Raw genomic sequence first — 54748 nt, forward strand, 5'->3', positions numbered from 1 at the left:
CTTCGCCACCGGCCGCAATCCCGAGAACGCGGCGGTCGCGGTCAATACCGGCCTGCTCGCCATGCTGTCGCGCGAGGAGGTGGAGGGCGTGGTCGCCCACGAGCTCGCCCATATCAAGAACCGCGACACGCTGACCATGACGATCACCGCGACGCTGGCCGGCGCGGTCTCGATGCTCGCCAATTTCGCGGCCTTCTCCGGCAATCGCGACAACCGTTCCGGCTTCGGCATCATCGGCACCATCGCCATGCTGGTACTGGCCCCGCTCGCCGCCTCGATCGTCCAGATGGCCGTGTCACGCTCGCGCGAATATGAGGCCGATCGCCTCGGCGCCGAGATTTCCGGCAATCCGCTGGGGCTCGCCTCCGCGCTCGCCCGCATTGCGGGAGCCCATGACCAGACCGTCAACCAGACCGCCGAGCACAATCCGCAGACGGCGCACATGTTCATCATCAACCCGCTGAGCGGCGAGCGGATGGACAGCCTGTTCTCCACCCATCCGGACACCGGCAACCGCATCGCGGCACTCCAGCAGCTGGCGGCGGCATGGGGTGCCAGCGGCGAGATCGCAGCCCCGGTCCAGTCCGCGCCCTGGGGCGGACAGCGCCGCCGCGGCCCCTGGGGCTGACAGGAAGGCCGGCCTCACGGCGCCGCGCATTCCCGCGCCCGTGATCGCCAACACATCAGCCATGCAGAACCTCGCAGCTGATCGCGGCCTTGCCGCGCGGGTCCGCCCCGCCTAAACGGACCCATGGTCAAGCGTTTTCACGATCACAAGCCCAAACCGAAACCGCCGCCGCCGGCAGGCCTGCCCGCGCGCCGCCGCGCCTGCGAGCTGATCGAGGCCGTGACGCTGCGCCGCCGCCCCCTGGACGAGGCGCTGGACGAACCGACCGACCTTGACCAGGCCGACCGGGCGCTGGCCCGCAAGATCGCGGCGACCGCGCTCCGTCGCCTCGGCACCATCGAGAAGGTTCTGGCGGAACGGCTGGCCAAGGGCCTGCCGGATGGCCTCCCCCGGTTGAAGACCGCCATGGTCGTCGGCGTCTGCCAGATCCTGTTCCTCGACGTGCCCGATTATGCCGCCGTCGATCTCGCTGTCCGCATGGTTGAAGCCGACAAGAAGGCCAAGGGCTTTGCCGGCCTGACCAATGCGGTGCTCCGCGGCATCGGCCGCGACAAGGCCGAGATTCTCGAAGGCCTCGACCCTCTCGATGATCTGCCACCCTGGATGCGCGAACGCTGGATCGCCGCCTATGGCATCGACACGACCCGCGCCATCGCCGCGATCCAGGCGGTCGAGCCGCCGCTCGATCTCACCGTCAAGGCGGATGCAGCGGGTTGGGCGGACAAGCTTGGCGGATCCGTCACGCCGACAGGCTCGGTCCGGCTGAGCGCACCGGGCGCGATCACCGAACTCGCCGGTTTCGCAGAGGGTGAGTGGTGGGTGCAGGATGCCGCGGCCGCCATTCCGGCCCGCCTGCTGGGCAATGTGGCAGGCCTCACGGTCGCCGATCTCTGCGCCGCACCCGGCGGCAAGACCGCCCAATTGGCGGCGGGCGGCGCCAAGGTCACCGCTGTCGACCGCTCGGCCCGCAGGCTGGAACGGCTGACGGCCAATATGGAACGCCTGCACCTCGATGTGACAGTGCTGGCCGCCGATGCCCTGGAACTCCCGGGCATCTTCGACGCCATCCTGCTCGACGCGCCCTGTTCGGCCACCGGCACGGTGCGCGGCCATCCCGACGTCATGCATCTGAAGTCGATGACCGATGTCGAAGGCCTCGGCCGCCAGCAGGCCCGCCTGCTCGACCGCCTGTCCAGCCTGCTGAAGCCCGGCGGCCGCGCGGTCTACTGCACCTGCTCGCTGGAGCCTGAAGAGGGCGAAAGGCAGATCGAGGCGCTGCTCGCGCGCGATCCCCTGATGGTCCTCGACCCGATCCGAGCCGACGAGATCGCCGGCATCGCCGATGTCATCACGCCGGCCGGCATGGTGCGCACCCTGCCCTCACACTGGCCAGCATCCGATCCCGCTATCGCCGGCCTTGACGGATTCTTCGCAGCGCGGCTGATCAGACGGCCATGACCCACTCGCGGGGCACGATATGATCCGTTATGGTGCCGCGACGTCGCCGCCGAGGGTTTCCGCATTGACCGCCCAACCATCCCGCCGCACTGCGCTTGTCCTCAGCCTCTGCTTCGCCGCCGCCCTAGGCGGCTGCGGCCGCCGCGGCGGCCTGGAGCTTCCCGGTGAGACCCCCTCGCCGGTGGGTGGACCGACGCCGCCCAACCTGCCGCCGCGGTCTCAAGCCGCCGCAGATCCGGCCAATCCCGCGCAGCGCACGCCGGAATCCGCCAGCGCCAATCCGGCGCAACGCAATTACGATCGCGACCGCCCGGTCGGCCGCAATCCGCTGCTGCCGAGCGGCCGCTTCATCCTCGACCCGCTGCTGTAAGTCCCATGCATCATTTCGCCTACCGCTCCGGCATCATGCATGCCGAGGACGTTGCCCTTGACCGCATCGCGGACGAGGTCGGGACGCCCTTCTACTGCTATTCCACGGCCACGCTGGAGCGGCATTACCGGGTGTTCTCGGAGGCCTTCGCGGGCCTGGACAGCCTCGTCTGCTATGCGATGAAGGCCAATTCCAACCAGGCGGTGATCAAGACCCTCGCCCGGCTTGGCGCGGGCATGGATGTCGTCTCCGGCGGCGAACTGAAGCGCGCGATCGCCGCCGGCGTCCCCGGCGAGCGGATCATGTTTTCCGGCGTCGGCAAGACGCGCGAGGAGCATCGCGCCGCGCTCGAGGCCGGCGTCTTCTGCATCAATGTCGAGAGTGAACCGGAGGTGCTTCAGCTCTCCGAAGTCGCAACATCGCTCGGGCGGACCGCCCACATCTCGTTCCGCGTCAATCCGGATGTGGATGCCAGAACCCACGCCAAGATCTCGACTGGCAAGAAGGGTGACAAGTTCGGCATCCCGATCTCCACCGCCCGCGAGGTCTATGCCCGGACCGCCAAGCTGCCCGGCATCCGCATTGCCGGCATCGACATGCATATCGGCTCGCAGATCACCGACCTGCAGCCCTTTGACGACGCCTATGCCCTGCTCGCCGAATTCGTGCAGACGCTGCGCGCCGACGGCCATGTCATCGACCATGTCGATGTCGGCGGCGGCCTCGGCATTCCCTACAAGGACGACAACGAGCCGCCGCCCGAGCCAGCGCGCTATGCCGAGGTGGTCCGCCGCCACACGGCGAGCCTCGGCACCAAGGTGATCATGGAGCCCGGCCGCATGATGGTGGGCAATGCCGGCATCCTCGTCACCCGCGTCATCTACGTGAAGGAGAACGAAGGCCACACCTTCGTCATCGTCGACGGCGCGATGAACGACCTGATCCGCCCGACGCTCTACGACGCCCATCACGAGATCAAGCCGATCGTCGAGCCGAAGGCTGGCGCGCCGAAGCCGAAGGTCGATGTCGTCGGCCCGATCTGCGAAAGCGGCGACTATCTGGCGCTCGGCCGCAAGCTGCCGGTGGTCAAGCCCGGCGACCTGCTCGCAGTGATGACCGCCGGGGCCTATGGCGCGGTGCAGGCCGGCACCTACAACACCAGGCCCTTGTCGCCCGAGATTCTGGTCAACGGCGCGGACTATGCCGTGGTGAGACCCAGGGTCGATGCCGAGCAGATCATCGCCATGGACAGGCTTCCCGCATGGCTGTGACCCCCAGCGAGACGCCGGGAGGCTGCGGGTGAATGGGGCTTTGCCCCGGGTTTCGATTGTCGCGCCCTGCTTCAACGAGGCAGAGGGCCTTCAGGAATTCTATCGGCGTTGCAGCCTGGCCTGCTCGGACGCGGTCGGCGGAGACCACGAGATCGTCCTGGTCGATGACGGCTCGACCGATGCCACCTGGCCGTTGATCGAAGCCCTTGCCCGCGCCGACGAGCGGGTGGTCGGCCTGCGGCTCCTGCGCAACCATGGCCATCAGCTGGCGTCGTCAGCGGGTCTTGCGGCAGCGCTTGGCGAGCGCGTTCTGCTGATTGACGCCGACCTGCAGGACCCGCCCGAACTGCTCTCAGCCATGATGCGTGAGATGGATCAGGGCGCCGACGTGGTCTATGGCCTGCGCACCGGACGGGATCGCGAAAGCTGGTTCAAGCGGACCTGCGCGAGCCTGTTCTACCGGTCCCTGTCCTGGCTCACCGACACCGCCATTCCCCGCGACACCGGCGACTTCAGGCTGATGTCGCGCACCGTTGTCGATGCCTTCCTGCTCATGCCGGAGCAGCACAGGTTCATCCGCGGCATGGTCAGCTGGATCGGCGGGCGCCAGGTGGCCATGCCCTATCAGCGCGAAGGCCGCTACGCTGGCACCACCAAATATCCGTTCCGGAAGATGGTGCGCCTCGCCATCGACGCGGTGACAAGCTTTTCCACCCGACCGCTCAGGATCGCCACCTGGAGCGGCCTCGTCTTCGCATTCCTGGCGCTCGGCGTCCTCGGCTACAGTCTGGTCCAATGGGCCCGCGGCTCTGTCATCGACGGTTGGACCAGTCTCATGGCCGCGACCTCGCTGTTCGCCGGCGTCCAGCTTCTGGTTCTGGGCATCCTCGGCGAATATCTCGGTCGCCTGGTCCAGGAGAGCAAGAACCGCCCGCTGTTCCTCGTCGGCGCCGTGCGGCGCGGCGACAAGCTCCATGCCGTCTCGGCCGAGTTCTCGCGGCTCCCGCCTTCGCAGCAGCACACGATCCGCGGCACCTGGCGCAGTGCCGGTGCGCCGCCGGACAGGCCCTAGCCTTGCGCCGCATCGTCGCCTTCGCGGCCGTCGGCGTGGTCAACACGCTGGTCGACTTTCTGGCCTTTCTGCTGCTCACCCGCTGGTTTGGCGTGGCGGCGCTTCTGGCCAATGTCGCGAGCTTCAGCCTGGGCGCGGCCAACAGCTATGTTCTCAACCGGCTGGTGACCTTTCCGGATGCGGCGGCACCCCTTGGTTCGGCCGCAACCATCGTGCGTTTCGCTGTGGTCACGCTGGTTGGTCTGGGCATGTCCTCGATGGCGCTGGCTGCAGGACTTGCCCTGTCCCTTGGTGACCTGGCCGCCAAGGTCGTGTCGATTGCCGCGACTTTCGCCAGCGGCTTTGTGCTGAACCGATATGTCGTCTTCCGGCCGGTCAGGCCCTCGGAGAACCCCTGACATGAGCGGCGCCCGACGCATCAACCGCACAATCGAGATGCGCATCGCTCTTGCCGCCGCTGTCTTCGCGGTCCTCGCGCCGTCGCTCTTCGTCGCGAACCCGCCCCTTGGCGACTTTGCCAATCATGCGGCCCGCCTTTGGCTGCTGGCCGGGGGTGCGAACCTGCCGCCGCTCGACACGATCTACGAGGTGCGCTGGAGCCAGGCGACCACCAATGTGGCCGTGGACGCCGTGGCGACGGCCATCGGACAGCTGATCCCGATCTCGATCGTCAGCTCCGCGCTCGTCGCCCTGTCCTTTCTGCTGCCCCCTCTCGGAGCCGCGCTGCTCAACATGGCGATCTTCCGGCGGACCCATTGGTGGCAGATCCTGATCTTCCTGTTCGCCTGGGGCTACAGTTCGATCCACGGCCTGATGAATTTTCACATCGGGCTCGGACTTGCCTTGCTGGCGGCGGCTCTCGACGTCAGCCTCGACAAGCTCGGCCCCTGGGCGAGGCTGGCGCTGCGGATCGCGTGCGCAGGACTGCTCTTCTCGGTTCACGCCTTTGCGCTGGCATTCTATCTGGCCCTGATCGGGGCCCTGGTGCTTGGCCGCGATCTGGCCGAGCTGGCAAGCGTGCGGGGCTTGTGGTCGCGGGGCCTCAAGACGGCGATCGCCGTTCTGCCGCTGCTGCTGCTGCCCGTCGCGATGATGCTTGCGTCATCGGCCCTGCCGGGCGCCCATCTGGCAGCGGACGCGACAGGTCCCCAGGCCCCGCCCGACCAGTTCGGCATCCACTGGGACACTCCCAGCGTGATCGAGCGTCTGGGGATCACGCTGATCCCGATCCGGACCTACAACCATTTTGTCGACCTCTTTTTCCTCATCTGCCTCGCCGTGCCGTTTTTCCTTGCCATGGCGAAACGGCGGCTTGCCCTGCATGGCGGCCTCTTCCTCGTCGCCCTCATCCTCGTGGTGGCGTCGCAGTTCATGCCGCTCGGCATGAACGGAACTTGGTGGCTGGAGAAGCGGCTGCCCAACATGGCCGCGCTGATGATGGCGGCATCGCTGCAGCCGCTGGTTGCCTCATTCGGGCGGCGCGGTCGCATAGCGGTCGTAGCGGCCTTGCTCGTCCTGTCCGTCCGGGCGACCTGGATCGCTCATGCCTGGAACGCAGGGACGGCCGGCACGCTGGCCGTCGAACGCGTGCTGACGCATGTGCCGCCCGGTGCGGCGGTTCTCCCGATGCAGAACATTCCGCACCGCGATCAGGCCATTTGGCATGGGCCCTTTGGGCTGTTCACCTATGGCGAGCCGACCTATCGGCATCTCCCGACGCTTGCCATCGTGCAGCGGCGCGCTTTCGTGCCCATGCTGTTCACCGCCGCCGGCAAGCAACCGGTGACTGTTCGTCCGCCCTGGAGCGAGATCGCCGTGCCGGAGGGTGACATTCCCTCACCCTCCGTGCTCGGAGAACCTGAGGTCATCGCGTACAGATTTCCCTACCTCGCCTTCTGGCGGACACGGTTCGACTATCTCCTGCTGCTCAACGCCGACATGGCGGACGGCATGGGTCCGCTGCCGGACGATCCCGCGCTGACCCTCGTCGCCGACGAAGGCTTTGCCCGGCTCTACCGGATCGTCAGGTCCGAACCGCCGGCGGTTCGCCGCTGAACGGCGGATTGACCGCAGTGCAGCATTGGGGCTAGGCGAAGCGACCCCGCCCCCGAGGAGATGACCCATGCTGCCCACACGTCTCGTCGATGGATATGCTGCCTTCCTTGATGGCCGCTTCCCGCAGGAATCCAACCGCTATCAGGAACTGGCCCGCGAGGGGCAGAGCCCGAAGACCATGGTGATTTCCTGCTGCGACAGCCGCGTCTCGCCGGAAGTGATCTTCGATGTCGGCCCCGGCGAACTGTTCGTCGTCCGCAACGTCGCCAATCTCGTGCCGCCCTATGCCCCCGACGGCAACCAGCACGGCACATCGGCGGCGCTCGAATTCGCCGTCCAGGCCTTGCGTGTGGCTGACATCGTGGTGCTCGGCCATGCCCGTTGCGGCGGCATCCGCGCTGCCGTGGCCGAGGATGCGGAACCGCTGTCGCCAGGTGATTTCATCGGCAAGTGGATGTCGATGATCGCGCCCGCCATCGACAGTGTCGGCCCGCGCGGCGCTCGCTCCATGGCCGATTATCTGGCCAACCTGGAGCGCGCCTCGGTCGCCACCACGCTGAAGAACCTGCGCACCTTCCCGTGCGTCCGCATTCTGGAAGACCGTGGCAAGCTGAGGCTGCATGGCGCCTTCTTCGGCGTCGAGACCGGCCAGCTCAGCGTGCTCGACGAGGCGACAGGCGTGTTCTCGCCTGTGCTTGACCGGCCGGGCAAGGTCTTCTCCTGCGATCAGGTGGCGTGAGGCCCCCTCACGTCAGCGCAGAAGCGGCAACACGATCATCGTCACGGCAAAGGTACCGACGCCCGCTGCCCCGACACGCGGAATGAGCCGGGCATGGCCGGAACGGCCGGCGGCTGCGCCGAGCGTGTGACCGATACTGATCCAGCCCAGCGCGACCATCGCGCAGAGGCCTGAGAACGCAGCGAGATAGGCCATGACATGGTCCGCGTCGAACGGCACGACCGCCACGGCGAAGACGATGGCCTTCGGATTGAGCAGCGTCGTCAGAAAGATCTGCCCCGGTTTCACCAGGGCAGCGGATCGCGCGACCTGCGCCGCACCAGCCCGCCAGAGGCGCCAGGCAACGAGGGCGAGATAGAGGCCGACAGCGATCCTGAGGCCGATCCCGATCGCCGGGGCGGCGGCAATGACCGGCCCAAGAAGCAAGCCGATCGAGAGGATCGCCAGGAGGTATCCGAGATTCTCGGCGAGGATGAGACGGAATGCGTTGCGCCATCCTGATGCCGCTCCTGCCGTCGCGAGGAGCGTGTTGGTCGGACCGGGTGTTCCCAGAAGGGTCAGCACGGTCAGGGCAAACAGCAGGGGATCATGCATGTGGCGGGGGCCGGGACGGAGCTTCCTTGGCTGATCGGCGATCAGCCCTTGTCAGCGGCAATAAAAGCCCGCAGCCGCCGAGACGTCCTTGGTCTCGATCAAAGCATGACCTCGCCATAGCAGGGCGCCTTGCCCCAGACTGCCAGCCGATAGCCCTTGCGCAGACCGAGCGTGAAATAGGGATCGGCCTCGACGAGAGCGACTGCTTCCTCGCGGCTCTCGACCTCCAGCACCCACAGGCCGCCGGTGAACCAGGCGCCCGGCTCTGGCCGCAGGCCGCCACCGATCAGGATCCGGTCGGCATGGGCGGCAAGATAGTCGAAATGCGCCTGGGCATGGTTCTGCCGCACCCAGGCGGCGGTTTCGTCATCGTCGAACAGCACAATCCAGCGGGCCATCACGGGCTCCTATCGGCCGAGACTCCTGGGTGACATGATGGGCGGGCATCTCATCCCACCCCGACCGCGCTCGCGCGCGATCGACCCTCCCCCTCCAGGGGAGGGTGAAGATGGACCCCCTCGCATGGGGCGACGTCCCCGCCGATCAAGCGTGAACACAAATGTGAGACTCGGCGCACACCTTCACCCTCCCCTGGAGGGGGAGGGTCGGCGCCCATGCGGGCGCCGGGGTGGGGTGTTGGCTGGACAGGTGGTCTTGGCGACGGCCGATCAGGCCGCAGCCTTAGCCCGCGGCTTGATCAGCTTGCGGTTGACCAGCACTTCCGCGATCTGCACCGCGTTCAGCGCCGCGCCCTTGCGCAGGTTGTCCGAGACGCACCAGAAGGCGAGACCGTTCTTGACGGTCGCGTCCTCGCGGATGCGCGAAATATAGGTCGCGTCCTCACCGGCGGCGTCGAGCGGCGTCGAATAGCCGTGGTCCTCGTGCTTGTCGACGACCAGCAGGCCCGGCGACTGGCGCAGCAGCTCGGTCGCTTCCTTGACGCTGATCGGCTTCTCGCACTCGATGTTGACGGACTCGGAATGGCCGATGAACACCGGAACGCGCACGCAGGTGGCGGTCAGCTTGATCTTCGGGTCGAGAATTTTCTTGGTCTCGACATTCATCTTCCACTCTTCCTTCGTGTAGCCGTCCTCCATGAACACATCGATGTGCGGGATGACGTTGAAGGCGATGCGGGCCGGGAACTTCTTCTGCTCCGGGTCCTTCATCGAGTAGAGCGCCTTGGTCTGGCGGTCGAGTTCGTCCATGCCGTCCTTGCCGGCGCCCGACACCGACTGATAGGTCGAGACGACGACGCGGGTGATGCCGAAGCGGTCATGCAGCGGCTTCAGCGCAACGACCAGCTGAGCGGTGGAGCAGTTCGGATTGGCAATGATGTTGCGCTTGGTGAAGCCGGTGATGGCATCGGCATTCACTTCCGGCACGATCAGCGGAACGTCTGAATCGTAGCGCCAGGCGCTGGAATTATCGATCACCACGCAGCCCTGGGCGGCGATCTTCGGCGACCATTCCTTCGACACGGTACCGCCGGCCGACATCAGGCAGATGTCGGTGTCGGAGAAGTCGTAATTCTCCAGCGCCTTCACCTTCAGCGTCTTGTCGCCGAAGGACACTTCCTGGCCGATCGAGCGGCGCGAGGCGAGCGGCACGACCTCGGAGACGGGAAACCCGCGCTCTTCGAGGATGGCGAGCATTTCGCGGCCCACATTGCCCGTGGCACCGGCGACGGCAACCTTAAAACCCATGGCGATTGTCCCTAGCTGTCTCAACTCTCCCCCGGGATGCGGAACCCTTCGGAGCGTGGCCCTCCAGGGTTCCGTGGCGCCCATCTCCCCGTCGGGGGAGCACCCGGAAGCGAGGACGAAGCGTCAGCCTGCCGTACCGCCTTTGGCGGTCGGCTTGGTTTTCGTCGTCGTCGTTTTCGAGCGCGCGAAAGCCATGGGGCCTGGAAAGTCCTCGGCGGAAGTGCCGTTGAGGGTCAGGGTGAAACACCAGCAGGCGGCAAAAGTCAATGCGAATCGCTGGTAACCGTGCATTGAGACGGTGGGCACGGCGGGCCTTGGCGCGACAATTCGCGGCGGCCGGTGCCGGATGGCGGCCTTGGCTTTTCCGGGGCTCCGCCGCAGTTTGGCCGGGAACGTCATGTCATCACCATGGCGCCCCACATTCGAGTGACGACATGGTCCAGACGCTGAACCGCCGCAACCTCCTCACCATCGCCGCAGCCGCGGGGCTTGCGCCTGTCCTGTCCGGCGAAACCGCGGCCGCCACGCCGCTGAAATTCGGTCCGGCACGCGCCTTTTCCTACGATGACCTGAAGACCATGGCGCGCGAGCGTGCGGCCAAGCCCTATGTCGCGCCGCCGCGGCCCAATCCAGAGATCGTCCAGCGGATCGATTACGACAATCACGGCAAGCTGCGCTTCGACAAGGATGTCGCGTTGTTCGGGTCAGGCCCCGGCGCCTATCCCGTCACATTCCAGCATGTCGGCCGCTATTTCCCCAAGACCGTGCGCATGTATGCGCTGGCCAACAACCAGGCCCGCGAGGTGCTCTACGATCCCCGCTACTTCACGATTTCTGCGGATCATCCGGCAGCCCCCCTGCCCGCCGAACCCTCAGCCTTTGCCGGGCTCTGGCTCCAGGAGGCGAAGTCGGGCGACTGGAAGAAGCAGGAGCCCTGGGCGACCTGGCTCGGTGCCTCCTATTTCCGCGGTGTCGGCGAGCTCGGGCAGGTTGGGCTCTCTGCGCGCGGCCTGGCGCTCTCGCCCGGCCAGGGCCCCGGCCCCGAGGAGTTCCCAGACTTCGTCGCCTTCTGGATCGCCCCCGCCGAGACAGACGCCGATCCTGTCACGCTCTATGCGCTGATGGATTCGCCCTCGCTCTCGGGCGCCTACCGGTTCCAGTGCCGCCGCACCACCGGCGTCATCATGGATATCGAGGCGACCTTGAGCTTCCGCGCACGCGTCGCCCATGTCGGCATCGCGCCGCTCACTTCCATGTACTGGTATTCCGAGACGGCCTCCTCCCGCACGATCGACTGGCGTCCCGAGGTCCACGACAGCGACGGCCTCGCGATCTGGACCGGCGCCGGCGAGCGCATCTGGCGCCCGCTCAACAATCCGCCGCGCACCATGACCTCGAGCTTCGTCGATGCCGCCCCGCGCGGCTTCGGTCTGCTCCAGCGCGACCGCGAGTTCCTGCACTATCTCGACGGCGTCAAATACGAGAAGCGGCCATCGGCCTGGGTCGAGCCGCTGGGCGACTGGGGACGCGGCGCGGTTCAGCTTGTCGAGCTCAACACCGACGACGAGATCCACGACAATATCGTCGCCATGTGGGTGCCCGAGACGGCGGCCGAACCCGGCCAATCCCGCGAATATCGCTACCGGCTGCACTGGCTCGCCGACGAGCCCTATGCGACGCCGCTCGCCCGCGTCGTGGCGACCCGTCTCGGCCGTGGCGGCCAGCCCGGACAGCCGCGGCCTCAGGGCGTGCGCAAGTTCCTGGTCGAGTTCAAGGGTGGGCCACTCACCAATCTGCCCAAGGGCACGATCCCCGAGCCGGTGCTCTCAGCCTCGCGCGGCACGTTCGGTGAGTACAAATATACCGAGGCCGTGCCCAACGACGTGCCCGGCCATTGGCGCACCCAGTTCGACCTCAAGGTCGAGGGCAATGACCCGGTCGAGATGCGCTGCTTCCTGAAGGTGGGAGACCAGGTGGCGTCCGAGACCTGGCTTTACCAGTACCATCCGGGCGCGTGAGCGGAGCAGGCACGAGCGCCGCTCCGAGCACAGTCTTGCCGTCATGGCCGGGCTTGTCCCGGCCATCCACGCCTTTGGCATTGCCAACCAACTCTGGGAAGTCGTGGATGCCCGCCACAAGGGCGGGCATGACGGTCAGAGCAATCCGGGCGCCTGATCCCTATTCCACCCGCACCGTGACGCTGGCACTGCGGCCCTCGGCATCGATCACCGACAGGGTGGTGAAGCCGGGCCCATCCGGCGAGACGATCGCCTGCCGCTGGACGCCGAAACGCGAGACGGGCCGGCCGTCCATCAGCATGGTGAAGGGCGGACGCCCCCCGGTCGTCCGCACAGCCAGCGGTTCCATTTCGCCGCGCGCCGCGCCGAGATCGACGCGCACGCCGTCCGGCGGGAAGGCGATCTTCAGGTCGCGGGTATCGTCGGCAGCCTCGCGCGCCGGGCCGAAGCGGCGAAGTGGCGGCGGCAATTGCGTGTTGGAGACGACCGGTGCCGAGGCCGGCCGCGGCGGCAAGGCCGCATAGGGCCCGAGCCGCGCAAAGGCATCGAACAGGATCGGCGCAGCCGAGACGCGGCCAGTGATCCCCGGCACCGACGAGCCATCCGGCCGCCCCACCCAGACCGCCACCGTCCGCTGGCCGTCGAAGCCAATCGCCCAGGCGTCGCGGAAGCCATAGGACGTACCGGTCTTGAACGCGTAGCGGCCAGTGACTGAGGCCTCCGGGGCCGGAGCATCGGTGAGGATGTCGCCGACCTGCCAGGCTGCCGCCTCTTCGGTCAGCGGCCGACCCGGTTGAGGAACGGCGGCATCACGGCGTTCGAAGATCGGCGGCATCTCGCCACCACGCGCCAGTCCCGCATAGAGCGCGGCGAGATCGACCAAACGCAGGCCGAGACCACCGAGGCCAATGGCGAGCCCCGGCACTTCGCCCCGCGGCAGGGCCGGACGGACGCCAGCCTGTTCCATCCGCGAATAGAAGCGCTGCGGCCCGACAGCTTCGAGCAGGGCCACCGCCGGCACATTCAGCGACATCTGCAGCGCTGTCCGCGTCGAGACCGTGCCCTGATAGCCACGGTCGAAATTGGCCGGCGCATAGGTGCCGAACCGCGACGGACGGTCCTCGATCAGGGTCTCGGGATGCGCGAGGCCATTCTCATAGGCCAGCGCATAGATGAAGGGCTTCAGCGTCGAGCCCGGCGAGCGGATCGCCCGCGTCATGTCGACGGAGCCCTGACGCTCCGTATCGAGCGGATCGGCTGCACCGACGCGGGCAATGACCTCGCCGGTATGGTGGTCGAGCGCGACGATGGCGCCGGACATCTTGGCGCCAAGCGCCCTGACGCGATCGCGGAGCAGCGTCTCCAGCCCTTCCTGCACGGTACGATCGAACGTCATGCGATGGACCCGCCGCGCCGGATCGGCCGCAACCGCTTCCGACGCTGCATGCCAGGCAAAGACCGGCATCTGCCGGCGCGCCACAGGCACCCGCTCGGCCTTGCCGGCTTCCACCTGCTCGGGCTTCAGGACGCCGGCGAGCAGCATGCGGTCGAGCACGCGGTCGCGCGCCCGACGGGCCCGCTCGGGGAAGCGATCGGGACGCCGCGTTTCCGGTGCTTGCGGCAGCGCCACCAGCAGCGCCGCCTCGCCCGGCGACAGACGGCGCGGCTCCTTGCCGAAATAGGCGAGCGATGCCGCGCGGATACCCTCGACATTGCCGCCATAGGGCGCAAGCGACAGATAGAGATCGAGCATGCCCTGCTTGCCGATGGCGCGCTCCAGCCGGATCGCCCGCGCCATTTCGCGCAGCTTCACCGCGATCGACCTGCCATCCTCGCGCTTGTCGATCAGCCGCACCACCTGCATCGACAGGGTCGAGCCGCCGGACACGATCCGCCCGCTGGTCAGCCGCTGACCGGCCGCGCGCATGAGTGCGAGGGGATCGACACCGGGATGGCGGTCAAAACGGCGGTCCTCGTAGGCCGCGAGCATGCGCAGGAACAGCGGATCGACATCGGCCACCCGGCCGGGGAAGCGCCACATGTCGTCATCGGTCTGGAACGGACGAAGCAGCCGGCCGTTGCGGTCGACCACCTCGCGCGAATAGGGCGTGTCGGCCCCGTCGGGGCCGAGGCCGGCCTGCCAGAACACGATACCGCCCGCGAACCCGGCGAGCACAAGCCCGCCGGTGCCGAGGGCCAGGATGCGCCTGAGCCTCACGGGGCGGTGCCCGTCACCTCGGCCTGGCTCACCGCGGTGCGCGCCGAGCGCTCGGGCCGGTACATGTCCTCGATAGTGGCTGGTGGCACGACATAGCGCCCTGGCGTCACCGCGCGGATCATGTAGGCGACCTGCCACGAGGCCTTGGCGCCGGACGAGCGCGTATAGGCGGCCATGAACCTGTCATCGCGGAACGCCTTGTAGTCGGGTTGCACCTCCTCCGGTGACAGCCAGCGGAGCGCCGAGGTCTCGGCCGAGGCAATCAGGCTCGGATTGTCGATCTCGAACCCTGCCGGCAGCCGGTCGACCAGCATGATCTGGCCGAGTTGCGGCTGCGCCTCGGTGATGTTCAGCACCACCACAAGCCGCGTGCCCTGAGCCACCCGCGCGATGTCGACGGGACGGCCGTCCAGCGTCATGTAGCGGCGCTGGAGCTGAAAGCCTGCCGCCAGAGGCGGCTCGGGCGTGGCAGGCGTGCCCATGGCAGTCACCACGGCGCGCACGGCCTCCGGGCCGGTGTTGCGGAGCTGCAGGCCGGCCGCGACCTCGTCGGACCGCAAGGTGCGCGCAAGCGCGCCCTGATGGGCCTGGCCCCCGACCTCGAGCGAGATGCGCTTGGCATCCTCGATCAGCGCCTGTGCCGCCAGAACCAGCCAGACCTTCTCCTGGGTGGAGAGGTAGCGGGCGCGGGCGCGCAGGTCCTCGACGACGCGCTGGGCATCGGCGACGATCTGCCGGTTGACCCGGCCTTCGACACCCAGCGCCATGAGCGCTGCGGCATCGCGCAGACGCGAGCCATAGTCATAGCGGCCGAGATCGGTCTGCTGGTTGGAGCGCAGCATGGTGACGGCGGAGCGGAACACCCGCTCGGCGCGGCCGCCATCGCCCATCAGCGCGAGTGCCGCCGCGATCTGGCCGCGCGCGACCGGCGTGCCGATGTCGTTCAGCTGCGTATCGGCAAGCCAGCGAAGCTCCGAGAGCGAGCCACGCCCGGCGCGCGCCAGGACGTAATGGGCATAGGCGAGATCCATGCCCTTGTTGTCGCCGACGCCATTGGTGGAGACGACCAGCGTGCGCAGCCGTTCGATGGCCGACTGGAAGGCGGCGGTGGGAACGCCATAGCCCTTCTCGCGAGCCCGCGAGAGGAAGTCGGTGACATAGGCGTCGAGCCAGGCGTCCTCGCCGGTGCCCGCCGACCAGAGGCCGAACGAGCCGGCGCCGGACTGGCGCGACAGGATCCGCTCGATCGAGTCGCGGATGCGGTCGGCCACCGGGGTCTCGAGGCCGAGGCCGCCTTCGGCCGCCGCCAGCACGTCGAGATAGAGGAGCGGCAGGGCGCGCGAGGTGATCTGCTCGGAGCATCCAAACGGATAGCGATCAAGCGCCAGGATCAGGCCCGGCACATCGATCGCCGTCGACGGGCTGACCGAGACGGCCACCTTGGCGGAACCCGGCACGAAGTCGGTGAGAAGATCGCCCGAGATCGTCACGCCCTCGCCGGGCGCCATGGTCATGACCGTCCGCCTCGAAATGTCCGGCAGCGCAGGCCTGACGCCGAGCGAATAGCGCGATGTGACATCGAGCCCGTTCGGTCCCGTCAGGCGAACGCCCAGCCGCCCGATTCCGAGGCCCGAGGCCGAGAGCGGCAGCGACACCGATCCGCGCCCGCCGCCGGCGGCGAGCCGCACATTGGCCGTGGTCTGGGCGAGCTGCAGCGGGCCGTCAGGCGTCACCGTCAGGCGGTACTCGCCGGCCGGCGCCTCGGCATTGACGAGGTCGAGCCTGAGCGTGCCGCGATCGGCATGGCCGAGCACACGCGGCAAGGTCGCCGTCACGACGACCGGATCGCGCGAGATGACATCGCGCTGGGCCGAGCCATGCTTGGTCGTGGTCCAGGCCATGGCCATGAGCCTGACCGTGCCGTTGAAGTCGGGAATGTCGAAGACCGCCTCGGCCTTGCCGTCGGGGCCGACGGTCAGGATGCCGGAGAACATCGACAGAGGTTCCTGAGCGGGAGGCGCCGCCGTGAAGCGCCGGCCGGCATCGTCGCCACCGGAGCGGATCGAGCCGCGCCCGGCCGACATGCCGTCGATCAGCAGGCCATAGAGATCGCGCACCTCGGCCGAAAGCCGGCGCTGCCCGAGGTAGTAATCGTCAGGCTTCGGCGCCTGGTAATCGGTAACTGTGAGGATGCCGAGATCGACGGCAGCAACCGTCACGTGGGCCTGGTCGCCGGGCTGCAGCCCCTCGACACGGACCGGCACGCGCAGCGCTGTGCGGGGCGCGATCTTCTCCGGAACATCGAGTGATACCTTCAGGCGCCGCACGTCGGTATCGACGCCGAACCAGGCGAGACCGATGGACCGGCCCGGCATGCGCGAGGCCGCGACATCCAGCGGACGGCGCAGGAACACCGTCGCATAGGCCCCGGCCCCCCAGTCCGAACCCACAGGGACCGTGATCTTGCTATGGCCCTGCGGGACCTCCACCGTCCGCTCGGAATGGAGCTTGTCTCCCAGCACGGCCACCGTGGCCGTGCCGGCAAAGCGCGCATTGATCGACACCGTCATTGTCTCGCCGGAGCGATAGGACGGCTTGTCGAGGCTCATTTCCAGAACATCGGGCGTATCGGCGGTGCCGCCGGCGCCATAGCCTGACTCGAAGATCGCGGTCGAAACGGGACCGGCGAGATCGCCGCCCGCCGTCACTTCGAGGCGATACTTGCCCCACGGCACCGGCACGTTGACGCGGCCGGCCTGGGCCGCCGTCACCTGGACCTGACCATCGGCAATGCGCCGCGTCGTGGTGATCGCCTGACTGTCCCAGCCGAGCGATCCGCGGGTCCAGACCCAGCGGGTCTCGAGCTTCAGGAGCTGCCAGTTGAGCTGGCCGGCGGTGCGGGTGCGGCCATTGGCGGCAACCGAGATCACCTCGAAGCTTGCGGTGTCGTTTTCGGCAACCCGGTCATCCTCGAACAGCGGCTTGATGCCGATGAGCGGCGTTCCCGGCAGAACCGGCACGGTGACGCGACGCTCGACGGCGCGCCCACCCGGCTCGGCGACGCGCACCTGAAGCCGCGCGGACAAGGGACGCGTCGTGTCGCCAATGCGCGGCAGCCGCCCGGAGATCTGGGTCTTGCCGGTCTCCCCGGTATTCAGCCCGTCAGCCAGCGGCTCGCGGTCGCGCTTCACCTCCTCGTCGCCGAGGCCGAAGCGGAAGCCTGCGAAGTCCGGCAGGCTCTGGGTCGTCTCCAGCACCACCTCGCCCTCGATGCCCAGATTGGCGGCTGGCATGCCGAAGAGGTAGCGGGCGTCGAGGCCGGCCGTGAAGGCCTGGTTCGGCGTCAGGCGCTGCTCGGTCGGGGTCAGGTCGAAGGCGATGCGGTCGGGGACGAAGTCCTCGACCATGAAGCGCACCTCGCCCGCGGCGGGGCCGCGCGCATCGGTGATGGCGCGAATGCGCCAGGTGCCGGTCGGCGCCGACGAGACGATCGGGATGGCGACGGCACGGGCGCCAGCACCCTGGTCCTGGGTGACGATGCGGCGATATTCGACGCCATCGGGACGCTCGACCACCAGGGTCAGCGGCATGCCGGTGACGGCGTCGCCCTTGGCATCGCGGAGCAGGGTCGTCAGGTGGACCGTCTCACCTGGGCGATAGATGCCGCGCTCGGGCACCAGGAAGGCGTCGAGCGGCCCGGAGACCTCACGACCCGACACGCCGCGATCCGACAGGTCGAATGCGGGCTGGCGCAGGTTGAGGAAGGCATAGTCGCCCTGTGCCGTGGTTGCGACCAGCAGCGCCGGCTGCAAGGCGCCCTCGCCGCGGGTCAGGCCCGGTTCGAACCGGACATGACCGCTGGCGTCGGTGCGCTTGGTGGCAAGGATCTCGTTGTTGCGGGCGACCAGCCGCACCTCGGTCTCGCCGAGCGGCTTGGCTGAATTCAGCGAATGGACGAAGCCATGGACCCCATCGACACCGGACATGGCCGTGAGGCCGAGATCGGAGACGATGAACCACTGGGCCACCAGGCCAGCGCTCGAATCCTCGTCGCCATCGGCGCGGCGCTGGGCATTGGTCGGCTTCGCCGTGATGACATAGACGCCGGGCTCCAGCGTGCGCACCGCCTCGTCGATCGGGAAGGCTGTGGTCACGTCGGCGTTCAGCCGGTTCTCGGTCGTAAGCTTGCCCTTCCAGGCCGACATGCCGCGTTCGCGGATCAGCGTCTGCAGCTCATAGCCGTCGAGCGGCTTGGGGAAGTCTTCGGCAACGGTCTGGGCAATCGAGCGATCGCCGAGCCGGACGATCTCGACATTGATGGAATCGAGATTGACGCTGATGACCGGAATGCCGCGCTGGCCGGACCGCGGCAGCACATAGGCGCGCCCCGAGAAGCGCACCGACGGCGTGCGGTCACGGACGTAGACGCTGACATCGATGTTGCGGGTGATCGTTTCCGAGGCGATCTCGGAGGGCAGGCCCTCGCGCAGCTGGAACGTGTAGCGCTCGCCGTGGCGCAGTCCGTCCACGCAGATCTGCCGGTCCTCGACGGTGATCGGCGGATTGGCGACACCGGTCTGGCGCACGAACGGCGCGAAATCAGTGCGGCCGCGGCGCAGGTTCTCGGTGAAGATGAAACAGGCGCGCGGGCGCGTGCCGTCGGAATCGATCTTGGTCTCGCGCAGGCGGAAGCCATATTGATCGCGCAGACGCTGATAGGCCTCGCGCGCCTCCGGCGTGTCCCGGGCATCGACCACGGCGCGGGCCGCGTCGATCGCCGGACGCCATTGCTGCTGGGCCATCAGCAACTGGCGCACCTGCGCCAAGGCGAAGGCCTCCTCGTTGCGGTTCTGCGAGCGCCGGTAGGCATAGAACGCGGCCCCCATGGAATCGTCGCGAAGCTGCTGGCGCTCTTGCCACTGCTCGCTGCGGATGGCGGCAAGCATCTGGGAAAGGCGCACCCAGGGCGCCGTATCCGGCTGCGAGCGGAGCGCAATCGCTTCCCAGAACCGGGCAGCGGCACGGAAATCGCCGCGGGTCGAAGCAGCATCGGCATCGCGGCGGATATCGCCGACCGGACGGGTATCGTTGGTCGACTTGCGGGCAAGCGACACCTCGAACCGGCGGCCAAGCTCGACGAGATCGTCGCGCTGGAAGGCGCGGAGCGGCGGGCCTGGGGGCGGAGCGGCGGGACGCTGGCCCTGGACGCCAGGCTGCACATTGGACGGACCGGCCGCAGGCGGGCGGGGCGCCGGCACCTGGGCGAGATCGACGAGCTCAGGCTCGGATTGGTCGGATACCGCCGCACTGGGGGGAGTCACGGGGGCATTCTGGGCCAGAGCGTTCAGACTGCCGCCAAGCGCGAGGCCAGCGACGATGACGAACGGCCCCGCGGCCGCAAGAAGACCTCGGATGCGCATGGTTCTAATCCCTTCGCGCGTCCCGACGCCCCCGGCGGTCGCGCGACCGGAGTGGACCATCAGGCTGACTCTACGGCAATCAGGAGAGATACGGGCTTGTCCTGATTCCCGTCTCCGCCTTCCGCACCAGGTTACTGTCGTTCGATGCCCGCGTCGGCGATCATCTTCGCCCAGTTGACCAGCTGGTCCTTGACGAACTGGCCGAGCTCTTCGGGCGTGCCGGAAAAGGCATCGAAGCCGATATCGGCAAAGCGCTTCTGGTTTGCGGGCTCGGTGGCGATGGCCTGCAATTCCTTGTTGAGGCGCTGAACGACATCGGTCGGCGTCTTCGCCGGTGCAAACACGCCGTTCCAGGAGGTGATGTCGAAACCGGCAATGCCCGCTTCCTGCATCGAGGGGAGCGTCGGCAGCAGCTTGGAGCGCTCCATGGTGGTCACAGCCAGCGCCTTCAGCGCACCCGCCTGCACCTGGGTCAGCGCTGCGGTGATGTCGACGAACATCATGGAAATGCGTCCGCCGATGATGTCGGTGATGGCCGGCGGCGTCGACCGGAACGGCACATGCAGCACGTCGATGCCCGCCCGCTTGAGGAAGGTCGCGCCCGCGACGATGCCGGTGGAATTGCCGCTGGCATAGGTGAGCTTGCCGGGATTGGCCTTGGCGTGGGCCACCAGTTCCGCGACCGAATTCGCCGGCAGCTTCGGATCGATCACGAGCATGAAGGGCAGGTTGCCCATGCGGGCGATCGGGGCAAAATCCGCCACCGGGTCATAGGTCATCGTCTTCAGCAGGCTCGGATTGGCCGAGTGACTGGTGTTTGTCGTCATGAACAGCGTGTAACCGTCGGGCGCGGAGCGGGCGACGAAGGTCGCGGCCACCGAGCCGTTGGCGCCCGCCCGGTTTTCTACCACGACGCCCTGGCCGAGACGCTGGCCAAGCTGTTCGGCCACGATGCGCGCCACCGTGTCGGTGCCGCTGCCGGCGGCGAAGGGCACGATCATCGATATGGGACGCTCGGGATAGGCAGCGCGCGCCGGGGCAGTGCCGGCTCCCAGCGCGGCAAGGCCGGCCAGCACCGTTCGCCGGTCAAGCGGCGTTGAAGATGTGGTCATGGTGGACGGTTCCTCCGGGAACTTAGCGACGAATGACCCTTGCCGGGTTCTCTTCATAGGGTGGGGTATAGATCACGAGCACGCGCACCGGCGTCTCGCTGGTGACGGTGAACACGTGTTCCATCTCGGCGGGGAAGAAGCAGCTGTCGCCAGGCACCATGTCGAAGCTCTGGCCGTCGACCTCGGCGCGCGCCGAGCCGGCGAGCAGGTAGCAGATCTGGTCGATGCCGGGATGAGCGTGCGGCAGGGCGCCATTGCCCTTCTCGATCGTGCCGATCAGCATTTCGACGGATTCAGCGCCCACCGTATCGCGCGAGATCAGCCGCTTGTTCAGCGTGCCGGTATGGTTGGCCGGATGGTAGCCAGACACATCCGCCTCGCGGACGTGGTAGCGGCGCTGAAGCTTGGAACTGGCGGTCATCATGCACTCCCGGCCGGGCACTGGCGGCCCTTGTCCGGCAGTCTGCGTAGGGCGCGGGCAGTGTCAAGGCGCGGAGGGGCATTCCAGCCACCCCGCGGCTCCCAGAGGCATCATGTCGCCGCCAGCATGTCCTCCACCTGGCCCAGCCGTTCCTTGCCGAAGAACATCTCGCTGCCGACGAAGAAGGTCGGGATGCCGAACACGCCCCGCGCGACCGCCGCTTCCGTATTGGCGACGAGGGCCTGCTTCACCGCGGGATCCTGGGTCGCCGCGACCAAAGCCTGCCCGTCCAGGCCGGCGGCGTCTAGCACGCGCACGACGACGTCGGGATCGTCCATCTTCTCGCCGTCCTCCCACATCGCCTTCAAGACGGCGGCGCGATAGGGCTCGCCCAGCCCGGCCTTCTCCGCCGCGATCAGCCCGCGCATGACCACCAGTGTATTGACGGGGAAATGGGGATTGAGCCGGAACCGCGTGAACGTGTGCCGCACGATGAACCGCTTCATCTCCAGCCGCTCATAGGCGAGCTTGGCCGGCACATCGGCGAAGCGCTGGAACGGCGAGAGGTTGTTGGTCGCCTTGAAGATGCCGCCCAGCAGGCAGGGCGTGTAGACGATCGACGCGCCGGTCCGCGCGGCAATATCCGGCAAGAGGCCCGCCACGAGATAGGCATTGGGGCTGCCGAAATCGAAGATCAGTTCGACGGTCTTGGCCATGGGGTCACCAGCTTTCGGTCCAGGGGCGAAGGTCCATTTCATGCGTCCAGGCGGATCGGCCCTGCCGGTGCAGCCAGACATAGTTGCGGGCGATCTCGTCGGGTTTGAGCACTTCGTCCCGCGCCAGCCGCTCCTCGATGTCGGGATAGCGGCCGCGGGTGAAGGCGCCATCGATCGCGCCGTCCACCACGACATGGGCCACGTGAATGCCCTTGGGCCCGAGCTCCCGCGCCATGCTCTGGGCCAGCGCCCTGAGGCTGTGCTTGGCGCCGGCAAAGGCTGAAAAGCCGTCGCGGCCCCGCAGGCTGGCCGTAGCGCCGGTGAAGATCACCGTGCCACGCCCCCGCGGGATCATCACGCGGGCCGCCTCGCGCCCGGTGACGAAGCCGGCAAGCGCCGCCATCTCCCAGACCTTGGAATAGACCCGCGTGGTGGTCTCCACGATGGAGAACCGGACATTGGCGCCGATATTGAAGACCACCACCTCGATCGGGCCGATCTCACGCTCGATCCGATCGACCAGCGCGACCATCTCGTCTTCCTCGCGGGCATCGACCCCGAAGGCATGGGCCTTCCCGCCCTCCGCCCGGATCCGCGCCGCCTGTGCCTCCAACTGGTCGAGATTGCGCGGCCGGCGCGTGAGGCAGACCGTCAGGCCATCAGCTGCGAAAGCACGGGCCACTGCCACGCCGACGCCGTCACCAGCGCCGATCACAAGACAGACGCCGTTGGTCTTGCTCGCCTCGACCATTTCGCTAGCCTCCATCGTGCTGTTGCACGATAGTCGACCGGCCCTGCGCGGCGGTCAATCCGGTGCGACCGGGGCCGATAGGCAGATGGCAGCCGTGGCGCAATGAGATCGCCGGATACAGGATGCCTGAAAGACCCTAGCATTCACCCGTCCAACCGAGGCAGGAGCCCCCCATGACTCTCGACCTGTCGACCTTTGCCTGGATTCACACGCTGATCAGCCTGGTCCCACTCGTGGCAGGCATTGTGGTCGTGGCAAACCTGATCAAGTCCGAAGACAATCCCGCCTGGACCATGCTGTTCTTCGTGACGGCCATCGCCACCAACGTCACCGGCTTCGGCTTTCCGTTCCATCAGTTCCTGCCGTCGCACGGCGTCGCCATCATCTCGCTGGTGGTGTTGTTCGCAGCGCTGGCCGGCCGCTATCTCCTGCGCCTGCAGGGACACGGCCGCTGGATCTATGTGGTCGGGATCGTGGCCGGGCTCTATTTCGACTATTTCGTGCTGATCGCCCAGGCGTTCAACAAGGTGAACGTGCTGCGCGCCATGGCGCCGACACAGTCCGAGCCGCCCTTTCGCCATCGCGCAGGGCGTACTCCTCCTGGTCTTTCTCATCATCGGCTATGTCGCCGTGAAGGCCTTCCGGCCCGGCAGTTCCGGGCCCGTGGCTGCCTGAGGCGTCAGCGCTGGACGATGGCCGCGACAGGGCCGCCGCCAGGCGGTCCCTGATGCTCCGCGCCCCCCGAGACATAGATGCTCGTCCGTCCGACCAGGCCCGCCAATGCGCCGGCCACATAGGCACGGGCGTGACGGGTGGACGAGATGTCGGAATCGTCCAGCATGGTGTGGCGTGCACCCCGCACCTCGCCGTCCGGGCTCGCCTCGGCCTTGGCCAGCAACGCGACCAGGCGGCCGCGCGCCGCCGCATCGAGCTGTCCCGGCGCGCCGAGCCCCAGCCGCCCAAGTGCGGCCCGCACCGGCTCGATATCGATGCAATCGGCCATCACGGCATGATCGATGGTCAGCGGGCCGGACCAGGATGCCGAGCGACCCAGCACGACGATCTCGTGATTGGTCAGTTCCACGCCAGCCGATGCACTCGCTCGTCCCGACCAGACAGCGTAGTCGCGACAAATCATCTCATCGCTCAGGGCGTCCCGTTTGACCTCCCCAAGCGCCATCGCAACGCCCAGCGACGACGCGCCACGCGACAGCCCCATGGACTTGAGCGTGTCGCCGACCGCCACCGTCGCCCCCCGCGCCTTCGCCTCGCCGATCCGTTGCGCGGTCAGAAGCGGGCACTTGATCTGGACGAAATGGACATCGCCGGGGTCAGCAATGCCCGCCTGGCGCATCGCCTCCGCTACGCCCGCCGCCACCTGGTCGACCTGCATCATCCGCCCCAGCCCCTCCGCCGGCAGCGCCGCGGTATGGACCCGGCCGATGGCCAGCGCCGGACCGGCAGCACCGTCGCCCTCGACGCGCTCGAACACGGTCCAGTGCGGCGACATCGCGCCTTCCGTGCCCCCCGACATGACGTAGCAGACCTCGGCTGCACGCTCCGGGCCGATATGGCGGGCGAGTGCCAGTGTCAGGGATTGGGTGGCATAGCCGCGGGTGAAATCGTTGACGCAGCCATTGCCCTCGGTCTTGCCGAAGATCGCCAGGATACCGGCGGGACTGATCTCTCCGGCGGCGATTGCGGCCTCGATCCCGGTGGTATCGTCGGGCGAAGACGCGGCGATGCGGTGGACGCGGGCGATGGGCATGTGCGATTCCTTCGGCATGAAACGGGTGTCGGACCAGTTTTGCTTGACAGCCCCCGCCTCTGTCACTATCCGGTCGCGTCTCCGAAAAGGACTTTTACGTCCAGCAGGCGGCCCAAGGCCGTCGCTCATCGTTAGGATCCGACCGATGTCGCGTCGTTGTGAACTCACCGGTAAAGGTGTTCAGGTTGGCCATCGGGTCAGCCACTCGAACATCAAGACCAAGCACCGCTTCCTGCCCAACCTGCAGAGCGTCTCCTTCGCATCCGATGCGCTCGGCCAGACCGTGTCGCTTCGGGTCTCGACCCATGCGCTGCGCTCGGTCGACCACAATGGCGGCCTGGATGCCTTCCTGCAGAAGGCCCGTGCCGAAGATCTGTCGATCAAGGCACGCCAGCTGAAGTCGGCGATCGCCAAGAAGGTTGCGGCAGCCGCCGCAGCCTGATCGGCGAACCGTCTTCCCAGACATTGCGAACCGGCGCCGGGCAACCGACGCCGGTTTTGTCGTTTGTCCGGGCGCGCCCTTGCCCGTGCGTCCAAACGATTTCCCGTGCGTCATTGTCGCGCAGCGACGGCAACACCATATGGCAATAACATTGGTGCAAACGTGGGTCCGGTTCGGTCCCCGTGCCAAAGGTGGGAAACACATGTCGACCAAGACTCTTTTCCGCGTTGCAGCCGTCGCCGCCATCACGCTGATGGCTGGCGCGATCGTCGCTGACGCCCGTCCCGGTGGCAGCCGCTCGTCCGGCAGCCGCGGCAGCCAGACCCATTCCGCGCCTCCTCCGACCAATACCGCGCCCACGGCCGCCCAGCCGATGCAGCGCACGACCACGCCGACGCCCGCCCCGGGCATGCAGCAGCCAGGCATGGCGCCGCGGCCCGGCATGACGCCGCCCGCGGCAGCCCAGCCGTCGCGCTGGGGTGGTCTCGGCATGGGCCTCGCCGCAGGTTTCCTCGGCGCCGGCCTGTTCGGCATGCTCGCTGGCGGCGGCTTCGGCGCTGGCCTCGGCTCGATGGCCGGCATGTTCGGCTTCCTGCTGCAGCTTGCCCTCATCGGCGGCATCATCTGGCTCGCCTTCCGCTTCTTCCGCAGCCGCAACCCGGCCCCCGCGGCAGGCCCGATGGGTCATGCCCGCACCGGCGGCCCCATGGGCATGATGGGTGGCGCCGTTCCTGGCGCTGCCGGCGGCTCGGTCGCCTCGCCCAGCATGGCCCCCTCCGACAAGGTCGGCATCTCGCCGCAGGACTTCGACCAGTTCGAACGCCGGCTGGGTGAGGTGCAGGATGCCTATTCCCGCGAGGATGTGAACGCGCTTCGCGCCCTGGCGACGCCGGAAATGGTGTCCTATTTCGCCGAGGACCTGAAGGCCAATGCCGACCGCGGTGTCATCAACCGCATCTCCAACGTCAAGCTGCTGCAAGGCGACCTGTCGGAAGCCTGGCGCGAGCAGGACTCGGACTATGCAACGGTTGCGATGCGCTACGGTCTGGTCGACGTGACGACCGAGCGCGCCTCCGGCCGGGTCGTTGGCGGCAACCCCGCCGGCGAGCAGGTGGTGGAGCTCTGGACCTTCCGCCGGCCCCATGGCGGCACCTGGGTGCTCTCCGCGATCCAGCAGACCGCCTAAGCCCGTCCGACATCGAGATCTCGCAAACCCCGGCCATCGCGCCGGGGTTTGTTTTTGTGCCGTCAAGAGGCCGGGCAATCGAGCCTGTGGGTATTAACCCTTTGATCAGACCTGTTGACGAAGTCTTAATGAAACCGTTGCGAGCGACCGGCAGTCGTGGTTCCATCGTCGGCATCATGAAGACGGTCACAACCGAAATACGCCTCGCGCGCCCTGCCGATGCCCCGGTCGTTGCCGAGGTCCACGACGAGGCATGGCGTGCCGCCTATCGCGGCCTCATCCCGGGTGCGGAGCTCGAAAAGCTGATCTCCCGCCGTGGCCCCGGCTGGTGGGAGCAGGCCATTCGCAAGGGCAATCGCATCGCCCTCCTCGGCTTCGGCGACGAAGTCGCGGGCTACGCGAATTATGGGCGCAACCGCGCCAAGGCACTGTCCTATGACGGTGAGATCTACGAGCTTTATCTGCGCCCGAAGTTCATTGGCCTCGGTCTCGGTCAGAAGCTGTTCGAGTCGGCCCGCCTCGACCTTGGCTCGCACGGGCTCGACAGCATGGTGATCTGGGCACTAAGCGACAACGAGGCGGCCATGCGTTTCTATCGCGCACTCGGCGGCAAGCCGGTGGCGCGGTCGTCCGAAACATTCGGCCCATCCTCGCTGGACAAGACGGCATTCGGCTGGAACGCCTGACCTTTCTCCGGCACGCATTCTCGTTCGCCTTTCGCAGCACTTGCCGGAGACCGCCTGGAGCGGCTAACGAAGCGCGACCTTTTCCGGAGTTATCCTGATGCGCATCGAAGCCGTCTCCCTCGGCAAGAACCCCCCGCACGAAGTCAACGTGATCGTCGAGGTCCCGGTCGGCGGCGAACCCATCAAGTACGAGATGGACAAGGAAGCCGGCACCCTGGTGGTCGACCGCTTTCTCTACACCTCGATGCGCTATCCGGGGAATTACGGCTTCATCCCGCATACGCTGTCGGAAGACGGCGATCCCTGCGACGTGCTGATCGCCAACCAGCGCGGCATCGTGCCGGGCGCCATTGTCGCCGTCCGCCCGATCGGCGTGCTCAAGATGAATGACGAAGCCGGTGGCGACGAGAAGATCATCGCGGTGCCTGTGCCGAAACTCACCCGCCGCTACGAGCATGTCCACGAGATCACCGACCTGCCGGACATCACGCTGAAGCAGATCGAGCACTTCTTCGAGCACTACAAGGACCTGGAGCCCGGCAAGTGGGTGAAGGTCATCGGCTGGGGCGATGCCGAGGAGGCCCGCCGGCTGATCCTTGAAGGCGTCGAGCGCGCCAAGAAGGCTAAGGCCTGAGCCAGCCTCCGGCCTGATCCGGTCAGGCCGGGCGCTTCGGCCCGGCGGCCAGCGCTTCCGCGGCCTTGGCGCGGATATCGGCCAGCGAGAATGGCTTGGTCACGACATCATGGATCAGCGCGTCGAGCCCATGCGCCCGCTCGCGCTGGTCCGCATAGCCGGTCATCAGCAGGATCACCAGGTCGGGAAACTGGGGGGCCGCCGCCAGCGCCAGCGCGATGCCGTCCATCAGCGGCATGCGGATGTCGGTGAGCAGGAGGTCGAACGCGCCCTTCTCGATCTCCAGGATTTCCAGAGCCTCGGCGCCGTCCCGCGCCTCCTTGACGACGTGACCATCGATCTCGAGCGCCCGGCGCACGAAGGCGCGAACCGCTTCCTCGTCTTCGGCGATCAGGATGCGCGCCATGGGCCGGTCAGTCCCCGATCACGCCGACGAAGGGCAATTGCCGCCATGCGTGGGCGACATCCATGCCGTAGCCGACGACGAAGACATCCGGGCAGGTGAAGCCGACATAGTCGGGATTGAGATGGACGGCCCGCTTGCCCGGCTTTTCCAGCAGGACGCAGGTCTTCACGCTGCGCGCGCCACGCGCCATCAGAAGATCCTTGGCAAACGTCAGGGTACGGCCGCTCTCCAGAATATCGTCGACCAACAGGACATCACGATCGGCAACCGGGCTCTCGATATCGTGGACGATGCGCACCGAGCCGCTCGACACCGTGCCTTCGAGATAGCTCGACAGCGACATGAACTCGACCTCGGGCGCCATGCCGGCCGCGTCCATGGCCCGGATCAGATCGGCCGCGAAGACGAAGGACCCCTTGAGCACCGCGATGACGAGCAGGCGCTCCGGCTTGGTCGCGGCAATCTCCTGGACCAGGCTGGTCTCGCGCTCGGCAATCTGCTCGGCGGAAAAAAGGACACGGATGTTGGATCGGTTCATCGTCTGGCTCCGCCACGTGCCGGAAAGAGCGGACGTGGTGTCATGTGATAGCGCGGTGCGCAGCAGCCGTCACCGGCCTGCGGCATCAAGCCTCGTGAAGAAGCGCACTTCGACATTGGCGCCATCGGGGGGCGGCGATGCCAGCCGCGAGCGGAAGGCAACCGCTTCCCCCGGTCCAAGCTGCGGCTTCGGCGCAGTCGCTGTCCAGGTGTAGATTTCCTTGCCGCCGGCGTCGCGGACGGCAAGCCTCAGGCGCGGCAGATCGATGGCACGACTGGTGATGTTGACCAATTGGCCTTCGACCACCAGCACGACAACACCATCGACGACCTCTCTGGCGCCCTTGACGTCGCGAAAGTCGACGCCGCGCAGATTGACCGGAATGCCCATGCGCTCATAGACCGAGGCCGCGTCCGGCACGGTCCGCACGATCTGCTCGCGGCCGAGAAAGAACAGTCCCAGGATCGCAGCCCCAAGGGCCAGGATGGTTGCCGACGGCGAGAGACGCAGCCGGCTGACCGGGATGCGCGACATGGCGGCAGGCAGCCGCCGGCGCTTCGATGTATCGGCACCACCCGCGCCAGCGCGCCGGCTGCCGGTGCTGCTGGGGCGCGGCTCGGGATCGCGACGCTGAGGCAAGGGCTCCGCCACGATGTCCGGCTGGAGCGAGGGAGCCTCGGCGACGGGGAAATCATCGGCCTCGACAGGGGCTTCAGCGGGGTCGGCGGCCCCGTCATCCTTGTCCTTGGCTTCTTCGGCGAAGGCGGCACCCCAGTCGGCATCATCGACAGCGGCCTGCGGGGATGGCTCGGATGAGCGCGCCGGCGGCTCGTCGAAGGTCGCCATGGCGGCTTCCGGCTCGGCCAGGGCGCTTTCGGGGGTCGCCAGCCAGACGGCACGGCACTGGGCACAACGGACCTGCCGCCCGTCCTCACCGAGGGCGGATGCGGAGACCCGGAAAGCCGTCGCGCAAGAGGGGCAGACGATCAACATGGCAGCGCCTCGGGACCGATGTCCCACTGCGCCCACCGTGCCTCAGCGTGGTTAATTGCCGGTTACTGCACGGGAAAAGGCCGTGATGCTCGCTCGCCCCTGCCAGATGCGATCTCGCTCGTTCCGTGCACCGGTGATGCGAAGGCCGGCGAGGCGGCACAACCTGCCTCCTCGCCGGCACTCACTCGATCCGGTAACGAGCGTCAGGCTCGCCGTATGAATCCTGCGATCGCCGAGATGACGAACAGGACGATAGCGACCCAGAACAGCATCTGTGCGCCACTCATCGCGGTTCCGGCCACGCCGCCAAATCCAAGAAAGGCTGCCACGAGAGCAACGATCAGAAAAATGACGGCCCAATGCAGAAGGCTACCCATCACTCTCTCCTTATGTTCATTTGCGATGTTGATGTCGAAACCGCATCAATCTTGCGGCGCCTGTTTGACATCGACATCTACGCATCGCCCGCGTGTTTGTTCCCGGCCCGCCCGAGGCCAACTCGCTGATCAGCCGGAAAGGCTGTAGCGCTTGCGTGGCTTGGGGGGCGCACCGCGCACGAGAGCGTCCTTCCCCGTTTCGGGGCTGTCAGCGAAATTGCCCGGGCCGGCGAGGTCGCCCTGTTCCCGGTCCTCGCCCTGATTGCCGCGAGAGGTTCCGCCGCGCTTGTTCGGCTCGTCGCGCCCCACCGCTCCTGGCGGGCCTCCGGGAAATGGATTGTTGGCCATGGTTGCCTCCTCCGCTCGCGCTGGATAGCGCCCGGGAGCCGGGTGCATCTGGAACCTCAACGTTCGGGGCCGCTGGTATTTCCAGATGAGCACGATAATTTTCTCTTGCCCGCAGCCTGGAACCAATCGCACGGTGCGGCGTTTTCGGGGTTGGCGTGCGAGACGGTCGCGATCGTTCGACAGCCGTGATTCCCATCAGGGCAGCAGCCATCGACATGACACAGCCGACATTTCAAGACGCGGCAGGCGACGACATCTTTCCCCTGTGCTCGCCATCTCTTTTCGCTCGCGTCGAGGACAGGCCATGATCACCTCGTCCAAGGCCGCGCTCGACTATCAGGCTCTGCTCGCCTCGATCGTCAGTTCCTCCGCCGATGCGATCGTCAGCAAGGACCTCAACGGCATCATCACCTCCTGGAATACCGCGGCTGAGGCAATTTTCGGCTATGCGGCGGAAGAGATCGTTGGGCAACAGGTCACCGTGTTGATCCCGCCCGACCGGCTCTCCGAGGAAGAAGCCATCCTCAACACCATCAAGCGCGGCAGCCGCGTGAACACGTTCCGGACGATCCGCCTGCGCAAGGACGGCGCACCCGTCCACATCTCGGCGACGATCTCGCCGATTTTCGACGCCGCCGGAAACATCATCGGCGCCTCCAAGATTGCCCGCGATGTCACCGAGTGGCAGCGCAACGAAGACATCCGCACCATGCTGATGCGCGAGGTCGTGCACCGGTCGAAGAACATGCTGGCGCTGGTCGAGGCGATCGTCCGCCAGACGGTCCGCCGCTCCTCGCCCCAGGATTTTGCCAAGCGGCTCTCGGCGCGGCTTCAGTCGATGGCGGCGAGCCAGGATCTGCTGGTCCAGGAGAATTGGGCCGGCGTGCCGATCAAGACGCTGGTGAAGAACCAGCTCGCCTATGTCGATGATCTCGCGGGATCGCGGATCGTCTCGAGCGGCCCCGATCTGCTGTTATCCCCGGTTGGCGCACAGGCCCTTGGAATGGCGCTCCACGAATTGTCGACCAATGCCTTGATCTTCGGTGCGCTCTCCACCGAACACGGACAGGTCGACCTGCGCTGGAATGTGGGGACCGGCGACACACCCCGTTTCACCATCAGCTGGCAGGAAACGGGCGGGCCGCCGGTGACTGAACCGACAGAATTCGGCTTCGGCCAGGTCGTGCTGATCCGCATGACCGAAGCAACCCTTCACGGCAAGGTCACTTATGCCTTCACCGCCGAGGGCGTCACCTGGCGGCTGGACACCCCACTGGACGCGGTCCGCGCGGCCTGACGCTCAGGGCGCCGACGCCTTGACCTTACCGGTCGAACGGACCGGCTTGCCGACCTTGGTCGGCGCTGACACCGCCGAGACCGGGTCGCTGGCAGGAAACGAGGCCTCAAGAGCTCGTGTCAGTTCGGCGTCCTCCTTGGCGTTCGCCTCGGTCTTGGGCATGATCGGTCCCGGCCCGGCGATGGCCTCGTCGAACTCCTTAGTGCCCTCGCTCTGCAGCTTGTCGGCTTCGCGGCTCGCCTTGGTGTGGATGGTCATGACAATCTCCCGTTGCCAAGGGCAAACGCGGGCACCTGTCGTTCGGTTCCCTTGCCGCCCGATCCCACATGACAAAGGGTGCGAGCCAATGGCTCGCACCCTCCACGACAGTGCCGAAGGTGGGGGACAATCCGGCGCCGACGATTGGCCGGCGCGGCGTGTCACATCATGTAGGGACCGGCGCCGTAATAATCGAAAACGCTCTTGCCGTACTTGCGGTCGCTCCAGTCGGGCTCGCCGTCCGCGCGATAGCTCGGCGCATTCTCCAGCCGTTCGCGGGTCAGCGGCACGACATAGCCACCGCGCTCGGAATCGTACTTCAGCGTGCTCCACGGCAGCGGATGATACTGCTCGCCGATGCCCAGGAAGCCGCCGAACGACATCACGGCATAGACGACCTTGCCGGAGATCTTGTCGAGGATGACGTCATGGATCTCGCCAAGATGCTCGCCGGCGCTGTTGTACACTTCGGTCCCGACCACCTTGTCAGCCGCGATGATCGTCGTGTGACCCGAACCGGTGGCCGAGCCGGCAGTTCCCGTAGTCTGATTGTGCATGATGTCCTCCTGTGATGGCTGGGACGCCCTGCGGCGCCGATACAGGACCAACGTGCCCGGTCGGAACATTGTTCCAGCGCACATCAGATCGGCGGCATGGCTTCCCGCTGCACTGGAACGAAAGACGCACCGCAGCGTTGTGAAATCCGGGCCTGCCTCTCGGTCCGTTTTGACCCTCGACAAACCGGTGCTTCATGACCTCTTCCGACGACTCCGTCCCGGAGACCGCTCCGGCTCGCGCTCGCGCGCGCGAATTCTTCCGTGTCGCACTCGGCTTCTGGACAGGTGAGACCCGCCTGCGGGCATGGATCCTCACCGGCCTCGTACTCACGCTCGCCGGACTGCAGATCATCGCGCAGGTCGGACTGAACGCGTGGCAGCGCATGTTTTTCGATGCCCTTGAGCAGAAGTCAGTGCCGGCCGTCATGGCAGCGGTCGGCTGGGTGCCCCTCGCCGTCGGCTTCTCGGCCGTCACGCTGTCCGGCCTGGTGATCGCGCGGATGGTGCTGCAGGCGCGCTGGCGCGAATGGCTGACGCGCCATCTTGTCGGCTGGTGGATTGCCGATCAGCGCTATTACCGGCTCGGCTTCGTCGCCGAGGAGCAGACCGCACCGGAATTCCGCATCGCCGAGGATGTCCGGCTGGCGATCGAACCGCTGGTCGAATTCCTGCTGGGTCTGATCACCGCGACCATCACCGCGCTCACCTTCGCGGCCATCCTCTGGCAGGTCGCGGGATCGTTGCCTGTCACCATCGGCGGGGCGACCTACGAAATCCCCTTCTACATGGCGCTGGCCGCAATCCTCTATGCCGTCGTCGCATCCCTTGCCGCCTATGTCACTGGCCGGCCGCTGGTGAAGAAGATCTCGCACAAGAACGAGATGGAGGCCCAGTTCCGCGCCGAGATGACGCGGCTCCGCGAGAACGCCGAGAGTATCGCGCTGATCGGCGGCGACAGCGACGAACGCGCATCGGTCTACGAAAATTACGGCAACGTCCTGAAAGCCTGGATCAGCGTCATCCGTCAGCAGGGCGTGATCGCCATGGTGATGAACACCAACGGCGCCCTGTTCCCCATCATCCCGCTTCTGCTGGTCGCGCCGAAATACCTGTCCGGCGACCTGACGCTCGGCGGTGTGATGCAGGTGGCCGCTGCCTTCAGTGCCGTTCAGGCCGCACTCATCTGGTTCGTCGACAACTTCGTCCGCCTGGCCGAATGGTATGCCTCGCTGACCCGCGTCGACGAACTGGTCGAAGCGATGGAGGATCTCGACATCGGCACGATCATGGAGGGCGAAACCCAGATCGAGCTCGGCGAGAGCCCGGATGACGCCATCCATATCGACAACCTGTCGCTTGCCCATCGCAACGGTCGGGTGGTCATCGCCGATGCGTCGGTCATCATCAAGGCTGGCGAAAAGGTCCTGATCACCGGCGAGAGCGGCACCGGAAAGAGCACGCTGATCCGCGCCCTTGCCGGGCTGTGGCCCTGGGGCTCCGGCTCGATCAAGGTGCCCGCCAACCGCAAGATCGCCTTCGTGCCGCAGAAACCCTACATCCCGATGGGCACGCTGCATGCGGCCCTCGTCTATCCCGAGGCCGACGCGAAGGTGGACGCGGCCATAGTCCTCGGCGCACTCAACCGTTGCGGGCTCGAATATCTCGCAAAACGCCTCGACGACGAGGATCAGTGGGACAAGACCCTGTCGGGCGGCGAGCGCCAGCGCGTGGCCTTCGCCCGCCTCCTTATCCAGAAGCCCGACATCATCATTCTCGATGAGGCCACGTCGGCTCTCGATGAGGGCAGTCAGGACAAGCTGCTGACCCTCCTGAATGAGGAACTGAAGGAATCGACCGTTGTCAGCGTCGGTCATCGCGCCGGCCTCGAGGCCTTCCATACCCGCAAGATCGAGCTGGAACGCCGCCCTGCCGGCGCCCGGATGACGTCGGTCTCGATCGGCCATTCGCTTTGGCGCCTACTGGGGATCGACGCCGCCCGCTAGACGATCGGTCACGGGCCGCACCGGAACCTTGCGGCCCGCGCTCTGTTGATGCTCCAGATGGTCACATCCTGGAGCCAGACATGTCGATAAAGTCGCGCCTGATCCTGCCGACACTGATGTTCACGGCCGCCATGCTGGCGGTGCTCGCCACCTGCTTCCTCAGCCTGGCGCTGCAGCCCTCCAGCCGCTTCGCGCCCGACGAGCGCGTCGGAGCCGCCGGCCCGAACACCGTGCTTGCCATCAATACACGCGCCGCCACCGAGACGCTCGACTTCGCCCTTCCGGCCAGAGCCGACCGCAACACTGATCGCTGAACCGACGAAGCCGCCCCGGTTGCCCAGGGCGGCTTCTCTCTAGGCGGCGAGTGGGGGGACTCAGCCGCCCGAGGCTACGGGTGTGCGCTGCAGGGCAGCGGTGGTCTTGCGATCCGGCCCGTATTCATTCGCACCATCGATCGACAGGATCTCGGCGAGCTTGGCGCGGGCACGATTGACGCGGCTCTTCACCGTGCCGACCGCGATGCCACAGATATCGGCCGTCTCCTCGTAGGAGAGGCCGCTGGCCCCGACCATGATCAGCGCTTCGCGCTGCTCCTCGGGAAGCGTGGCGAGTGCCTTCCGGAAGTCGGCGAGGTCGAGATGGCTCTCCTGCGAACCATGGGTCGCCAGCCGCTCGGTATAGGTGCCCTCGCTGTCCTGAATCTCGCGGCCGCGCTTGCGGTAGAGCGAGAAATAGGTGTTGCGCAGGATGGTGAAGAGCCAGGCCCTGAGACTGGTGCCGGGCGTGAACTTGTCGACATTCGACCAGGCTTTCAGGAGCGTGTCCTGGACGAGGTCATCGGCCAGTTGCATCGATCCCGACAGCGAGGTTGCGAAGGCGCGAAGATTCGGAATTTCCGCAATCAGACCGTCCCTGAACGTGTCACCGCTCATCGGCTTGGCCCTTTGCCTGTTCCTGGCGTTCCTTCGCCTCGAGTTGGGCAAGAAGAACCAGAAACTTGTCGGGGATCGGTGCCTTGATCAGGTCGTCGTAATGCGCCTTGAGCGAGCGACCGATCATGTCCTGAATGCGCTGGTCAAGAACTGGCTCGAAGACCTCAGGTTCAGACTTGCGATCTTCGTCTTCTGGATTCATCATCTGCGCCTCGACACCTTTCGATGCGGTCATACACACCGAACCGCGATAAGAACGCCAGGTTTCGGCAAAGGTTCCACGAAAATTCAAAAATATATCGCTTGCCAAGCGAGGGGCCTGAATGGTTGCCTGCGGCCATCCCATGGAGGCTCTTCGCATGTCCATCGCACAGGAAATTTCACCGCATCTTCCGTATCTTAGGCGGTTTGCCAGGACGCTGAGCGGCACGCAGGCCAGCGGCGACGCCTATGTCATGGCGACGCTGGAAGCGCTCATCGAGGCGCCCTCGATCTTCGAGAAGCAGCTCGGCGAGCGCATCGCGCTGTATCGGATTTTCATCAAGCTCTGGTTGTCTGTGTCCGTCAACACGGAGACGCGCGGCGAGCGGAGCTTTGCCGAACGCAATCTCGATGCGCTCACGCCGCAATCGCGCCAGGCCTTCCTCCTGCGCACTGTCGAGGGCTTCTCGCTCACCGAGGTCGCAACCATCATGAACTGCACCTCCGCGGAGGCCATGGATCTCCTGAACGCTGCCGGCCGTGAAATCGCCGAACAGGTTGCAACCGACGTCGTCATCATCGAGGACGAGCCGATCATCGCGCTCGATATCGAGACCATGGTGCAGGAGCTCGGTCATCGCGTGGCGGGCATCGCCTCCACCCACAAGGAAGCCGTCGCCCTGGTCACCGCCAAGCGGCCAGGCCTGGTGCTGGCCGACATCCAGCTCGCCGATGGCAGCTCCGGCCTCGATGCGGTGAACGAGATCCTGCGCACGATCTCCGTGCCGGTGATCTTCATCACGGCCTATCCCGAGCGCCTGCTGACCGGCGACCGGCCGGAGCCGACGTTCCTGATCACCAAGCCCTTCCAGCCCGATGCGGTGAAGGCTGCCATCAGCCAGGCCCTGTTCTTCGATAGGCGGGCCGGACAGGCTGCTGCGTGAGGCAACAGCCCGTCGCCTTGCGGCGACCGATCATTGGCCGATAAACGAGAAAGCCCGGGAGGAAAACCTCCCGGGCTTTTTCAATGCCGAACTGCAGCTCGGCGGCAGGATGGCGAAGGTTTGCGCCCGCCGCTAGTCCCGCAGGCGCGCCACGCCCGCCATGGCCGACAGTCCGAAGCCGACCAGCGCGACGACAAACACAAGCTGGGTCGTGGCGAGGGTTGCGCCGACAATGCCGCCGAACCCCAGAATGGCGGTCAGCAGGACAACGATGAGACAAGCAATCGCAAGACTGATCATGTCGATCTCCAGCAGGAACGGTCACAGCGTCCACGTGTGACGTCAGCGGCAAAGGGCGCGCTGCCGCGCCCCCTGACCTTGCTTACCTCCGCAACTCACGCCCGATCATCGCGGCAAGCAGCATGACGCCGCCGAGAGCCGCGACCTTGATTCCGGGCTTCGACATCACCGCGGTGATCGCGACCGGAGCAACGGCCAAAGCGGTCTCCGCCATCGCGTTCGGACGCCGCGGGCGCGATTGCAGAAAGGCGGCGACTGCGAAGACCAGCATCGCCACGACCATCAGGCCGAAGGCAATCACGAGGCTGGCCATGACGGCATCGTAGCGCACCGACAGCACGACATGGAGCGCGGCCAAGCCAAACCCGATCCCAGCCATCACAGTCAGGGCAGCGAGCAGGTAGAGGCCATGGATCAGCAGACTTCTCCTCACGGAGACGCCGGCTTCAGCGAAGGCGAGTGCGCCCAGAGCCCGCAACATGTCAGCGCGAGACCATCAGACCCGCGATCAGACCCACGACGGCCGCCACGCCCAGCGTGCGCATCGGGTGAGCCTTCAGTTCATCCGCGATCAGCTTCTGGAGCTCGCTCGCCTGGTCCTTGGCGGCATCGACCATCGCCTCGGCATCAACGCCCGCGCTCTTGAGCTTCTGGTTGACGTTGGCCGCCGCATCGCCAGCCGAGCGCAGCATGCTCTCGCCGATCTCGGCGCCTTCGCGGAGACCAGCCTGGGTCCGCTCGACGACCTCGTCAGCGGCAGCCCTGACGCCGGAGTGATTGTTGCCGGCAAAATTGTTCGACATGTCGCGTCTCCTGAAATGGGGTGGGGATGGGTTCGCAGCAGGACAGGCCGTGCCGCGCTCTCAGTCTGACAACGCTGACACGGCCGATCGGTTCCGCTGGCCCGAGAGCGGGACCTCCCTCCGCGAGACATCGCCGGAATCGCCGTGATCCCTGATGGTCTCGATGGCGACCATCGCGATGAGCAGGAGCGGCGTGGACAGAACAGCGCCGACCGGCCCCCAGAGCCACAGCCAGAAGATCAGCGACAGGAACACGAGGAACGGCGGCACCGTCAGCCGATTGCCCACGATGGCCGGTGTCAGGGCATTCGATTCGATGAGATGGAGGCCATAGAACACGAGAGCCGGCCAGAGGGCGCCAAGCGTCGTGGTGGCAGTCAGAAGCCCCGCGGCGAAGACCAGTCCTGCCACGACAATCGGGCCAATCAGAGCCAGAAAGTTGAGGAGAAACGCCATGGCCCCCCAGAAGATCGGGAACGGCAGGCCGGCGATCCACGCGATAATGGTCATGGCGACGCCAAGACCCAGATTGATCGCCGTCACGACGCCGAGATAGGCGGTGACCTGTTGCTCGATCTCATTGAAGAAGCTGCTGGCGGATTTCCTGACATCGCCACCGAGGCAAAGCCTGAGGATGCGCACCTTCAAGACCCGGCGGGTGGCGAGGTAGAAATAGGTCGTGGCCAGGAAGATCAGCACGCCGCTCATCGCCGTCGTCGACGAGATCGCGAAATGCATCAGCGGGCTGCCATTGGCCACGTTCACTTCCAGGCCGGACGAGCTGGAGAAATGCGTGAGCGCTCCCTCCATCTGCTTCACGAGCTCCAGGATCGGCTGCAGCTTGGTCTGAAGCGCGGCCATCATGGCTGGCCATTGGTCGCTCCAGGCGGCAAGCGGCACCGCCAGTAGACCAATGGCTCCGGTGCCAAGTGCGACGACCGCCAGAACCAGAATAGCGGCAGCCAGGTGCTGGGGAACGCCATGGCGCACCAACCGGTCAGTTGCCGGCCCCAGGACCAGGCCGAAGATGGCGCCGGCAATCACCGGCAAGGCGATCACCCGCGTGACATAGAGAACGGCTGTGAACAGGATCAGGAAGATCCCGAGCGCGGCGTAGCGCAGCACAGGATCATGCCCATCATCTTCGGGGGCCACATCCGGTTCGTCGATTGGCGGCTCGGAACGCGCGCGTAGACCGGACAAACTCTCCCACGCCATGGTCGCACTCCCCGGCCGGCTTCGACTGAGCGGCAGCGCAACAACGTGGCGGCGCGGCTCCGGTTCCAAGCGTGCAAGGGCGGTCACGGCGAAGGGCTGGGACGCGCGCGCCCGATGCAGAGCTTGGGGGCCCCGCGGGACCAAGGAGCGCCGTGGATAACCCCGCCGGTCACACCTGCTGCCACGAAAAGACGATCTGACCGGAACTTCGCTGCATCCCGGGGGGTTGATCAGGTCTCACCCCAGGAACACAGGAGGTTTCGATGAATTGGGACCGCGTTGAAGGCAATTGGAAGCAGCTCAAGGGCAACGTCAAGGAACAGTGGGGCAAGCTCACCGATGACGACCTCGACGTGATCGCCGGTCGCCGCGATCAGCTCGAGGGGCGCCTCCAGGAGCGCTACGGCTACGCCAAGGACAAGGCGAAGCAGGAAGTCGACACCTGGTTCTCCAGTCGCAACTGGAACTGACCAGCATCCAGAGCCCGGCCGGGATTGTCCCGGCCGGGCTTCTCTTTTGACGACGGAGACGCGCACCATGGCCGACGACCGGATACTCGAACCCGACAATATCCAGACGCCGCCACGCTACACGGGTGACCGGCCACAGGTCCTGACGTCCGACACGGCGCGGCAGGGGCCGGCAGGACGCCCCGTCCTGTTCGTGCTCGTGGCCAGCCTGTTGGGCGCGGTGCTCGTGCTTGGGCTCTACTGGATCTTCTGGGTTCGCACGATCATCTGAGGGAGCGGGTCTCAGCATTCACCACCAGCACCTCGATCCGGCGACGCCCGAGCCGGATCAAAGCTCCGCGAAGATCGCCACGATATCGTCCTGCGTGTAGGGCTTGTTGAGACGTGGAACGTTGGGCAGAGGCTTGCCATCGGCACCGGAGGCGCCGTACCCGGTCGCCAGGACCGGACGCACCGACGGGAACCGCCTCCGCATCTCGTCGATCAACTCAAGGCCACTCATGCCTGGCATCGCCTGATCGGTGACGACGATCTGGATTGCCGGATTCTCGGCAAGGCATGTGATCGCCTCGGAACCGGAGCTGGCCTCGTGAACGACATGGCCAAGTTCCTCCAGCATGGCGACCATGCCGAAGCGGACCAGCGCGTCGTCATCCACCGCCAGGACCGTGAAGACACCGCTTGAGTTCGAGTTGTCGGGACCATCGGTCATCGCCGTGAACTTCTCTGCTCGATTCGAAGGAAAAGACGGCCCGCAGGCAAGGCGGAGGCTTGATCCTATCACCTGGTGGCAACAGGGCGCGACCGGCTCACGCGGGTGTCAGCCACCCGAAGGCGCTCCGCGTGAACCATAGACCCGGCAGAACCGGCGGCCGCGATCCGTCAGCCCCCAGCGCCCATCCTGATGAACGACAAGTCCAAATTTCTTCAACCGATCGATCAGATTTGTATCCACGATCTTTGTTGCGCCCTTCTCAAAATCAAGAAGGCTATTCTTCTCGATCTCGTTGAGATCGCCCGGCTGTATGTCCAAAGCTGGAAATAATTGCTGAAGCACCATAGTTTCTCCATCGCCTGAATTTGAGCCATGAATACTACGCACAGGCGCAATTCCTGTTCCATTTGGCGGCGAATATGGCGAGAGGGAGCCTAAGATTTCACAGTCCGGGGAACCTGGGCAGAGGGCGGGTGTTGATGGAGCAGGCTCAAGCCAGAAGGAGGGAAACATGTCCCGCACGCTCCTATCCGCAATCGCCCTGTCCCTTGCGACGACGTTTGCCTATGCCCAGACCACTCCGCCGGCCCAGCCGCCGGCCGCAACCACCCCAGCCATGCCCGCACCGCCAGCGGCATCGACAGCGCCGGCGACGCCACCGGCCATCAACACGGCACCGCTCGAACCTGGCGCCAACAGCTTCACCGAGGCCCAGGCTCGCCGCCGCCTGGAGGATGCCGGCCTGAGCGCGATCACCGACCTTGCCAAGGATGACCAGGGTGTCTGGCGTGGCCGCGCAACCCGCAATGGCACCGCCGTCGCCGTCGGTCTCGATTTCCGCGGCAATATCGCTGCCCAGTGACAACGCGCCTCTCATCCCCCCCAACCCAGGAGAGACCCATGACCATCACCGTTTCCGCCCTCTATGACAGCTATCGTGACGCCGCCGCCGCGGTGGAACGCGTCGAGGCCGCAGGTGTGTCGTCCAGCGCCATCAGCCTGGTGTCGAATGACGCGACCGCTGATCGGGCCGGCTATTCCGACTATGCAGCAACCGAGCCTGGCGCAGCTGACAGCGCCGGCACAGGTGCCGGTCTTGGCGCCGCGGTTGGCGCGGTCGGTGGCCTGCTCGCCGGCCTCGGCATCATTGCCATTCCCGGTGTCGGTCCGGTTGTTGCCGCAGGCTGGCTCGCCTCAACCCTGGTCGGTGCCACCACGGTCGGCGTTGCCGGCGGTGTGCTTGGCGCACTGGTTGGTGCAGGCGTCGATGAGACGGATGCCCGGTCTCACGTCGAAGGCCTTCAGCGTGGCGGCACACTCGTCCATGTGAGGGTCGCCGAAACCGACGCTGCCCGCATCCAGGCGATTCTCGATTCCGGCAGCGCAGTTCGTCCGAGCCTGAACACTGCGCTGCCCGGCGAGACGATCGGCCGCGTCCCCGGTGGTCCTCTCTGATTGAGGTCAATTAGTCGGCTCAGAAATACCGAAGGGGGCGCTCATGGCGCCCCCTTTTTCTGTTCCAGCCGGTCCCGGTTGGTCGATGGCGCGCGATCCGTCAGGCCTGAGATTTTGACGTTCCGGGATCGACAAGGCCCCTCTCGAACGAACGGACCACTGCCCGACCAACCGCCTCACGGTTCTTGTCGTCTTCGCAAAAGACACCGAGCCTTTCGCAATCCTCATCGAATTTGCGCCGCATCAGCCTCATGTCGTCAGGGCCGAAAAGACAGCGCTTGGGTTCAGTTGCGGTATCGTCAGCCATGGCGTCCTCCCTGACGCAACGCCTTTCCGGCGTATGTTCATCGATATCGTTCTTGGCCCGGCCCGCAGCGCACCACGGGCCGGTTTCGACACTTACAACCGGTCCGGTGGGTTGGATGGATCGGCCGGCGGAATGGGCTGAGGCATCGGATCCGGCTGGTCGGGCTGGGGCGGAATCGGCGGCGGTGTCGGCCCGGGAAACGGCTCGGGCACCGGAACGCCTGCGATCTGATCGGTCTGGTCATGTCGTGCCATGCTGCTCTCCCTTGTTCAGAGACATGAACCCGCGGTCCCAGCTATCGTTCCGCTCATCCCAGGTGCAATGTCGACGCACCCGGTGAACGGAAATGCGGCTCAGGCGTTGACGCCGGACTCAAGGCCGACACGGTCAGCAGGAACGGCGCTTTCCGCCGACACGACGAGACACAGCATGGATCTGACTGTTCGGCACGCCACCACCTATCAATATCCAACCATGGTCGATTTTGGTCCGCACCGGCTCATGCTGCGGCCGCGCGACAGCTTCGACATGCGGATTCTCGATACCAGCCTGCAGATCACGCCGGCCGCCCATCTGGAATGGATCCACGACGTCTACGGTAACCCGGTGGCTATCGCGACGTTCTCGCAAATGAGCGATCGCCTGGAGGTTGTCAGCAAGCTTGTGCTCCGCCGCTACGCATCGACACTGCCGAACACCTATTCCAATTCCCGGCAGTCGCACTTCACGCCGCGCTACACCGACGGCGAGCGGATTGTGCTCCAGCCCTATCTCTCACCAGCGACCGACGACGACGGTCGCATGGCCGAATGGATGGCGGCGGTCCTGGCTCAAGCTCCGGCCGAGAGTGCGCCGCTGACAGCGGTCTTCAATGCCATCCACACTGGCTTCGGTTACAGCGTGCGCTATGAGGAAGGGACCCAGGATCCGATCACGACCATTGCCGTGAAGGCCGGCTCCTGCCGCGATCTTGCCTGGCTGTTCATCGAGGCGGCGCGGCGGCTGGGCTATGCCGCACGGTTCATCACCGGCTATCTCCACGACAGCGTCGGCCCTGGCGGCGTGCGCTCGACTGTCGGTTTCACCCACGCCTGGGCGGAGGTTTTCATTCCAGGCGACGGATGGGTCGAGTTCGACCCGACCAATGCGCTGGTCGCCGACCCGAACCTGATCCGCGTGGCCATGGCCCGCGTGCCGGGCGATGCCTCGCCAATCTCCGGCAGCTTTGTCGGACCCGCCGGAACGTCAGCAGCCCTGTTCGTGGGCGTTGAGATCAGCGCTGCCGAAAGCACCTGAGCCTCGATACCTCATCTTGCTTAGTCGACAAACGACAAGGGACGGCTGACCTCTTCGAGCGACTTGCGCTCGGCGGCGATGCCCCAGCGCAGCATGACCCCGGCAGCGATGATCATCAGCGCCGCTCCAAGGATATAGCCGCCGAACAACGACCATCGTGATCCTGTGTCGATCAGCCAACCGAACAGCGTGGGGCCGACGACACCGCCAACCCCCGTGCCGACCGCGTAGAACAGGGCGATGGCCAGCGCCCGCAGCTCGAGTGGGAACGTCTCGCTGACGGTCAGATAGGCTGAGCTCGCGGCCGCCGACGCAAAGAAGAAGATCACCATCCAGGCGATTGTCTGCGTGGTTGCCGTCAGATAGCCGGCAGCGAACAGGTAGCCGGAGCCGGCCAGCAAGATCCCCGACATGAAGTAGGTGAACGCGACCATTGGGCGTCTTCCGATCGTATCGAACAGGCGACCGAGCAGAACCGGTCCCAGAACGTTGCCCAGCGCGAAAGGCAGGATGTACCAGCCGACCTTGTCGGCCGGGATGGCGTAGAAATCGGTCAGCACCAGGGCATAGGTGAAGAAGATCGCGTTGTAGAAGAAGGCCTGCGCCGACATCAGCGCAAGCCCAACCGCCGACCGACTTCGATGCAGATGAAGAATGGTATGCGCGACCTCGGCAAACGATGTCGACCGGCGTGCGACCAGCCGCACTTTCGGCAGCGGCTTGTCATCGATGACATGTCCCTCCGCCCTCACCCGCGCTTCGATCCCAGCAACGATCGCCTCGGCCTCTTCAAGCCGCCCGTGGGTCATCAGCCAGCGCGGGCTTTCCGGGATCCACATCCGCATGAAGAAGATGACGAGGGCCAGCAGCGATCCCACAAGGAACGCCAAGCGCCAACCGTGATCCGGGGCGAGGAATGCAGGGTCGAGCAACACGATGGAGCCGACCGCGCCAAGCGCCGCGCCGATCCAGAAACTGCCGTTGATGACCAGATCAGTCCAGCCGCGGACGCGGGCGGGGACAAGCTCCTGGATGGTCGAGTTGATCGCCGAGTACTCGCCGCCAATCCCGGCGCCCGTCAGGAACCGGAACAACAGGAAGCTCCAGAGGTTCCATGAGAAGGCCGTGGCGGCGGTTGCCACGAGATAGACAGCCAGTGTGATGAAGAACAGTTTCTTGCGGCCGATGCGATCGGTTAGCCAACCAAAGAAGAGGGCGCCAAGCACGGCTCCGGCCAGATAGGCGCTGCCGGCGAGCCCGATATCGGCATTGCTGAACTGCAGGACCGGGCTCGCCTTCAACGCTCCGGACACGGTGCCGGCGAGCGTGACCTCGAGGCCGTCCAGGATCCAGGTGATGCCGAGCGCGGCGACGACCAGCGTATGAAATCGCGACCATGGCAGACGATCAAGACGCGCCGGAATGTCCGTCTCGATGATGCCAGGAGAAGCCGTATCGGTGGGATTCACTGCCGCGCTGGTCATGGCGATCTCCTCCCGCCACCAACGCGCGAGTGCTGCGGAGGTTCGCAATCACTCCCCGAGGCTGTGCAACTCGTTGACCTTGAGCCGCTTCCGGATTCGCGAGGCATCAATCAGGATCTGGCCAGCCCACCGATAGACATTGCGCTCCCGGATGTGGTTCCGCATCAGCCGGATGCGCTCACGCTGCTCGTCCTCGGACATCGACAGGCCCCGGTCGATCGCGGTCGCCATGCCGTGAACGTCATAGGGGTTGATGATCAGCGCCTCGGACAGTTCGCTCGAAGCACCGGCGAAGCGCGACAGAACGAGCACGCCGCGTTCGTCGTCGCGCGCCGCGACGAACTCCTTGGCGACCAGATTCATGCCGTCGTGAAGGCTTGAGACAACGCAGAGGTCGGCCGCCCGGAACAGCTCATAGACGTCCTCGGGCTCGTGATGGCGGATGACCAGATGGATCGGCTGGTAGCCATCGCTGCCATGTCGGGCATTGATCTCCTCGGTGATCCGCTGGGCCTCCTGCTGCAGGTTCACATAGCTTGCGAGCTTGCTGCGCGTCGGGGCGGCGATCTGGATGAAGGTGAAGCGGCCTTTCCACTCGGGATGCCGGATCAGCAGCTCATCCACCGCCATCAGGCGATCAAGAATGCCCTTGGTATAGTCGAAGCGCTCGATGCCGATGCCGATCCGCATATCGGCCGGCAGGCCGTAGCGCTCGCGCACCACGCGCCGGCATTCGTCCACCGGCTTTTGCCCGGCGAGCGCCGCAGGCGGCCATTCGATCGAGATCGGATAGGGCCGCACCATGGTCTCGTGCCCGGCATGGACGACGGAGCGATGCTCCCGGTCGATCCGGCTTTCGATGAAGCGATCGACCGTGTCGAAGAAATTGTTGCAATAGGCCTGGGTGTGGAAGCCCAGCACTGTCGAGCCGAGGAGACCGGCAATGATCTCCTCCTTCCACGGACAGATCCCGAAGGCTTCGGCATTCGGCCAGGGAATATGCCAGAAGGTCAGGATGGTTGCCTTCGGCAGCTGCTCGCGCACCATCTTCGGCAGCAGGGCGAAATGATAATCCTGCACCAGGATCACCGGGTCGGGCCTGGTCGCCTCGCGCACGATGGCATCGGCGAACCGCTGGTTGATCGCCACATAGGCCTGCCAGTCGCTCTCGCGGAAGATCGGCCGGACATAGGCCAGGTGGCAGAGCGGCCAGAGGCCCTCGTTGGACAATCCATAATAATAGCCGTCCTGCTCCTCGTCCGAGATCCAGACCCGGCGCAGCCGATAGGCCGGCTTGCCCGGAGGCACCAGAACGCGATCGTTGGCATCGACCGTCTCGCGATCGGCCGAGCCGCTGCCATGGGCCACCCAGGTGCCGCCCGTCGCGCGCACCACCGGCTCAAGCGCCGAGACCAGGCCGCTGGCCGGACGCTGGACAGAGATGACATCGCCGTCGCGGTTGTGGATATAGGGCTCGCGGTTGGAGGCGATGATCACCTCCGTGTCGGGCAGCTCGTTCTCCAGGAGATCCTGCAGGGCCTTCGGCGACCATTCCACATTGGTTGTGTCTTCCTGCCGGATGCGATCGCGGAAGTCGCGCAAGAGCTTGCGAACGTCATCGCTGACCGGCAGGGCGGGGGCGGCAAGGCTCGGCGAGGCAGGCTGACCCTCGCGCAGGCTTTCGATCGTCGCCAGCACCGAGCCCATGTAGCGGCGTTGCAGCATCACGACGGCGAGCGTTGCAAGGACGCCGATCAGCACGATCAGGGTCAGGCCCGCCATGATGAGGTACCAGCCCGCCTGGCCGACGCGTTCGGTGACGAAGCCGCGCTCGTGAAGGACCAGCAGGGTTCCGGTCTCGCTGCCGGAATGAACAGGAAACGCTCCGATCACCAGGCGCTCGCCATCAACCCAGAGGCCGCGAAAGCGAACCTCCTCGGCCCGAAGCGGACAGGCGAATTGCGCGGGCATCCGCTTCGTCGCGATGATCATCCGGCCGGGGCCGTCGCAAAGCCCGAGTGCCAAGATGCGTTCGTCGCCCGTCACCCGTTCGAACAGGGTCCTGAGCGCCTGGGTATCGCCACCCATCTCGCGCTCGATGCGATCGCGAATGGAGTTGAACACCAGCTCCGAACGCATCTCGACATCGCGCTGTGCAACGCGTTCGACGACCGTCTTGGACAGCCAGACAAGCGCCACCGCAAGCACCGCGAGGACGGTGGCAGACGCGACAACGAAGATCACGGCGTGTGAGTATCGGCTCATCGAACTCGCACTCCCGCTCTGCCGGCCTGAAGCACTGGGGCGTCCTGTCGTCAGCGGCATGGTCAGTGGACCCACGGCTTGGACAGCCTCATCGCCGTGACGATGATGCCAACCATCGAATAGGTCTGCGGGAAATTGCCCCAGAGATCGCCGGTGATCGGGTCCATGTCCTCCGACAGCAGGCCGACATGGTTCCGTCGGGCGAGCAGGCCCTCGAAGATCTCGCGCGCCTCATCGACCCGCCCGATCGCGTGCAGCGCCTCGGCCAACCAGAACGTACAGATGTTGAACGACGTGGAGGGAAGGCCGAAATCGTCCTTCTCGTCATAGCGCAGCAGGAAGCCGGAGCGAGTCAGGCGCTTCTGGAGCGTCTCGACGGTGCGGATGAAGCGCGGATCGTCGGCTGCGACGACCCCCAGCTCATGCAGCAGCAGGGTGCTGGCATCGGCGCCTGCGCCGTCGAACGAGGATCCGAACAAGCCCTCCTTCTCGTTCCACGTCCGCTCCAGGATGGCGGACCGGATTGTCTCGGCATGGTTGCGCCAATAACCCTCGCGGGCACGCAGATCGAGCTTGGCGGCGATCTGCGCAAGCTTGTCGCAGGCGGCAAAGCACATGGCGGCGGAATGCGTGTGGATCGACTGGCGGCCGCGATATTCCCAGACACCCGCATCAGGCTGGAAGGCGCTGGCGACCGCCGCCTCGCCCAGCGTTTCGAGCTCCTGGAACAGGGCCACATCACCCATCTTGGGCAGGCGGCTGTCGTAGAACATCTGGGATGCCGCGAGGATCACACTGCCGAACACGTCGTGCTGGATCTGCTGGGCTGCCTCATTGCCGATGCGGACTGGCCCATCGCCATTGAACCCCGGCAGCGCATCGGCGATCCATTCCCGGAGGTCCTGCTCCGGCACGATCCCGTAGACCGGCTTCAAGCGGCCGCCCATCTCGTTGGCGATGACGGCGCGGGTGTAATCGAGAAACCGCTCCATGGTGAGCGTCGCGCCGAGCTTGTTGAGCGCATGGACCGTGAAATAGGCATCGCGCAGCCAGCAGAACCGATAATCCCAGTTGCGGCCCGAGCCCGCTGCCTCCGGGATTGACGTCGTCAGCGCCGCGACGATCGCGCCGGTCTCTTCGCTGGAGCACAGTTTCAGCGTGATGGCGGCGCGGATTACCGCCTCCTGCCACTCGAACGGCACGGACAGATAGCGCACCCAGTCGAGCCAGTACTGCCGGGTCGACTTCAGGAAGATCGCGCTGGTGTCATCGATCGAGTTCGGGAAAGTCTCATCCGCATGGATGATCAACGTCACCGGCCTGGTCAGCGGAAATTTGGCTTCCGACGACAGATAGGCAACCGGAATATCGGACGTGACGCGCACGGCGCCAGCCTCGGAGACATAGCGGATGTGATTGCTGCCGGGGATCGCCTGTCCGTCGAAGCGGCCGTAATCCATGGTCGGGCGGATGATGACGCGGATATGCGGGCTGCCGGCGATCGGCTCGATCCTGCGGATCAGCATGGGGGGGCGAAACACGCGGTCATACTGCTTGAACCGGGGTGCGAAATCGGTGATCCGCACCGCGCTGCCGTTCTCAGCTGTCATCACGGTCCGCAGGATGGCCGTGTTGCGCTCATAGGATTGGGATGTGCTGACGACGCCATCCATGTCGACCCTGAGAACGCCGCGTTGCGGATCCTTGCCGCCGACCAGGGCGCTGAACAACGGATCGCCATCGATCCTGGGCCAACAGGCCCACAGGATGCTCGCGCGCTGGTCGATGAGGGCCGCCAGCGTGCAATTGCCGATAACAGCCATGGCAGGCAGCGGCGCCCCCTGGGTTTCATGGGTCGTCATATACCGGACTCCGTCGCAGCCGCGGTCTGACCATCCGAAGTGGCGGCAACGCCGGCCAGCGCGGAGAGCCAGCGCCGGACCTCGCTGGCGCTGCCAAACGACTCGTCGCCGGCATGAAAATGTTCGCCCCGCACCGTCAGGCCCCAGCCATCGGCAGCACGCGCAACGGCAAAGGCCTCCTCGTCAGCCAGATCGTCACCGATCATGATGGGGCGGCGACCCGCGAACGGCGCGTGTCGCATGATCTCGGCCAGCGCGGTTCCCTTCGAGGTCCCGTTCGGAATCAGTTCGAAGACGGCCCGTCCCTGTTTGACGTGAAAGCCGAACGATTGCTCGTTGAGCAGCCGTGCCAGCTTGATGCCGAGCTCACTCGCAAATTCAGGAGCCTGGCGGTAATGAATGGACAGGATCGGCCCCTTGTTCTCCAGCCGCACCCCCGTCATCGCACGCGTCAACGCGACCACGGCATCGAACAGGGCAGGCGGCAAACCGATGCCGATCTGCTCCGCATGACCTGTGGTCTCCTCCGCGCCGAACGGCGCTGAACGGAATTCCAGCCCGTGCAGGCCAGACCCTGGAAGCTGAGCCGGCGCGAGATGTCGGTTGACCTCGGAGATGCGGCGTCCTGTCACCACCGCGACGGCACCTCCAAGCAGGCCCTGCAGACGGATGATGTCCTGGGGAAGGCCCGGCTCGACCTTCACCTGTTCGGGCGATGGCGCGATATCGGCGAGGGTTCCGTCAAAATCGACAAACAAGGCATAGGCCGAGGGTGTCGCGAGGATGAGGGGCGCGATTGCCTCCGGGCGATCATGATCGGGGTCGTTATCCAGCATTCAACCGGCCTGACGTGAGATTTTGCGAGCCACTCCCGCAATCCGGCATGGGGCTCGGGACGGCAGTTCATTGCACTGCAACGCGCCGCTCCTGATGGGGTTCCGCCCTCGCCGGGCGACGGCACGATTTTCACCGGCCGGCCGGAACGGCTTCGCGGCGCCGACGTTGATGGCCGATGATTAGCCACCGGAGCCGACATGCCGAAGCAAGCAAGCCCCGCCCCCAGACGGGAAAAACCCTCGGCAAGCGGTCTCAGCCATGGCGGAAACGACCTGCCGTCTGTGGTGGTGGAGAGTTACAATCTGGAGCTCCGCGACCAGAATGGCTTCATCGGCGACAGGGCCAGCAGAAGCGCGTTCAATGCGAAGCTGGATGACTGGCGGTCGCGCTTGCGCAAGGTTGGCACCGATCCGCTGGGCGATGCGGCATCGGAAGACCTGTCGAAGAAGCAGCTCGACGCCCTCATGAAGGGAGACGACGCAACTGCCGCGGCCCTTGTGCACGGAGCGATCGAGGATTTCGCCCAGGAGCTTGCGAAGGTCATCCGGCGCTTCATCCGCACCAATGGCTGGAAGAATGTCGAGCGCATTGCGGCCGGGGGCGGTTTCAAGGAAAGCCAGATCGGCGAACTGGCCATCGCTCGCGCCGATGTCCTCTTGAAGGCTGAGGGCATGGCCATCGATGTCCAGCCGATCCATCATCATCCCGATGAAGCAGGCCTGATCGGTTCAGCGCACCTCCTGCCAGCCTGGATGCTTGCCGGGCACGATGCCCTGCTGGCGGTCGATATCGGCGGCAGCAACATCCGCGTCGGGGTCATTGAGCTGAACCTGAAGAAGCATCCGGACCTGTCGCGGGCAACCGTCTGGAAATCCGATCTGTGGCGCCATGCCGAAGACGATCCGTCGCGGACGGCCACGTTGAAGACCATGGTCGACATGCTGGAAACGCTGATCGCAAAAGCTGAAAAGGCAGGGCTGGCGCTCGCGCCCATCATCGGCATAGGTTGCCCCGGCATCATCAAGGCTGACGGCTCGATCGATCGTGGCGGTCAGAACCTGCCAGGCGGGAACTGGGAGAGCCAGAATTTCAATCTCCCGCAAGCGCTCAAGGCGGCGATCCCATCGATCGGTGGTCACGAGACCTGTACGGTGATGCACAACGATGCCGTGGTCCAAGGCCTGGCGGAGGTTCCATTCATGCAGGACGTCAAGCACTGGGCCGTGGTGACCATCGGAACTGGGCTTGGCAATGCGAGCTTCCGCAACCGCAGCGACTGAGCGCTTCGGCGCTCACGCTTCACTGCGGCGACGATCCACGCTTGCTCCGTGGCGTGTTTGTCTGTTCCTTAGCGCCTTCCCCCGAGCCCCATACATTTCATGCCCACCACACGACAAAGATTCCTCCTGACGAGCCTGCTGTCGCTGGTCGCCGGCTTCTCGTTCCTTGGCATCGTCGTCATTGCGAGCTTCGCGCTGGTCACCTACCAGCAGGACGCCCAGAGGGGCGTCGAGCAGGCGCTCGACATCGAAAGCGATCTCCACGGGCTGTTCTCGCTGCTGCAGGACGCCGAGACCGGGCAGCGGGGGTTCCTGCTGAGCGGCGATGAAACCTATCTCGCTCCCTATCTTGCGGCGATAACGGTCATCGACCGCGAGGTCGACGAGTTGGCCGCCAAGCTTCGGCGGAACGGGCGAGACCTCGGGGCGCTCACCCGCCTGCATGACGTCATGCGGGAAAAGCTCGCCGAGATGGCCAGCACCATTGCGAGGAAGCGGGCGGGCGACGAGGCGGGCGCACAGGCCATCGTTCGGTCGAGCGGCGGCCAGGCCCTCATGACCAGAGCCCGTGACATCACGCGGCAGATGCGCATCGAACAGGGCCTCGTGCTGGAACAGCGCCGCAGCGAACTGGCCGACGCTCGCTGGCGGCTGCGGGCCGTCATTCTGGCGGCCGCCATTCTGGTGGCTCTCGTGGCGCTGCTGACGATCTGGACCTCATGGCGCCAGACGGCCGACCTTCTGGCCTCCCGCGACGAGCTGAAGCTGGCCAATGCCAAACTGATTGACCAGGCGCTTCAGCGGGAGAAGCTCGAGGAAACGCTCCGGCAGTCCCAGAAAATGGATGCCATTGGCCAGTTGACCGGCGGCCTTGCCCACGACTTCAACAACATGCTGGCGATCATCACCGGCAGCCTGGGCATCGTGCAGCGGCGCCTGCGTCGCGGCGACACCGCGATCGAGAAGTTCATCGACAATGCCATGGAGGGAGCTGATCGCGCCGCAACGCTGACCCATCGCCTGCTCGCCTTCTCACGCCAGCAGCCGCTCGCGCCGAAGTCGATCGACGTCAACAAGTTCGTCGCCGGGATGGCTGATCTGCTGCATCGCACGCTTGGTGAGCAAATCCGCCTAGAAACGGTTCTGGCCGGAGGCTTGTGGCGCACCCACGCCGACTCGAGCCAGCTGGAAAACGCAATTCTCAATCTCGCGGTCAATGCCCGCGACGCCATGGGCGAAGGCGGGCGGCTGACCATTGAAACCCAGAACGCCTCACTGGACGACGACTATTCTGCAGCGCATTTCGAGGTGCCAGCCGGCCAATATGTGCTGATCGCGGTCAGCGATACCGGCTCGGGAATGCCCCCGGACGTCATCCGGCGTGCGTTCGACCCGTTCTTCACGACCAAGGGCCTGGGCAAGGGCACAGGACTGGGGTTGAGCCAGGTTTTCGGCTTCGTCAAGCAATCTGCCGGGCATGTGAAGATCTATTCCGAACTTGGGCAAGGCACGACCATGAAGGTCTACCTGCCCCGGTTCATGGGGCCGGAGATGATCACCGAAACCCCGACCGCCGGGCGCGCTCTGCCGGTAGCTGGCGCCAATGAAGTCGTGCTGGTGGTGGAAGATGAGGAGCGCGTCCGCCATCTCTCGGTCGAGAGCCTCCGGGAGCTCGGCTATACCGTATTGGAGGCCGATGGCGCATCCGCCGCTCTCCGGATCATCGATAGCCGACCCGACATCGCGCTGTTGTTCACCGATGTGGTCATGCCTGATGTCAACGGCCGCAAGCTTGCAGACGAGGCCTTGCGCCGTCGTCCAGGCCTGCGTGTGCTCTACACCACCGGCTATACCCGCAACGCAATCGTGCACAACGGCATGCTCGACCACGGGACCCACCTGGTCTCGAAACCGTTCACGATGGAGCAGCTGGCCAACAAGGTGAGGGAGGCCTTGGCAGGCTGATCAGCTGGGTCTCCCCGCTGGCAAGGCCGCCGCTCTTTCGGAAACCCGGATCACGGGTGAATCCCGGCTGCCGTTGGCGGGGCTGAGGGCGATCGCCCACGCGGGGGCCGCCCGAGCATCGCCCAAACGATTGGCTCATCGGACGACGCGTTCACGCCTCGTTGGTCGCGAGAAACGACAGGATCAGGTGGAGAATACAGCCGCCGAAGGCAATGAACAGGAGATCGGCCGGCAAGCCGGCGCTCTGTCCAAAGCCACTATAGATGGAGGCACCTGAAAGCGCCGCCGCGCCCGCGGAGAGTGTCGTCACGATCAAATCGCCCTTCCGATACGCAACTTGAACCGGCAATCCCTGCCTTGTCGCACAGCCGCTTGACAGCAGCGTGACCCATTCCGGTGCCGTCAGCGGACGACGCTCACGGCGGCATCCGCCACGCGCGCCAATGGCTGCGATGCCCAGCCCGCGGCGATCTTCTCGCCGAACAGGATATGACGCGCCTGCGCCCGATAGGAGTCGCGCGACAGATCGGACAATTGCTCCCAATCCAGAGGCGCCAACCGCTCCTGGAGAAACATCCGTTTGGCCAGCCGCTCAACCTTGGTCGGATCGAACATCATGGACGCCTCTTGCACCGGACTGCCACCGAGCAGCCATCACCCGTCAAAACGATGCAAGGGCCGATCGGTTCCCCCTTGTCCCCCGCCAAAAAATGCAATCTGCCCGGGAACTCTTGGGTCGGGAGCTCTGTTAATCGCTCTCAGATCATGAGGAGTTCAGACTATGGGTCGCGGTGTCCTGCTTTGGCTGCTGGGTGTTCCAATTCCAATCATTCTCCTGCTTGCCTTCCTCGGTCGCTGAATGAGGATCGCGTTATGACCAGTACTGCACCGCCAGTCCTGCGCGTCTCAGAGGCGCCGTGGTCTACCGTATCCTGGAGCGCCATCTTTGCCGGCGCGATCGTCGCGACCACGATCAGCCTCGCGTTGCTGTTTCTGTGCGCGGCCGCCGGGTTCATGATGGTCTCGCCATGGTCGGGACAGGGCACGGATCCCAGCACGTTCGCGATCTCGGGCGCTATCGCCATGATCGTCGTGCAATGGGTTTCGTCCGCCTTCGGCGGCTTTGTCACCGGGCGGCTACGCACCCGTTGGGAAAGCCTCCATCAGGATGAAGTGTTCTTCCGGGACACCCTCAACGGCTTTCTGGCCTGGTGTGTCGCGACGCTCGCCGTCGGGGTTCTCGTGAGCTCGTCGGCAACCATGGTGGCACGAACCGGGATCCAGGCCACCGCGACGGTTGCCTCCGGCGCGGCCGCCGGCATCTCACTCGCATCTGCGGGGAGCGAGCCACAGGGCGCGGACCCCACGGCCTATTTCATCGACCTCTTGTTCCGCGCCCCGGCCGGATCGCCCGGACCTGGCCAGGACGCCGCGCCTGAGCGGCTTGAAGCGACACGGATCGTTGTTCGCAGCGTCGTGACCGGCGGGATCAGTCCCTCCGACAAGACCTACCTCGCGCAGATCGCATCAGCGCGCACGGGTCTGAACCAGGACGAGGCGCAGCGTCGCGTTGACGACGTGCTGGCCCAGGTGCAGGCGGCCAAGGTGAAGGCGCAGGAAGCGGCCGATGCGGCTCGCAAGGCAGGAGCGCTCGGATCCCTGTTCGTCTTCCTGTCCCTGCTGATCGGGGCGTTCATCGCCGCGGCGGCCGCAGCCATCGGAGCGAGCTTCAGGGACAATGTCCCGCGGGTCGTCTGAGAACCTCACCACGGATCAAACCATCGTCAGCCGCGCCTTGCGAGAGCAGGTGCGGCTGACGCCGTCTGGGGTCCGGGAGATCTGCGCGGAACGCCAAATCAGACGTCCGGAGGAACGATCGAGAGGCCCGGCTGTTGGCCTGATACCACCGCGCACCGGTCCTTTTCCGGTCCGCTGCGCATCCCGACAGCCACGCATTCAGGGAGGTCCCGCCATGGGCTGGTTCTCGAAGGACATTCAGACGATGGACGATCTGTTCGTCCATACGCTCCGCGACATCTACTACGCGGAGAACCAGATTCTCAAAGCTCTGCCGACGATGATCGACAAGGCGAGCGACGCGCAGCTCAAGGACAGCTTTGCCGCGCATCAACGCGAGACGGAAGGCCAGATCAGCCGCCTTGAAGAGGTGTTCCGGCTGCACGGCGTCGATGTGAAGGGCGTCGACTGCCCGGCGATCGATGGAATTCTCGAGGAGACCGACGAGATCAGCCGCGAGATCGCCGATAAGAAGGTTCTCGATGCCGCGCTCATCGCCGCCGGCCAGGCCGTCGAACACTACGAAATGACCCGATACGGCACGCTCGTGGCCTGGGCCAAGCAGCTCGGCCGCA

General features: G+C 65.8%; 60 protein-coding genes and 1 pseudogene (2 of these 61 cut by a window edge). 27 read left to right on the top strand and 34 right to left on the bottom strand.

From position 1 onward, the window contains the following. The 8 genes from htpX to E8L99_RS04225 all read left to right on the top strand — a co-directional run. Positions 1-628 carry the 3' portion of a zinc metalloprotease HtpX gene (gene htpX / locus E8L99_RS04190; protein ID WP_137098366.1) on the top strand. 290 nt of this gene lie to the left of the window's left edge, so 628 of the gene's 918 nt are visible here — the last part of the coding sequence; the start codon falls outside the window, past its left edge; the stop codon is at positions 626-628. A 123-nt stretch (positions 629-751) separates the two neighbouring features. Further along, complete coding sequence (locus tag E8L99_RS04195) at positions 752-2086, top strand: RsmB/NOP family class I SAM-dependent RNA methyltransferase (protein WP_137098367.1); 1335 nt, start codon at positions 752-754, stop codon at positions 2084-2086. Positions 2087-2150: 64 nt separating this feature from the next. Further along, positions 2151-2456, top strand: a complete 306-nt coding sequence (locus tag E8L99_RS04200) for a lipoprotein (protein ID WP_137098368.1) — start codon at positions 2151-2153, stop codon at positions 2454-2456. Positions 2457-2461: 5 nt separating this feature from the next. Beyond that, positions 2462-3727 (top strand): diaminopimelate decarboxylase, encoded by a 1266-nt coding sequence (lysA, locus tag E8L99_RS04205; RefSeq protein ID WP_137098369.1) that lies wholly within the window; start codon positions 2462-2464, stop codon positions 3725-3727. Positions 3728-3767: 40 nt separating this feature from the next. After that, a complete protein-coding gene (locus E8L99_RS04210) occupies positions 3768-4799 on the top strand; it encodes a glycosyltransferase family 2 protein (protein WP_252511255.1) in 1032 nt (343 codons plus the stop codon). Between the two features lie 2 nt (positions 4800-4801). Continuing rightward, entirely contained in the window at positions 4802-5197 is a 396-nt protein-coding gene (locus E8L99_RS23700; RefSeq protein WP_168201562.1) for a GtrA family protein, read from the top strand. A gap of 1 nt (position 5198) precedes the next feature. Beyond that, positions 5199-6854, top strand: coding sequence for a hypothetical protein (locus E8L99_RS04220; RefSeq protein ID WP_137098372.1), 1656 nt, complete (start codon positions 5199-5201; stop codon positions 6852-6854). Between the two features lie 67 nt (positions 6855-6921). Further along, on the top strand, positions 6922-7593 hold the full coding sequence (locus E8L99_RS04225; protein ID WP_137098373.1) for a carbonic anhydrase: 672 nt from the start codon (positions 6922-6924) through the stop codon (positions 7591-7593). A 12-nt stretch (positions 7594-7605) separates the two neighbouring features. Here the strand turns inward: E8L99_RS04225 and E8L99_RS04230 are convergent, their stop codons facing one another. The 4 genes from E8L99_RS04230 to E8L99_RS04245 form a co-directional block, all read right to left on the bottom strand. Then, positions 7606-8187: a LysE family translocator gene (locus tag E8L99_RS04230; RefSeq protein ID WP_137098374.1), complete on the bottom strand. Its 582-nt coding sequence runs from the start codon at positions 8185-8187 to the stop codon at positions 7606-7608. A gap of 98 nt (positions 8188-8285) precedes the next feature. Then, a complete protein-coding gene (locus tag E8L99_RS04235) occupies positions 8286-8585 on the bottom strand; it encodes a YciI family protein (RefSeq protein ID WP_137098375.1) in 300 nt (99 codons plus the stop codon). Between the two features lie 270 nt (positions 8586-8855). After that, a complete protein-coding gene (locus E8L99_RS04240) occupies positions 8856-9893 on the bottom strand; it encodes an aspartate-semialdehyde dehydrogenase (RefSeq protein ID WP_137098376.1) in 1038 nt (345 codons plus the stop codon). Between the two features lie 123 nt (positions 9894-10016). After that, positions 10017-10292, bottom strand: coding sequence for a hypothetical protein (locus tag E8L99_RS04245; RefSeq protein ID WP_137098377.1), 276 nt, complete (start codon positions 10290-10292; stop codon positions 10017-10019). Positions 10293-10327: 35 nt separating this feature from the next. On the opposite strand from E8L99_RS04245, the gene E8L99_RS04250 reads away from it, so the two are divergent. Then, the gene (locus E8L99_RS04250) at positions 10328-11911 is read left to right on the top strand and encodes a glucan biosynthesis protein (RefSeq protein WP_137098378.1); all 1584 of its coding nucleotides are present in this window, start codon (positions 10328-10330) and stop codon (positions 11909-11911) included. 160 nt (positions 11912-12071) lie between these two features. Here the strand turns inward: E8L99_RS04250 and pbpC are convergent, their stop codons facing one another. The 6 genes from pbpC to E8L99_RS04285 all read right to left on the bottom strand — a co-directional run bounded on the left by pbpC (position 12072) and on the right by E8L99_RS04285 (position 22549). After that, positions 12072-14129 (bottom strand): penicillin-binding protein 1C, encoded by a 2058-nt coding sequence (gene pbpC / locus E8L99_RS04260; RefSeq protein ID WP_137098380.1) that lies wholly within the window; start codon positions 14127-14129, stop codon positions 12072-12074. Continuing rightward, positions 14126-19549, bottom strand: a complete 5424-nt coding sequence (locus tag E8L99_RS04265; protein WP_168201563.1) for an alpha-2-macroglobulin family protein — start codon at positions 19547-19549, stop codon at positions 14126-14128. The genes pbpC and E8L99_RS04265 overlap by 4 nt, the downstream gene beginning before the upstream one ends. A gap of 131 nt (positions 19550-19680) precedes the next feature. Continuing rightward, positions 19681-20661 (bottom strand): Bug family tripartite tricarboxylate transporter substrate binding protein, encoded by a 981-nt coding sequence (locus tag E8L99_RS04270; RefSeq protein WP_137098382.1) that lies wholly within the window; start codon positions 20659-20661, stop codon positions 19681-19683. A gap of 22 nt (positions 20662-20683) precedes the next feature. Then, positions 20684-21082 (bottom strand): cupin domain-containing protein, encoded by a 399-nt coding sequence (locus E8L99_RS04275; RefSeq protein WP_137098383.1) that lies wholly within the window; start codon positions 21080-21082, stop codon positions 20684-20686. Positions 21083-21192: 110 nt separating this feature from the next. Continuing rightward, entirely contained in the window at positions 21193-21798 is a 606-nt protein-coding gene (locus tag E8L99_RS04280) for a 2-hydroxychromene-2-carboxylate isomerase (RefSeq protein WP_137098384.1), read from the bottom strand. Positions 21799-21802: 4 nt separating this feature from the next. Continuing rightward, complete coding sequence (locus E8L99_RS04285) at positions 21803-22549, bottom strand: SDR family oxidoreductase (RefSeq protein WP_137098385.1); 747 nt, start codon at positions 22547-22549, stop codon at positions 21803-21805. 173 nt (positions 22550-22722) lie between these two features. On the opposite strand from E8L99_RS04285, the gene E8L99_RS04290 reads away from it, so the two are divergent. After that, on the top strand, positions 22723-23277 hold the full coding sequence (locus E8L99_RS04290; protein ID WP_137098386.1) for a hypothetical protein: 555 nt from the start codon (positions 22723-22725) through the stop codon (positions 23275-23277). On the opposite strand, the gene atzD is transcribed toward E8L99_RS04290, so the two are convergent. Then, positions 23229-24317, bottom strand: a complete 1089-nt coding sequence (gene atzD / locus E8L99_RS04295; protein WP_137098387.1) for a cyanuric acid amidohydrolase — start codon at positions 24315-24317, stop codon at positions 23229-23231. The two genes, E8L99_RS04290 and atzD, sit on opposite strands and share 49 nt — an antisense overlap. Positions 24318-24462: 145 nt before the next feature. Between atzD and rpmB the strand changes: the two genes are divergently transcribed. The 4 genes from rpmB to ppa all read left to right on the top strand — a co-directional run bounded on the left by rpmB (position 24463) and on the right by ppa (position 27265). Then, the gene (gene rpmB / locus E8L99_RS04300) at positions 24463-24759 is read left to right on the top strand and encodes a 50S ribosomal protein L28 (RefSeq protein WP_137098388.1); all 297 of its coding nucleotides are present in this window, start codon (positions 24463-24465) and stop codon (positions 24757-24759) included. A 202-nt stretch (positions 24760-24961) separates the two neighbouring features. Then, positions 24962-25945: a Tim44 domain-containing protein gene (locus tag E8L99_RS04305; RefSeq protein WP_137098389.1), complete on the top strand. Its 984-nt coding sequence runs from the start codon at positions 24962-24964 to the stop codon at positions 25943-25945. A gap of 176 nt (positions 25946-26121) precedes the next feature. Then, positions 26122-26631 (top strand): GNAT family N-acetyltransferase, encoded by a 510-nt coding sequence (locus tag E8L99_RS04310; RefSeq protein ID WP_137101948.1) that lies wholly within the window; start codon positions 26122-26124, stop codon positions 26629-26631. 97 nt (positions 26632-26728) lie between these two features. Further along, entirely contained in the window at positions 26729-27265 is a 537-nt protein-coding gene (gene ppa, locus E8L99_RS04315) for an inorganic diphosphatase (protein WP_137098390.1), read from the top strand. A 22-nt stretch (positions 27266-27287) separates the two neighbouring features. Here the strand turns inward: ppa and E8L99_RS04320 are convergent, their stop codons facing one another. The 6 genes and pseudogenes from E8L99_RS04320 to E8L99_RS04340 form a co-directional block, all read right to left on the bottom strand. Then, positions 27288-27671, bottom strand: a complete 384-nt coding sequence (locus E8L99_RS04320; protein WP_137098391.1) for a response regulator — start codon at positions 27669-27671, stop codon at positions 27288-27290. A 7-nt stretch (positions 27672-27678) separates the two neighbouring features. Continuing rightward, positions 27679-28209, bottom strand: coding sequence for a hypoxanthine phosphoribosyltransferase (gene hpt, locus E8L99_RS04325; RefSeq protein ID WP_137098392.1), 531 nt, complete (start codon positions 28207-28209; stop codon positions 27679-27681). Positions 28210-28278: 69 nt separating this feature from the next. After that, on the bottom strand, positions 28279-29055 hold the full coding sequence (locus E8L99_RS04330) for an FxLYD domain-containing protein (protein ID WP_168201506.1): 777 nt from the start codon (positions 29053-29055) through the stop codon (positions 28279-28281). Between the two features lie 48 nt (positions 29056-29103). Further along, positions 29104-29202: pseudogene (locus E8L99_RS24120) on the bottom strand (MJ0042-type zinc finger domain-containing protein); the annotation flags it as partial. A 203-nt stretch (positions 29203-29405) separates the two neighbouring features. Next, positions 29406-29579, bottom strand: a complete 174-nt coding sequence (locus E8L99_RS04335) for a DUF1328 domain-containing protein (protein ID WP_137098394.1) — start codon at positions 29577-29579, stop codon at positions 29406-29408. A gap of 129 nt (positions 29580-29708) precedes the next feature. Next, entirely contained in the window at positions 29709-29927 is a 219-nt protein-coding gene (locus E8L99_RS04340) for a hypothetical protein (protein ID WP_137098395.1), read from the bottom strand. A 304-nt stretch (positions 29928-30231) separates the two neighbouring features. On the opposite strand from E8L99_RS04340, the gene E8L99_RS04345 reads away from it, so the two are divergent. Beyond that, on the top strand, positions 30232-31224 hold the full coding sequence (locus E8L99_RS04345; RefSeq protein WP_168201564.1) for a PAS domain S-box protein: 993 nt from the start codon (positions 30232-30234) through the stop codon (positions 31222-31224). 3 nt (positions 31225-31227) lie between these two features. Here the strand turns inward: E8L99_RS04345 and E8L99_RS04350 are convergent, their stop codons facing one another. Together E8L99_RS04350 and E8L99_RS04355 are read right to left on the bottom strand one after the other, a co-directional pair. Continuing rightward, positions 31228-31482, bottom strand: a complete 255-nt coding sequence (locus tag E8L99_RS04350) for a hypothetical protein (protein ID WP_137098397.1) — start codon at positions 31480-31482, stop codon at positions 31228-31230. Positions 31483-31643: 161 nt separating this feature from the next. Then, entirely contained in the window at positions 31644-32039 is a 396-nt protein-coding gene (locus E8L99_RS04355; protein WP_137098398.1) for a PRC-barrel domain-containing protein, read from the bottom strand. A gap of 194 nt (positions 32040-32233) precedes the next feature. Between E8L99_RS04355 and E8L99_RS04360 the strand changes: the two genes are divergently transcribed. Next, positions 32234-34042, top strand: a complete 1809-nt coding sequence (locus E8L99_RS04360) for an ABC transporter ATP-binding protein/permease (RefSeq protein WP_137098399.1) — start codon at positions 32234-32236, stop codon at positions 34040-34042. 80 nt (positions 34043-34122) lie between these two features. Beyond that, positions 34123-34356 carry a hypothetical protein gene (locus tag E8L99_RS04365; RefSeq protein ID WP_137098400.1) on the top strand — a complete coding sequence of 78 codons (234 nt, stop codon included), beginning with the start codon at positions 34123-34125 and terminating at the stop codon, positions 34354-34356. A gap of 60 nt (positions 34357-34416) precedes the next feature. On the opposite strand, the gene E8L99_RS04370 is transcribed toward E8L99_RS04365, so the two are convergent. Both E8L99_RS04370 and E8L99_RS23950 read right to left on the bottom strand, forming a co-directional pair. Then, positions 34417-34974 (bottom strand): sigma-70 family RNA polymerase sigma factor, encoded by a 558-nt coding sequence (locus E8L99_RS04370; protein WP_137098401.1) that lies wholly within the window; start codon positions 34972-34974, stop codon positions 34417-34419. Further along, positions 34964-35320: a NepR family anti-sigma factor gene (locus E8L99_RS23950; protein ID WP_252511256.1), complete on the bottom strand. Its 357-nt coding sequence runs from the start codon at positions 35318-35320 to the stop codon at positions 34964-34966. Before E8L99_RS23950 ends, E8L99_RS04370 begins: the two co-directional genes overlap by 11 nt. Before the next feature lie 13 nt (positions 35321-35333). On the opposite strand from E8L99_RS23950, the gene E8L99_RS04380 reads away from it, so the two are divergent. After that, on the top strand, positions 35334-36119 hold the full coding sequence (locus E8L99_RS04380) for a response regulator (protein WP_137098402.1): 786 nt from the start codon (positions 35334-35336) through the stop codon (positions 36117-36119). A 132-nt stretch (positions 36120-36251) separates the two neighbouring features. On the opposite strand, the gene E8L99_RS04385 is transcribed toward E8L99_RS04380, so the two are convergent. The 4 genes from E8L99_RS04385 to E8L99_RS04400 form a co-directional block, all read right to left on the bottom strand. Continuing rightward, positions 36252-36419 carry a DUF1328 domain-containing protein gene (locus E8L99_RS04385; protein WP_137098403.1) on the bottom strand — a complete coding sequence of 56 codons (168 nt, stop codon included), beginning with the start codon at positions 36417-36419 and terminating at the stop codon, positions 36252-36254. 82 nt (positions 36420-36501) lie between these two features. After that, complete coding sequence (locus tag E8L99_RS04390) at positions 36502-36900, bottom strand: hypothetical protein (RefSeq protein WP_137098404.1); 399 nt, start codon at positions 36898-36900, stop codon at positions 36502-36504. Between the two features lies 1 nt (position 36901). Continuing rightward, positions 36902-37222, bottom strand: a complete 321-nt coding sequence (locus E8L99_RS04395; protein ID WP_137098405.1) for a hypothetical protein — start codon at positions 37220-37222, stop codon at positions 36902-36904. Positions 37223-37282: 60 nt separating this feature from the next. Further along, positions 37283-38440 (bottom strand): AI-2E family transporter, encoded by a 1158-nt coding sequence (locus E8L99_RS04400; RefSeq protein ID WP_137098406.1) that lies wholly within the window; start codon positions 38438-38440, stop codon positions 37283-37285. 263 nt (positions 38441-38703) lie between these two features. Between E8L99_RS04400 and E8L99_RS04405 the strand changes: the two genes are divergently transcribed. Beyond that, the gene (locus tag E8L99_RS04405; RefSeq protein ID WP_137098407.1) at positions 38704-38910 is read left to right on the top strand and encodes a CsbD family protein; all 207 of its coding nucleotides are present in this window, start codon (positions 38704-38706) and stop codon (positions 38908-38910) included. A 46-nt stretch (positions 38911-38956) separates the two neighbouring features. Beyond that, positions 38957-39181 (top strand): hypothetical protein, encoded by a 225-nt coding sequence (locus tag E8L99_RS04410; RefSeq protein ID WP_137098408.1) that lies wholly within the window; start codon positions 38957-38959, stop codon positions 39179-39181. A 57-nt stretch (positions 39182-39238) separates the two neighbouring features. Here E8L99_RS04410 and E8L99_RS04415 read toward each other — a convergent pair whose 3' ends face one another. Further along, positions 39239-39622: a response regulator gene (locus E8L99_RS04415; RefSeq protein ID WP_137098409.1), complete on the bottom strand. Its 384-nt coding sequence runs from the start codon at positions 39620-39622 to the stop codon at positions 39239-39241. 108 nt (positions 39623-39730) lie between these two features. Continuing rightward, positions 39731-40138, bottom strand: a complete 408-nt coding sequence (locus tag E8L99_RS04420; RefSeq protein ID WP_137098410.1) for a hypothetical protein — start codon at positions 40136-40138, stop codon at positions 39731-39733. Between E8L99_RS04420 and E8L99_RS04425 the strand changes: the two genes are divergently transcribed. Next, positions 40137-40487: a PepSY domain-containing protein gene (locus E8L99_RS04425; RefSeq protein WP_137098411.1), complete on the top strand. Its 351-nt coding sequence runs from the start codon at positions 40137-40139 to the stop codon at positions 40485-40487. The genes E8L99_RS04420 and E8L99_RS04425 overlap by 2 nt on opposite strands. 38 nt (positions 40488-40525) lie before the next feature. Beyond that, complete coding sequence (locus E8L99_RS04430; protein WP_137098412.1) at positions 40526-41080, top strand: hypothetical protein; 555 nt, start codon at positions 40526-40528, stop codon at positions 41078-41080. Between the two features lie 100 nt (positions 41081-41180). On the opposite strand, the gene E8L99_RS04435 is transcribed toward E8L99_RS04430, so the two are convergent. Next, positions 41181-41387, bottom strand: a complete 207-nt coding sequence (locus tag E8L99_RS04435; protein ID WP_137098413.1) for a hypothetical protein — start codon at positions 41385-41387, stop codon at positions 41181-41183. A gap of 429 nt (positions 41388-41816) precedes the next feature. Here E8L99_RS04435 and E8L99_RS04440 point away from each other — a divergent pair, with 429 nt between their 5' ends. Next, on the top strand, positions 41817-42683 hold the full coding sequence (locus tag E8L99_RS04440; protein ID WP_168201566.1) for a transglutaminase family protein: 867 nt from the start codon (positions 41817-41819) through the stop codon (positions 42681-42683). A gap of 20 nt (positions 42684-42703) precedes the next feature. Here the strand turns inward: E8L99_RS04440 and E8L99_RS04445 are convergent, their stop codons facing one another. From E8L99_RS04445 to otsB, 4 genes are all read right to left on the bottom strand, one after another. Next, on the bottom strand, positions 42704-44167 hold the full coding sequence (locus tag E8L99_RS04445; RefSeq protein WP_137098415.1) for an MFS transporter: 1464 nt from the start codon (positions 44165-44167) through the stop codon (positions 42704-42706). A 48-nt stretch (positions 44168-44215) separates the two neighbouring features. Next, on the bottom strand, positions 44216-46432 hold the full coding sequence (locus E8L99_RS04450; RefSeq protein ID WP_137098416.1) for an alpha,alpha-trehalose-phosphate synthase (UDP-forming): 2217 nt from the start codon (positions 46430-46432) through the stop codon (positions 44216-44218). Between the two features lie 62 nt (positions 46433-46494). After that, positions 46495-48294 carry a glycoside hydrolase family 15 protein gene (locus E8L99_RS04455; protein WP_252511257.1) on the bottom strand — a complete coding sequence of 600 codons (1800 nt, stop codon included), beginning with the start codon at positions 48292-48294 and terminating at the stop codon, positions 46495-46497. Next, positions 48291-49130, bottom strand: a complete 840-nt coding sequence (gene otsB / locus E8L99_RS04460) for a trehalose-phosphatase (RefSeq protein ID WP_137098417.1) — start codon at positions 49128-49130, stop codon at positions 48291-48293. The genes E8L99_RS04455 and otsB overlap by 4 nt, the downstream gene beginning before the upstream one ends. A 198-nt stretch (positions 49131-49328) precedes the next feature. Here otsB and E8L99_RS04465 point away from each other — a divergent pair, with 198 nt between their 5' ends. Next, positions 49329-50411, top strand: a complete 1083-nt coding sequence (locus E8L99_RS04465; protein WP_137098418.1) for an ROK family protein — start codon at positions 49329-49331, stop codon at positions 50409-50411. 99 nt (positions 50412-50510) lie between these two features. Further along, positions 50511-52376 carry a CHASE3 domain-containing protein gene (locus tag E8L99_RS04470; RefSeq protein ID WP_137098419.1) on the top strand — a complete coding sequence of 622 codons (1866 nt, stop codon included), beginning with the start codon at positions 50511-50513 and terminating at the stop codon, positions 52374-52376. A 151-nt stretch (positions 52377-52527) separates the two neighbouring features. Here the strand turns inward: E8L99_RS04470 and E8L99_RS23710 are convergent, their stop codons facing one another. Both E8L99_RS23710 and E8L99_RS04475 read right to left on the bottom strand, forming a co-directional pair. Further along, a complete protein-coding gene (locus tag E8L99_RS23710) occupies positions 52528-52686 on the bottom strand; it encodes a hypothetical protein (RefSeq protein ID WP_168201567.1) in 159 nt (52 codons plus the stop codon). Positions 52687-52778: 92 nt separating this feature from the next. Further along, on the bottom strand, positions 52779-52991 hold the full coding sequence (locus E8L99_RS04475) for a hypothetical protein (protein ID WP_137098420.1): 213 nt from the start codon (positions 52989-52991) through the stop codon (positions 52779-52781). A 186-nt stretch (positions 52992-53177) separates the two neighbouring features. Between E8L99_RS04475 and E8L99_RS04480 the strand changes: the two genes are divergently transcribed. Both E8L99_RS04480 and E8L99_RS04485 read left to right on the top strand, forming a co-directional pair. Then, positions 53178-54134, top strand: coding sequence for a hypothetical protein (locus tag E8L99_RS04480; RefSeq protein ID WP_252511259.1), 957 nt, complete (start codon positions 53178-53180; stop codon positions 54132-54134). Positions 54135-54348: 214 nt separating this feature from the next. Further along, positions 54349-54748 carry the 5' portion of a YciE/YciF ferroxidase family protein gene (locus E8L99_RS04485; protein WP_137101952.1) on the top strand. The gene runs 110 nt beyond the window's last position, so only the first 400 of its 510 coding nucleotides appear in the window; its start codon is at positions 54349-54351; its stop codon lies beyond the right edge, outside the window.

Source organism: Phreatobacter aquaticus, assembly GCF_005160265.1.
GTDB lineage: Bacteria > Pseudomonadota > Alphaproteobacteria > Rhizobiales > Phreatobacteraceae > Phreatobacter > Phreatobacter aquaticus.

Coding starts and splice junctions, on each gene's coding strand:
- E8L99_RS04430 (WP_137098412.1), top strand. CDS start 40,526: ATGACCATCACCGTTTCCGCCCTCTATGACAGCTATCGTGACGCCGCC.
- E8L99_RS04400 (WP_137098406.1), bottom strand. CDS start 38,440: ATGGCGTGGGAGAGTTTGTCCGGTCTACGCGCGCGTTCCGAGCCGCCA.
- E8L99_RS04365 (WP_137098400.1), top strand. CDS start 34,123: ATGTCGATAAAGTCGCGCCTGATCCTGCCGACACTGATGTTCACGGCC.
- E8L99_RS04455 (WP_252511257.1), bottom strand. CDS start 48,294: ATGACGACCCATGAAACCCAGGGGGCGCCGCTGCCTGCCATGGCTGTT.
- E8L99_RS04470 (WP_137098419.1), top strand. CDS start 50,511: ATGCCCACCACACGACAAAGATTCCTCCTGACGAGCCTGCTGTCGCTG.
- E8L99_RS04345 (WP_168201564.1), top strand. CDS start 30,232: ATGATCACCTCGTCCAAGGCCGCGCTCGACTATCAGGCTCTGCTCGCC.
- E8L99_RS04350 (WP_137098397.1), bottom strand. CDS start 31,482: ATGACCATCCACACCAAGGCGAGCCGCGAAGCCGACAAGCTGCAGAGC.
- E8L99_RS04380 (WP_137098402.1), top strand. CDS start 35,334: ATGTCCATCGCACAGGAAATTTCACCGCATCTTCCGTATCTTAGGCGG.
- E8L99_RS04405 (WP_137098407.1), top strand. CDS start 38,704: ATGAATTGGGACCGCGTTGAAGGCAATTGGAAGCAGCTCAAGGGCAAC.
- E8L99_RS04395 (WP_137098405.1), bottom strand. CDS start 37,222: ATGTCGAACAATTTTGCCGGCAACAATCACTCCGGCGTCAGGGCTGCC.
- E8L99_RS04390 (WP_137098404.1), bottom strand. CDS start 36,900: ATGTTGCGGGCTCTGGGCGCACTCGCCTTCGCTGAAGCCGGCGTCTCC.
- E8L99_RS04370 (WP_137098401.1), bottom strand. CDS start 34,974: ATGAGCGGTGACACGTTCAGGGACGGTCTGATTGCGGAAATTCCGAAT.
- E8L99_RS04290 (WP_137098386.1), top strand. CDS start 22,723: ATGACTCTCGACCTGTCGACCTTTGCCTGGATTCACACGCTGATCAGC.
- E8L99_RS04425 (WP_137098411.1), top strand. CDS start 40,137: ATGTCCCGCACGCTCCTATCCGCAATCGCCCTGTCCCTTGCGACGACG.
- otsB (WP_137098417.1), bottom strand. CDS start 49,130: ATGCTGGATAACGACCCCGATCATGATCGCCCGGAGGCAATCGCGCCC.
- E8L99_RS04445 (WP_137098415.1), bottom strand. CDS start 44,167: ATGACCAGCGCGGCAGTGAATCCCACCGATACGGCTTCTCCTGGCATC.
- E8L99_RS04195 (WP_137098367.1), top strand. CDS start 752: ATGGTCAAGCGTTTTCACGATCACAAGCCCAAACCGAAACCGCCGCCG.
- E8L99_RS04335 (WP_137098394.1), bottom strand. CDS start 29,579: ATGGGTAGCCTTCTGCATTGGGCCGTCATTTTTCTGATCGTTGCTCTC.
- E8L99_RS04245 (WP_137098377.1), bottom strand. CDS start 10,292: ATGACGTTCCCGGCCAAACTGCGGCGGAGCCCCGGAAAAGCCAAGGCC.
- E8L99_RS04235 (WP_137098375.1), bottom strand. CDS start 8,585: ATGGCCCGCTGGATTGTGCTGTTCGACGATGACGAAACCGCCGCCTGG.
- E8L99_RS04320 (WP_137098391.1), bottom strand. CDS start 27,671: ATGGCGCGCATCCTGATCGCCGAAGACGAGGAAGCGGTTCGCGCCTTC.
- E8L99_RS04310 (WP_137101948.1), top strand. CDS start 26,122: ATGAAGACGGTCACAACCGAAATACGCCTCGCGCGCCCTGCCGATGCC.
- E8L99_RS04240 (WP_137098376.1), bottom strand. CDS start 9,893: ATGGGTTTTAAGGTTGCCGTCGCCGGTGCCACGGGCAATGTGGGCCGC.
- E8L99_RS04385 (WP_137098403.1), bottom strand. CDS start 36,419: ATGATCAGTCTTGCGATTGCTTGTCTCATCGTTGTCCTGCTGACCGCC.
- E8L99_RS04220 (WP_137098372.1), top strand. CDS start 5,199: ATGAGCGGCGCCCGACGCATCAACCGCACAATCGAGATGCGCATCGCT.
- E8L99_RS04305 (WP_137098389.1), top strand. CDS start 24,962: ATGTCGACCAAGACTCTTTTCCGCGTTGCAGCCGTCGCCGCCATCACG.
- E8L99_RS23950 (WP_252511256.1), bottom strand. CDS start 35,320: ATGGGATGGCCGCAGGCAACCATTCAGGCCCCTCGCTTGGCAAGCGAT.
- E8L99_RS04250 (WP_137098378.1), top strand. CDS start 10,328: ATGGTCCAGACGCTGAACCGCCGCAACCTCCTCACCATCGCCGCAGCC.
- atzD (WP_137098387.1), bottom strand. CDS start 24,317: ATGCCCATCGCCCGCGTCCACCGCATCGCCGCGTCTTCGCCCGACGAT.
- E8L99_RS04275 (WP_137098383.1), bottom strand. CDS start 21,082: ATGACCGCCAGTTCCAAGCTTCAGCGCCGCTACCACGTCCGCGAGGCG.
- E8L99_RS04280 (WP_137098384.1), bottom strand. CDS start 21,798: ATGGCCAAGACCGTCGAACTGATCTTCGATTTCGGCAGCCCCAATGCC.
- E8L99_RS04265 (WP_168201563.1), bottom strand. CDS start 19,549: ATGCGCATCCGAGGTCTTCTTGCGGCCGCGGGGCCGTTCGTCATCGTC.
- E8L99_RS04465 (WP_137098418.1), top strand. CDS start 49,329: ATGCCGAAGCAAGCAAGCCCCGCCCCCAGACGGGAAAAACCCTCGGCA.
- rpmB (WP_137098388.1), top strand. CDS start 24,463: ATGTCGCGTCGTTGTGAACTCACCGGTAAAGGTGTTCAGGTTGGCCAT.
- E8L99_RS04435 (WP_137098413.1), bottom strand. CDS start 41,387: ATGGCTGACGATACCGCAACTGAACCCAAGCGCTGTCTTTTCGGCCCT.
- E8L99_RS04270 (WP_137098382.1), bottom strand. CDS start 20,661: ATGACCACATCTTCAACGCCGCTTGACCGGCGAACGGTGCTGGCCGGC.
- E8L99_RS04330 (WP_168201506.1), bottom strand. CDS start 29,055: ATGGCGACCTTCGACGAGCCGCCGGCGCGCTCATCCGAGCCATCCCCG.
- E8L99_RS04360 (WP_137098399.1), top strand. CDS start 32,234: ATGACCTCTTCCGACGACTCCGTCCCGGAGACCGCTCCGGCTCGCGCT.
- E8L99_RS04415 (WP_137098409.1), bottom strand. CDS start 39,622: ATGACCGATGGTCCCGACAACTCGAACTCAAGCGGTGTCTTCACGGTC.
- E8L99_RS04440 (WP_168201566.1), top strand. CDS start 41,817: ATGGATCTGACTGTTCGGCACGCCACCACCTATCAATATCCAACCATG.
- E8L99_RS04340 (WP_137098395.1), bottom strand. CDS start 29,927: ATGGCCAACAATCCATTTCCCGGAGGCCCGCCAGGAGCGGTGGGGCGC.
- ppa (WP_137098390.1), top strand. CDS start 26,729: ATGCGCATCGAAGCCGTCTCCCTCGGCAAGAACCCCCCGCACGAAGTC.
- lysA (WP_137098369.1), top strand. CDS start 2,462: ATGCATCATTTCGCCTACCGCTCCGGCATCATGCATGCCGAGGACGTT.
- hpt (WP_137098392.1), bottom strand. CDS start 28,209: ATGAACCGATCCAACATCCGTGTCCTTTTTTCCGCCGAGCAGATTGCC.
- E8L99_RS04285 (WP_137098385.1), bottom strand. CDS start 22,549: ATGGTCGAGGCGAGCAAGACCAACGGCGTCTGTCTTGTGATCGGCGCT.
- E8L99_RS04475 (WP_137098420.1), bottom strand. CDS start 52,991: ATGTTCGATCCGACCAAGGTTGAGCGGCTGGCCAAACGGATGTTTCTC.
- E8L99_RS04225 (WP_137098373.1), top strand. CDS start 6,922: ATGCTGCCCACACGTCTCGTCGATGGATATGCTGCCTTCCTTGATGGC.
- E8L99_RS04450 (WP_137098416.1), bottom strand. CDS start 46,432: ATGAGCCGATACTCACACGCCGTGATCTTCGTTGTCGCGTCTGCCACC.
- E8L99_RS04420 (WP_137098410.1), bottom strand. CDS start 40,138: ATGTTTCCCTCCTTCTGGCTTGAGCCTGCTCCATCAACACCCGCCCTC.
- E8L99_RS04230 (WP_137098374.1), bottom strand. CDS start 8,187: ATGCATGATCCCCTGCTGTTTGCCCTGACCGTGCTGACCCTTCTGGGA.
- E8L99_RS04355 (WP_137098398.1), bottom strand. CDS start 32,039: ATGCACAATCAGACTACGGGAACTGCCGGCTCGGCCACCGGTTCGGGT.